Here is a 53,406-nt window from a genome sequence, read left to right as displayed (position 1 = left end):
CGGCTTCGTGTGCGGGGGCGAGGGCTTCCTCGCGCCGCCCCACCTCGGCCAGGCCGATGGCGAGGGTGTTCAGTGCTGCGGCCAGGTTGGGGAGGTAGGCGGCGGGGGCTTGGTCGGCCAGGGTGCGGTAGAGGTCGGCGGCTTCGTGTGCGGGGGCGAGGGCTTCCTCGCGCCGCCCCACCTCGGCCAGGCCGATGGCGAGGGTGTTCAGCGCCATGGCCAGGTCGGGGAGGAACGTCTCGGGGTAGCGTTCCGCGATCTCACGCAGCACGGACACTCCCGTGTACCCGGCTTCCTGGACATGCCCGACCAGGTGCGAGCGCAGGTAGCGGGGCAGCGCCTCGGGGGAGTCCTCCCCGGCCGCGTCCAGGATCTCCCCCGCCAGCCCGACGAGCGTGGCGGTGACGGCTTCCTGTGGCGCAGCAGCGCCACTGGTAGGGGTGGCTGCGCGCAGGTGCTGGACGAACTCCTGGTGGAAGAGCCGGTAGAGGGGCTGGGTGCCGTCGCCGTCCTCGATGATGTAGCGGCGGAACAGGGGCAGGCACTGTTCGGCGTCCGCCCGCGCGAAGGAGCGGTCGGGGCGGAGCGTGGCGGCGATCGTGTACCAGATGTCCTCGGGCACGCCCCGCCCCTGCCCCCACGCCAGGGCTGTGAGCAGCGTGCGCGGTACCAGCGGGTCGGCCGCCTGGGCCGACAGCGCGGTGATGTCGGCTTCGAACGCCTGGGCGGCCGTGGCGGGCAGATCGTCCAGCCACGCGGCGGGAGCCCTGCGCGAGAGCCAGTCGGCGGTGATGCGGGCGAACAGGAACCCGCCGTCGTCCTCACCGCCGGGAACGGCCAGCGCCTGGACCGCGGCGTGGACCTGTTCGGCGCTGGCCTCCTCGACGCGGCCCAGCCTGCGGGTGAGGTAGCGGCGGATGTCCGCACCGGTCGAGTCCTGCTCGGCCAGGTCCAGGCAGGTGAACGGGCGGGCCGAGACGCCCTGCTGGGCGAACAGGTCCCGCAGGCGCCGGTAGACGCGCTGCGGCTGGTCGTCCTCTCCGCGGTCCTGCACCAGGATGTTCATCGGACGCGAGGCGAGCAGCACCCGCAGTACTCCGGACAGCGGCTGGACGAGCTCCCTCACCAGGTCCTTGCCGGGGTCGTCGGAGGATGCCTCGTCCAAGCCGTCGAGGACGACGAGGGGGGCAACCTCCCACGGTGTCTTCTTGAGCGCGGAGAGAAGGTCGGTGGGGTTGTCGGGCTCTGCGACTCCGAACGCCTTCGCTAGCTCCTTGGCGATCCCGTGCGCGTCCAGACCACGCAGGTGCAGGGTGGTGTACACCGACCCCTCGCCCGGGTCGGGGGAGGCGGCGTCCCACCCGGGGGTGTCCATGACCTGGGTGCGAGTCTCGGGGTTGGACAGCGCTGCGATATGACCGACTACTGCGGACTTGCCGCTCCCGGCCGGGCCGGTGAGCAGGCACAGGCCGGGTGTGGTGTCGGCCATCCACGTGGTGATCTGCTCCAGCACCGTGCGGCGGCCGGTGAAGAACCACTCGTCGGCATCGATGCTCCCCCCTGAGCGGGCGGCCTCGGCCAAATGGGCGTCGATCAGGCGCGGACGCCCCGGCCCACTCCAGCGGGGGTTGAGGAACATCGGTTCGGCGAATCCGGCCCTGACAGGCACCGGTTTGCTGTCGGCGGGCCCGAGCCAGGCGCGGCCGACCGCGTTTATCAGATCCTCTCCGGTCAGGAACTTGGTTTTCGGGGACCAGAGGATGCTGTAGCGGTCGTCCGACCCTGGTTCCAGGCCGTGTTCGAGCAGGTGGTTGATGGTGTCGATCAGTGCGCCCTCGCCCTGGGCGCGCTCGTGGGGCCAGCAGCTGGCGATGCAGCCCAGCCAGGAGTGGGGGGCGCCCTGGGGCTGGGAGGTGCCCTCGAGCCGTTCCATTTCCTGGTGGATCTGGTCGGCGACACCGTCACCGGAGTAGCAGGTGTCGATGACGACCAGCCGCTGGTAGGGGACGGGGACGGGGTCGTTGGCCGCGTCGGTGCGGGCGGTGAGGTATCCGGTCAGGGCCGAGAGCGGGATGTGGCGGGGTGTGCCTGCTGCGGTCGCTCCGGTGAGGATGAGCCGCGGTCCGCTGGCGGCGTGCCCCGACCAGACGAGCACGGCGGGCCCGCGGTCCCGTTCACGGCGCCACCGGGCCGCCCATTGTTCGCAGGCGTCTTCCACATCGTCGGCACTGGCGGGGTCGGCCACCACCGTGGGCGTGTACCCCCCGCTGCCGAGCAGTTCGGCGAGTTTCTCCACCTGCGGCACGGCTGTGGGAAGTTCATCGTAGGCCTCGGAAGTGTAGTGGCCCACCCCGAAGGCCAGCAGAGACGTGGATTCGGGCAGTTCCTGGTCAGGCATGGGCAGCCTCCGCATCGGTGACCAGCAGCAGGTGGGTGACGGCCGAGTCGCGGTCGGAGCGCACTCCGACCCGGAGCCGGTAGGCGCCGGGGGCCAGGTCGCGGAAGGTGGCGCTGTAGCGGCCGTTTCCCAGGTTGCTCAGCGGGCGCGGGGTACTGTCGTCTGTGTCCTGGCCTGCTGGGGTGAGAGTCGCCTCCACACGCAGCTCCTCGTCCTGACTACTGGCCTGCACGGTCAGTGGTGTACCGGGTGTGACCAGGTCGGGGGCCGCCACCCCCAGGTCGTTGCGGCTTGCGCCTCGGTAGCTTTTGTCCTTGGCGGTCAGACACGTCCAGATCTGGTCGCGCACCGATCTGCGGTTCTGCAGCGAACCGTGCTGTTCGGCGTGGCCGATCTCCGGGGTCGCGGAGCCCTCGGGGCGGGCCGCGAAGCGGGCCACCCTCCCGTCCCCGGCCGGAACGTCCCCGTCGATCGTCCGGGAAGCGGTCAGCTTCTCCCCCTCCAGGTGTCCGGTGACCGCGGTGGGCTGTTTCTGGCCCACGATGGCGTAGTGGGTGTAGGAGGCGTTGTCGGCCCGCATCTCCTCGTGCAGACGCGCGGCGTCCTCCATCAGGTGCGGGTCGAGGCCGGGCAGGGCGACCGAGTGGGCGTCCACACGCTCCCCGTCCTGGACCAGGCACCGGTAGGCGGGGGTGAGCTGGTGCAGCGAGGGCAGCGAGCGCGCCACGGCGGTCAAACCGGACAACCGCTTGCCGTTCACCAGGTTGGTGAGTGCGTCGAACGAGCCCTGGAAGGGAGTGCCCAGGGTGATGACCGACCGGGTGGGGACCGGGTCGGGCAGGTTGTTGAGGCTGTAGTGGGCGATCAGTCCGCCCATCGAGTGGCACAGGAACACCACCTGGGCGTCGCGGTTGCCGGAGTGGTGGCCGCGCCAGCCTTCCAGCGCGAGCTGTGCTGTGCGTTGGAGTTCTCGGGCGTTGTAGCGGATGGACAGCCGCCAGTCGTAGGGGAAGGCGACCAGGTTCCCGGGCCTCTCGCGTGTGGCCGGCTGGAGGGTGAACTCCCGTTGCAGCCAGGCGAAGAGGTTGCGGTAGCCGTCCACGCCGGGGCCTATGTGGGGCAGCAGGTGCAGGTCCTGCATCAGGCCGGTGGCGCTCACGCCGTCGCCGGGGTGGTCATCGCCGATATCCGTGGGCAGGGTCAGCTGTCGTGCTGATCTGCCGAAGGTGGTGATTCCCTGCAGGAGGGCCGGTCCGGACAGGCCCCAGACCTCTTTGCCGTCCTTGTCGGCCAGGCGGCTGCCGAGGATGCCGGGGACCACGATCACGACGTCGTTGACTTGTGCGCGCTGCACGCCTGTCTCTTCCTGGTGTAGGGGGCGGGGGTGCAGGGGGATGCGGGTGCTGCTCAGTGGCGGGTGTGGCTGCTGCCCGGCCACGGGGGCGCCGTTGGCGCGGTGCTGTGCCTGCCTGACCGAGCGGAGGTCGGCAGCGGCCCGGGGTGTGTGGCTGTTGCGTGCCCCAGGGGGTGATGCCATCGGATTATGGCGTGTTCAATCCCCTGGGGGAAGGGGTTTTGGTGAATGGGCCGGATGCGGCCGCTGTGCGGCCACGGGCCCCGCAGGCCGGGAGGGCCGGTCCGGTGGCGGCTGTGGGGCGCTGGCGGGCGGACACGGCCCGCTATCCGTCAGGCCAAGGGCAGGCAAAATGCTCCGCCCTGGAGGGCCGCTGCTCGACGGACCTTGTACTGGGGAGCACACGGGGAGCACACATGGCCCCTGAAGGGGGTCTCGCGCCTCGTCTGTTCGACTCGCACACCCGGTCTGACCTGGGGTTTTGCGGCGCACCCGGCAGGATTCGAACCTGCGGCCATCGGATTAGAAGTCCGGTGCTCTATCCACTGAGCTACGGGTGCCTGTTCAGTTGTCGCCCGGGTTCGGCTGGGCCGACCGCGGACTGGGGATGGTGGACGGGGGCTGGTCGGCGGCCTGTGACCGGGGATCCCCGTGTCGTGGCGCCGACAGCGTCCCGGGTAGACATACTAGGGTATTTGTCGGATCTCGCCCACAGTCGGGCAAAATCTGACCAACTACGGTCATTCGTAGATGGTTCCCGTAACCACTCTTGCTCCACCAAACCGGTCGCTTCGGAGCACGTGCACCACGTTACCGGTGATTAACTCCCGGTGTGGTGCTGCTGCGCTGGCGTTTCGCGAAGTCCGGTGGCGTGGTTTCGGGCGGCCCCGGGATCAGAACATCCACCACTGTCCCGCGAAGAGGGCCATCACGACCAGCGCGACCAGCATCCGCTTCTCCCTCACACCGACTGTAGAACGCTCTAGGTGTATGGACGAAGACACTGGGTGGTAAACGCTGGTTTGCTGCGGTTTGAAGGTGTTTGATGCCGTGTTGACGGGCCGGTCGGCCGTCTCGGGCGGGACGGCCGACCGAGGGCGCTACGCGGCCAGGTTGCGTGCGTAGTTGACCTGCTCATTGATCTGCTGGGACATGGCCGGGTGCGAGACCGGGATGCTCGTCGCGTGGTAGTGGCCGTGCCCCTGCACGGTCACCTGGATGTGCCCGGTCGTCTTGTGCTCCTTGACCAGGAGGAAGAGCAGGCCGAGCAGGCAGGTCCACCAGAACACCAGGATCGCGACGACGATGGCCCAGGCCGGAGTGGTGGTCTCCGTGCGGCTCATGTCGGTGACCGTCCACACCGTGCTGTTGATGGGGAAGCGTCCGGCCGGGGTGATCACCAGGTTCTGGGTGATCGCGATGTCCCCGATCGTGGTGAGGAGCGTTTCGTCGGGGGTGGGCACGGGGGCGCCCGGCTGGTAGCCGCCCTGGTAGGGCTCGATGGCGCCGCCCGCGTACGGGTCCGGGGGAGGAGGGCCCCAGCCGGGGTTGTGGCCGCTGGGCTGCTGCCACGGGTCGCCCGGGTGGGGGTTGGGGTACTGGTTCATGAGCAGATTCTGTCAAAGCCCACGGGTCCGTCAGTGACTAACACGTTCACACGCGATGATCGATCCCTGATGGGACGTTATGTGCGGTGATGTCGGTGGCCGGATGTGGCCATCTTTGCTCTCGCCGACCTCGTGAGCGCTTCCGGGGCGTGCGGAAACGCTTTCTATGAGCGGTAAAGGGTGCTACGTCGGGCTTGTGTGGGTAGCGTAGGAATGACCCGATCCTTTGCGGGAGGGCCGTGGAACCATGCCCGACTGGCTGATGTGGACGATCCTCGCCGTCGCCCTCGGTGTCGCCGAGGTCTTCACCCTGACCTTCGTACTGGGCCTCGTCGCCGTCGCGGCACTGGTCGCCGCGCTCCTGGGGGCCCTCGGGCTGCCCGTGGCCGTACAGGTCATCGGGTTCGCGGCGACCTCGGCCGCCGGGATCGTCCTGGTCCGCCCGATCATCCAGCGCCAACTGGCCCGCGGCCCCGACACCCGCTCGGGCGCCGACGCCCTCGTGGGCCGATCCGGCCTCGTCCTGCGGGAGGTCGACGGCGACCGGGGGCTGATCAAGCTCTCCGGAGAGGAGTGGTCGGCACGGTGTATCGACGAGGACCTGGTCATCCCGGTCGGCACGCACGTCGACGTCATGGAGATCGACGGCGCCACCGCCGTGGTCTATCCGCGCGAGGCCCTGCCCTAGATCCGCGCGGCGGCTCCCGCCGGCTGTGAACGGCCCCGTTCCCCTAAGCCAAGCCAAGGTCAGGTACGGACATGATCGAATCGGCACTTCCCTTCGTCATCCTCGCGGTCGCGCTGGTGCTCCTCGCCCTGTCGGCGATCCGCATCGTCCCGCAGGCGCGCGCCTACAACATCGAGCGCTTCGGCCGCTACACCAGGACGCTCACCCCGGGGCTGAACTTCATCATCCCGGGCGTCGACCGCGTCAACACCAAGTTCGACCTGCGCGAACACGTCTTCAGTTCCAGGCCGCAGCCGGTGATCACCGAGGACAACCTGGTGGTCAACATCGACACCGTCCTCTACTACCAGATCACCCGGCCCAAGGACGCGGCCTACGAGGTCGCCAACTTCCTCCAGGCCATCGACCAGCTCACCGTCACCACGTTGCGCAACGTCATCGGCTCCATGGACCTCGAACGCACCCTCACCTCGCGGGAGGAGATCAACACCCGGCTGCGCGGGGTCCTGGACGACACCACCGGAAAGTGGGGCATCCGCGTCAACCGGGTCGAGATCAAGGCGATCGACCCGCCTCCCAGCATCAAGGAGGCCATGGAGAAGCAGATGCGCGCCGACCGGGACAAGCGCGCCGCGGTCCTGCACGCCGAGGGGGAGCGCCAGGCCCGAATCCTCAAGGCGGAGGGCGCCCGCCAGCAGGCGATCCTGGAGGCGCAGGGCGACCAGCAGGCCGCCATTTTGCGCGCCGACGGTGAGGCCAAGGCGATCGAGCGCGTGTTCCAGGCCGTGCACGCCAACGACGCCGACGCCAAACTGCTGGCCTACAAGTACCTGGAGACGCTGCCGTCCCTGGCCCAGGGGGAGGGCAACACGTTCTGGGTCATCCCCGGCGAGCTCACCGAGGCGGTCAAGAACGTCACCCACGCCTTCTCCGGGGAGGCTGCGGCCAAGCCCTCCACGGAGAAGGAGCCGGGGCGCGCCGATACCGGCCCGGCACAGATTACGGCGGACGGGGGCGTGCACTCCCGGTCGGAACTGGCTGCGGAGGAGGCCGCCGAGGCGGCGGAGCGGGCGGTCGCCGACGCGCGCGGCGATGCCGCGCGGGCCGGCGGTGCCGGGACGTTCCCGCAGCAGCGCGAGGAGCCGTAGCGCTCAGACGAGCAGGAGCTTGCCGGAGGTCGCACGGGACGCCAGGTCGGTGTGGGCCCGGGCGGCCTCGGCCAGCGGGTAGCGCCCGCCGATCCGCACGTCCAGGCGTCCCGCCTCGACGAGCCGGAACAGGTTGCCGGCCCGGCCGAGGAGTTCATCGCGGTCGGCGACGAAGTGGCCCAGCGAGGGCCGGGCGAGGTACACCGATCCCGCGCTGTTGAGCCGCTGCGGGTCCACCGGATCCACCGGGCCGCTGGACTGGCCGAACAGGGCCAGCACGCCGCGCGGGCGCAGTGACGCCAGGCTCGCCTCGAAGGTGTCGCGGCCCACGCCGTCGTAGACCGCGGCCGCGCCCTCGCCGCCGGTCAGCTCGCGGACCGCCTCGGCCACCGGTGTCTCGGTGTAGCGGATGACCTCGTCCGCCCCGGCTTCGCGGGCGATGCGCTCTTTCTCTTCGGTGGAGACCGTGCCGATCACCCGGGCGCCGCGCTCCTTGGCGAGCTGGGTGAGGAGCAGGCCGGTCCCTCCGGCGGCGGCGTGGACCAGGACGGTCTCGCCGTCGGCCACCGGGTGTACGGAGTGGGTGAGGTAGTGGGCGGTCATACCCTGGAGCAGCAGCGCGGCGGCTTGGTCGTCGGAGACGCCGTCGGGCAGCGGGACGAGGAGGGAGGCGTCGACCGCGGCCTTCTCCGCGTAGCCGCCGGGGGCCATCGCCCAGCCCACGCGCTGCCCCGGGGCCAGGCCGGTGACGCCCTCGCCCACGGCGGTGACCGTTCCGGCGGCCTCCACGCCCGGGACGAAGGGCAGCGGGACCTTGTAGGCGCCGCTGCGCTGGTAGACGTCGATGAAGTTGATGCCGCGGGAGGCCACCTCGACCAGGGCCTGGCCCGGTCCCGGCACGGGGTCGGGGGCTTCGGTGAGCCGCAGCACCTCGGGTCCGCCCTGTTCCTCGACGACGATGGCGCGCATGGTCTGCTCCTTCGCTGGGTCCGGCGTCCCCCGCATCATGCCAGCCCGCGCCGCCGCCTCACGGCTCGGGGAGGATCTCGTGGACGGAGAACTCGGTGAAGAGAACGCCGAGCGGGGTGTTGTCGGGGCCCTTGCGGGTGACGATGCCGACACGCCGGCTGCCCTCGGCGTCCTCGGCGCTGTCCGGGAGCGGGTTGTCGTCGACCGTCTCCAGGGCGAACTCGTCGTTGACCCACAGGCGCAGTCGCATGCTCGCCCCCTGGTCGGAGTACTCGCAGGCGAAGGCGATGGAGTTGGCGGTCAGCGCGTCGACCTCGTCGGCCCCGATCCCGTAGGGGTCGCCGCCCGCTCCGGGCCCCTCCTCCGTGTACAGGGCGTAGGGCCGGTAACCGGACACCTCGTGGGTCTCCACGAGCGCGGAGCTGCCGCCGTTCTCGGTGACCTTGCGGATCTCCGCCCGCTGACCGTCGTAGCGCAGCAGCGCCTCGTACTGGGTGCGCTGCTCCTCGCCGTCGGTGTCCCAGCAGCGCACGCCGAACACGGCCTGGGCGGGTCCTTCGACCACATGCGCCGTGGTGCGTACGAGCACCGAGGGCGGCATCTCGCCGAGGCCCGGAACGAGCTCGCCCCTGCTGGTTTCGGAGGTGCGCTCGGGGTCCAGGCGCAGCACGACGCCGCGCCCGCTCCAGTAGCCGTCCCAGTCGAGGGAGTCCTCCGGCTCGAATTCCCTGAGGCTCCAGCCGGGCGCGTCGGCGAAGTCGTCGGTGTAGAGGGAGACGGTGTCGGTCGGCGGCGGGTCCTCGCCGAGCAGGGCCGCCGCCGTCGCCGCGGCCACGGTGAGCGCGACGGCGGCCGCGCCGAGGGAGAGCAGGAGCGCGGGGCGCCGCCTGCGCCTGCGTACGGGCCGGGGGCCGGGGTCGGGCGGCGGGGGCGGCAGCCGGGCCCTGTCGTGCACCGGGCCGACGGGGGCGGCCTGGGGCCAGGAGACGGTGATGGTGCGGCGCACCTCCTCCTCCCCGGGCTGTTCCTGGCCGACGAGCCGGGCGAGGAGCTGCTGGGCGGTGGGCCGGTTGGCGGGGTTCTTGTCGAGCGCGGCGCCGACCAGGCCGAGCAGGTTTGGCTCCAGCCCCTCCAGTGAGGGCGGGGTGCTGACGATGTTGTGCAGCACGGCGTGCACGGTGGGGGCGTCGAAGGGCGCTCTGCCCCGGCCGGCGTAGGCGACCAGGCAGCCCCAGGCGAAGACGTCCGCGGCGGGCGCGGGGGCCTGCCCGGCCAGCAGTTCCGGTGCCATGTAGGCGGGGGTGCCGATGAGCTGGCTGGTGCGGGTGGCGCCGGTGTCGTCGAGGGCGCGGGCGATCCCGAAGTCGATGACCTTGGGTCCGACGGGGGAGAGCAGCACGTTGGAGGGCTTGAGGTCGCGGTGGACCACGTTGGAGCCGTGGATGGCGGTGAGCGCGGCCGCCACACCCACGGCCAGGCCCTCCAGGGTGCCGCCGTGCATGGGGCCGTTGGCGCGGACCGTCTGGTCGAGGTTGGGGCCGGGGACGTACTCGGAGACGATGAAGAGCGGTTCGCCCTCCAACCGGGCGTCGATCACCCCGGCGGTGGAGAAGCGCGCGACGCGCCTGGCGGCGTCGACCTCGCGGGCGAAGCGGCGGCGGAAGTCCTCGTCGTCGCTGAGGCCGGGGTGGATGAGTTTGACGGCGACGGGGCGGCCGGAGGGGTCCTCGGCCAGGTACACGACGCCCATGCCGCCCTGCCCGAGGCGGCCGAGGACGCGGTAGCCGCCGAGTTCGCGCGGGTCGCCCGCTTGCAGGGGTCTGCCGGTCTGCTGCCCGTTCGACGTCACGGTTGGGGGTTCCTTGCGTGGTGTGGATGGGTGGGGGGACTTCAGGGTACCGACGGCCGATCCGTGGGCGGACCTGCGGCGGTGCGGGGCGGCGCCGGGGCGGATGTGGCGGAAACGGTTCCACGCCCGTGGGGTTTTCGCTACTCTTGGAACACACGTTCGAATCCCTGTCCGTCCTTCCCCTGGGGGTTCCCGTGTGTGGAGTGGGGTCCGTCGATCACTGAGGGGGAGTGCCGTGAACCGGTGTTACGGGGCCGAGGTCGCGGTCGTCGAGGACGGCGGCCGTCCGTCGCGATTCACATGGAACGGCCGTGTGTACGGGGTGCGTAGGATCCTCGACCACTGGGTGACCCTGCGCATGGACTGGAGCCCGGTCCACGAGGCGCGGGTGCCAGAGCGGCGCCACTGGCGTGTGGAGGCGGGGGCGGTCTGTGCGCAGGGCGTGTACGAACTGCGCCATGACACCGCCAGCGGGACCTGGATGCTCTCGCGGGTCCGCGGTTGAGCGCGGGCCGTGGTCAGCGCTCCAGATCGGCGGGGATGAGGCTGTAGCAGGCCAGGTCGGTGCGGCCCTCGTGCAGGGGCATGGCGCTGCGTTCGATCCCCTCGAAGGTGAACCCGGACCGCTCGGCGACCCTGCGGGAGGCGGTGTTGGCCGTCGCGGCCTTCAGCTCCACCCGCTGGAAGCCCTGGTCGATCGCCCAGAGGGAGACGGCGACGGCGGCCTCGGTGGCGTAGCCGCGGCCGCGCGCCCAGGGGGCGAGCGTGTAGCCGAGTTCGGTGGCCATCGCCTGCCAGTCCGTGCGCAGCAGGCCGAACGCCCCGACCAGGCGGCCGGTGTCCCTCTCTGCGGCGGCCCAGTGCTGGCCGCCGCCGCTGGTGCGCAGGGCGGGGCCGTTCTCGCGGCACCAGCGCTCGGCGTCGGCGCGGGTGTAGGGTGCGCCGGGCCAGGGCAGGGGAACCCATCTCTGGGAGTCAGGGTCGGCCTGGAGCAGGTACACGTCGTCGATGTCGGAGTCGACGAACGCGCGCAGTCGCAGCCGCTCGGTCTCCAGGATCACGGAGGGCATCATCGGCCGTGAGGGGCGGTCGGGCATGCGCTGGTCGTCCTCGGGGTCGGTCGGTGGACCCGCACACATTACAAGACCGCAGTTCAGAAGGTGTCCCATTTTTGATCTACTTCGTAAAGATGAACTTTGTCCGAATTGTGAAATGATGTTCGCGCACGACCGGAGAAGCACGAGTCGGGGGACTCGTGCGGGAGGCGCGCACACCACGCACTACGCTTGCCGGTCGATGCCGAACCAGCACGAACCACGTACAGGCGCACCAGGGGGGCGTTCATGAGCGACGGCGACCGCGCGGACGCCCCGGGGGGCGGGTCCACCGCCTTCGGCGGCCTGCTGGACGGCCTGCCCGAGAGCGGACGCGGGACCGAGGCACGGCGTGCACGTCCCGCGGCGGCCAACCCCTTCCGCGGTACCGGCCCCTCCGGCGCTCCGCTGTCGGAGCCCGCCGAGGCTCTCGAACCGGTAGCTTCCCCGCAGCCGCAGCCGCAGCCGCAGCCGCAGCCGCAGCCGCAGCCGCCCCGCGAGGACCGGGTGTTCAGCGAACCCGAGCGCGCCGCCGTCTACCGGGCCATCGACACCGCGCGCGAGGTGCGCTCGGGCTTTCGCTCCGACCCCGTCCCCGACGACGTCCTCACCCGTGTTCTGGAGGCCGTCCACCGCGCACCGAGCGCCGACCGCGCCTGGGACTTCATCCTCGTCGAGGACACCCGGCTGCGCGAGCGGCTCCGCGACCTGGCGGCCGAACGGGGTGGGGACGGCGGCACCTCCGCCGGCGTCGCCCCCGAGGAGGTCCTGAGAGCGCCGCTGGCCATCGCCCTCACCGCCGACCCCGGGCGCGGCGCCCCGGGCACCGTGCGCTCCGCCGAACCCGTCCTGGAGCAGTTGCGGCTGGCCGCGCGCGCCGAGGGACTCGGCGTCGGCCGGGTGGACCGGGTGGAGGGGACCGACCTGGCCCGCGCCCTCGAACTCCCCGAATACCTGGACGTGGTCGCCTGCCTCTGTGTCGGCTACGTCGACGAGCCCTCCGCAGGGACGGGCTCCGAGGGCGAGCGCCCCCTGTCCTGGGCCGTGCACCGCGACCGCTTCGGCCGCCGCGGACTGCCCGGCCGCGAGCCCACGAGCCTGCTGGAGGAGACCGTCGCCGCCGTCGGAGCACTGGATCCCCGCGCGATGGAGCAGGCACGGGACCGGCAGAACCGCATGACCAAGCCCCCGGGCTCCCTGGGAGTGCTGGAGGAGGTGTCGGTCCGCCTCGCCGGACTGGCCGGGCAGTGCCCGCCCCCCGTGCCCGAACCCGCGGCCGTCGCGGTCTTCGCGGGAGACCATGGCGTCCACGCCCAGGGGGTGACGCCGTGGCCCCAGGAGGTGACCGCCCAGATGGTGGAGAACTTCCTCGCCGGGGGCGCGGTGGTCAACGCCTTCGCCCGGCAGACCGGGGCGAAGGTCACCGTCGTGGACGTGGGCGTGGCCGCCGACCTGCCGCGCGCCGAAGGCCTGCTGCCGCGCAAGGTCGCCCGGGGTACCGCCGACCTCACCCGGGGCCCGGCGATGACCCGCGAACGGGCGCTCCAGGCGCTGGAGAGCGGGATCGGGATCGCCCGGGACCTCGCCTCCGTCGGGAACCGCTGCCTGGTCACCGGTGACATGGGCATCGCCAACACCACCCCGTCGGCCGCCCTGGTCTGCGCCTTCACCGGTGCCTCCCCCGAGAGCGCGACCGGGCGGGGTACCGGCGTGGACGACGCCACGTACCGGCACAAGGTCTCCGTCGTCCGCCGTGCGCTGGAGGCCAACCCGGTGGACCCGGCCGACCCGGTCGGCACTCTCGCCGCCTTGGGCGGGCTGGAGCACGCCGCCCTGGCCGGGTTCGTCCTGGGCGCCGCCGCGCTGCGCGTCCCCGTGCTGCTCGACGGCGTCATCGCGGGTTCGGCCGCCCTCGCGGCGGTGGCCATGGCGCCGGAGGCGGTCCACGCATGCTTCGCCGGACACCGCTCCAGCGAGTCCGGGCACGGGCCCGCCCTGGAGCACCTGGGCCTGCGCCCGCTGGTGGACCTGGGCATGCGGCTGGGCGAGGGGTCCGGCGCGCTGCTGGCGCTGCCCATCCTCCAGGCCGCCGCGCGGACCCTGCACGAGGTCGCCACCTTCGACGACGCGGGCGTGTCCACCGCGGATTAGGCCCGACCGCCCGAAGACCTCCCGCCCCGGCGGGGCGGGGGCTGCGGCGCGTCTCACACACGCCGCGCCCCCACCGTTTACGCAGGTGTAATACCCGCTTGACAAGCTGTTCCACAGATCGCCGAACATCGCCGGCGGTGCGGCGCCCGCTGTCGCCGCGCACCCCGCCGCCGTCGGGGCCGGCGGGCACGACGGAAGGGGCGCGACCGTGACGTATCTGCTTGGTTTGCGCATGATGGACCGCGAGGTTCTCGTGGTCGGAGGAGGCAGGGTCGCCCAGCGCCGGGTGCCCGTCCTGGTGGACGCCGGTGCGCGCGTCACTCTCGTGGCGCCGGCCGTGGCGGCCGCGCTGGAGGACCTGGCCGCCGCAGGGCACATCACGTGGGAGCGCCGCACCTTCGCCCCCGGCGAGGTCGCGGGCCCCGACGCTCCCGCCTACTGGCTGGTCCACGCCGCCACCGACGACCCGCAGGTGAACGCGGCCGTCGCCGAGGAGGCCGAGGGCGCCCGGGTGTGGTGCGTGCGCGCCGACGACCGGCACGCCTCCTCCGCCTGGACGCCGGCCTCCGGCAGCGCGGGCGGTGTCACCGTCGGCGTCGTGGCCTCCGGGGACCCGAGGCGGGCCGCGGGTCTGCGCGACGCCATCACCGACGGGCTCGCCGACGGCACGCTCGACGCCCGTCGCGGCCGCGAGCGCCACAGAGGGGTCGCCCTCGTCGGCGGCGGTCCCGGAGATCCCGGTCTGATCACGGTTCGCGGACAGCAACTGCTCTCCCAGGCCGACGTCGTGGTGGTGGACCGGCTCGCGCCCACCACGCTCCTGGACCGGCTTCCCGCGGACGTGGAGGTCATCGACGCCTCCAAGATCCCCTACGGGAGGTCGATGGCACAGGAGGCGATCAACGACGTCCTGGTCGACCGCGCCCTCAAGGGCCTGTTCGTGGTCCGGCTCAAGGGCGGCGACTCCTTCCTGTTCGGCAGGGGAGGGGAGGAGGCCGCCGCCTGTGCCGCCGCGGGCGTGCCCGTCATCGTGGTCCCCGGGGTCACCAGCGCGCTCGCCGCGCCCGCCAGCGCCGGCATCCCGGCCACCCACCGCGGGGTCTCCCAGGACCTGCACGTGGTCTCGGCGCACGTGGCGCCCGACGACGAGCGCTCCACCGTGGACTGGGAGGGCCTGGCCCGAGCCGGCGGCACGCTCGTCGTGCTCATGGGGGTCCAGCGGCTGGAGGCGATCGCCGAGGCGCTCGTCCGGTACGGCCGTTCCGCCGACACCCCCGCCGCCGTGGTCCAGGAAGCCACTTTGCCGGGACAGAGGACGGTCACGGGTACCCTTGCGGACATCGCCGACTCGGCCCGATCGGCTAGAGTGCGACCCCCGGCGGTGGTGATCATCGGAGAAGTGGTCAAAACAGCGCGGGATCTTGACATACTGCACACAGGGACCCAGTTCGAGACGCGTCGACTGGCGACCGGGCGCGATCTCCAGTGAGACCCCCGCGGGCGGCGCTCGATGTCTGTGCGGCGGGGGACCGTCAGCAGCGATGAGGAGGGCACACCGATCATGACCCGGCCGTCGGCTGCACCGGATACCAGTGGTTCCGGTGCCTCGGACCGGTTCGTCGCCGGACCGGCCGCCACCTCCGCCCAACCCGCAGTCCGGGGCAACGGTTCCCGGGGCTCCGGGGCCGCCAAGCACCGCCGTGCGCCCGCCACCGAGGACCAGCGCTTCGAGCAGGTCCTGGAGTCGCTGCGCACGCTCATCCGCGACTTGGAGTTCGCCGACGGGCTGCCCGCGGCCGAGGAGGGCCGGGTCCTCCAGGCCGACGTCCTAGCCCAGTTGTCCGACTACGTCCTGCCGCGGGTGCGCAGGCCCGACATCCCCCTGCTGATCGCCGTCGCGGGGTCGACGGGGGCAGGCAAGTCCACCCTGGTCAACAGCCTGGTCGGCGAGCAGGTCACCACCACCGGCGTGCGCCGCCCGACCACCAACAGCCCGGTCCTGGCGTGCAACCCGGCCGACGTCGACTGGTTCAGCGAGGCCTCCTTCATCCCCTCCCTGCCGCGCGTGCGCCAGCAGGGCCTGGCCATGCCCGGCAAGGACGGCATGCTGGTGCTGGCCGCCAGCGAGGCCATGCCCCCCGGGGTGGCGCTGTTGGACACACCCGACGTCGACTCCGCGGTGTCCGCCCACCACGAGTTCGCCGCCAAGTTCCTCGACGCCGCCGACCTGTGGGTCTTCGTCACCACCAGCACCCGCTACGCCGACGCGCGCGTGTGGGAGTTCCTCCAGGTCGCCCGTGACCGCGACACCTCGCTGGCCGTGGTGCTCTCGCGGGTCCCCCGCAAGGGGCGGCGCCAACTGCTCGACCACTTCGGCGCCATGCTGGAGGCCAACGGCCTCGGCGGGGCGGCCCGCTTCGCCATCCCCGAGACCGACCAGGTCCGGGGGGAGCGCTTCACCTCCAACGTCGCCGACCACATCCGCGCCTTCCTGGCGGACGTGGCGGGCGAGGCCGAGCACCGCGACCGGGTCTCGCGACGCACCTTCGTCGGTGTCGTCGAGAGCTTCCGCACCCGTGTCCCCGAGCTCGCCCGGCAGGTGGAGACGCAGATCGAGGCCGGGCGCGTGCTCGACGGCGTCATCGGCGACGCCTACGCCGGGGCGCGCCGCCACGTGGACACCACCCTGGCCGAGGGATCGCTGCTCAGCGGTTCCCTGCTCGCCCGCTGGCAGGAGGTCGCGGCCAGTGGGGAGCTCGCCAAGAGCCTGCGCCCGCGCGGCAAGCGCACCCGCCGGGCCAAGGCCGAGGCCGCCGAGCGCGGACAGCGGGTGGCCGCACTGGAGGGCGCGGTCCGGGACTCCCTGTCGGCGCTGGTGGTCTCGGCCGCCGAGCGCGCCGCCCACGAGATCGAGGACCGCTGGCGCGAGGTCCCCGGGGGAGGCGGCCTCGTGGACAGGGCCAAGGCGGTGCCCGGCGGGGGCCTGGTGGTGCAGCGGGTCCGCGAGGAGCTCGCCGAGTGGCAGGCGGAGATCGCCGAACTCACCGCCGCCAGCGGCGCCACCAAGCGCTCGGTGGCCCGGTTCGTCACCTTCGACCACGACGTCGTCGCCCTCGTACTCATCATGGACCTGCTCGGCTACGAGCGGTCCCGGGCTGCGGGCGAGGCGGCCGACGCCGCTGGCCCTTCCCCCCAACGCCTACTCAAAGGGCTCTTCGGCGCCCAGTCCCTGCGTAGCATGGGCACCACGGCACGGGACAACCTCCGTCGGCGCGTCGACGAGATGCTCGGCCGTGAGCGCCTCCCCTTCGACAGCACGCTGGCCTCGGCGGGCATCCCGTCCGAGGACAGCGCCGTCCAGCTCTATCAGGCCACGTACAACCTTGAGATCTCTTCATGACTACTCAGTGGAACCCCGAGCGGGTGCCGGGCGTGCCCGGTGCCGACGAAGCAGGGGACGGGGCCTCCCCGGCCGGTACGGACGCTGTGGCGGACCGGAGCGGCGGCGCCCCCGACGGTGAGCCCTTGGCGACCCAGAGCGACCCCTGGCGCGGCTACACCGTGCCCGTTCCGGACGCCCCCGGCCACACGCCGCAGCCCGGATCCGTCGAGGGTTCGGGCGACCCCGTACCCGACGGGATCGCCGGCTACCCGGACGCCGGTACGGACTGGGCGGCGGGCTCCGGCGGGCCGCCCCCCGGCAGGCGCGGCGGGGCCGGGCGCCACGCGCGCCCGTCGGCCCGGGAGGAGGCCGCGCGCTCCCGCGACGACGACCCGGACGGTCTGGCCGGATGGGTCGGCAGCCTCGCCGAGGCGGCCGAGGACTCCCAGATCGCCGGCCGCACCACCGGCACCCTGCCCGCGGTGGTGCCGGGCGGGCCTGAGTGGGTACCCGCCCCGGAGCCCGAGGACTCGGCCGACGGCGGGGAGGGGCCCGAACCGCTGCCCCAGCGGGTGCCCGGCTCCTCGCCCATGTCCGGCTCCTTCCGGGCGGTGGACTCGCAGGAGACCGGCTCCGCCGCCGGGGCCGACAGCGCTGCGGACGCCACCGAAGAGGACGAGGACGAGTACCGTCCCACCCAGCACGACACCTGGCACCCGGACCGGACCATCACCCGCGACCAGCTCGTGGAGCGGCTCGACGCGCTGACCACCATGACCGAGCTGGGCAGGGAGGACCTGCCAGGGGACCTGGTCGCCCGTGCCACACAGTTGCTGGACCACGCGGGGGCCCGACTGCGGCTGTCCGGCGACCACACCGTGGTGGCCCTGGCCGGCGGCACCGGAAGCGGCAAGTCCTCGCTGTTCAACGCCCTGTGCGGACTCGAACTCTCCCAGATCGGCGTCACACGGCCCACCACGTCCAAGGCGCACGCGTGCGTGTGGGGGCACGAGGGCGCCGACGCGCTCCTGAGCTGGCTCGGTGTTCCCACGCGCTACCGGCACTCGCGCACGGGCGTCCTGGACTCGGGCAGTTCGGAGCTGACCGGCCTGGTCCTGCTCGACCTGCCCGACCACGACTCGGTCCGTTCCATGCACACCGCCGAGGCCGACCGGCTCATCGGTTCGGTGGACCTGCTCGTGTGGGTGCTCGACCCGCAGAAGTACGCTGACGCCGCGGTGCACCACCGTTACCTGGCGCGGATGGCCGGCCACGGCGCCGTCACCGTCGCCGTCCTCAACCAGGTCGACAAGGTCCAGCCCGACGAGCTCGAAGAGCTCCTCACCGACCTGCGCCGCCTGATGGAGACCGAGGCCGGGGTGCACCCCAGGGTCATCACGACCTCCACCCTCACCGGAAAGGGGATCAGCGACCTGCGCGAGTTCCTCGGCGACACGGTGCGCGAGCGCCGCGCCCTGGTGGACCGGCTGGCCGCCGACCTCGAACTCGTCATGGAGGAGTTCGAGGAGTTCCGCGGTGAGGGCGAGATCCCGGAGGCCGTCCCCGAGGAGGTCGACAAGCGGATCAGCAGCGGTCTGGTCCGGGCGGCCGGTGTGGGGGCCGTGGCCGACGTGGCCGAGACCAACATCGTCAAGCGCGGCAGGCGCGAGGTCGGGTGGCCGCTCGGCGGCGCGTTGGCGAAAGTGCGCAAGGACCCCCTGGCGTCGGTGCAGCTCGACTTCCTGCGAGGAGAGGGCGGCGACGGCGTCACCGGCCCCGTGGACGCGCAGTCGGCGGAGCTGGAGCGGGTGCTGGGGGATGCCGCCGACGGGGTCTCCGAGGGGATGCCCGCGCCGTGGCGCCGGAGGATGCGGGCCGCGGCGCTCAGCGGGGCCTCGGAACTCCCGGGTGAGCTGGGCGGTGCGGTCGCCGGGACGGTCGCCGACCCCGACCGGGACCCGTCCTGGTGGAAGGCGGCCAAGGCGGTGCAGTACGGGCTGCTGGGCGTTTCCGCCCTGGGCCTGGTGTGGGCGCTGGTGGCGGGGCTGAACTGGTTCGGGGAGTTCACCGGCCTGGCCGTGCTCGATACCCCCTTCATCGTCTACGGCGGTGCGCTGGCGGTCGCGCCCCTGCTGGTGGGGTGGCTGACCGGGGTCGGCTGCGGCAACCTGGTCGAGGTGTCGGCCGTGCAGCGGCGCGAGCAGGTCGAACAGGAGGCCGTGGAGCGGGTGCGCCGGATCGCGCGTCGGCGGGCCACGGAGCCGATGGATGCGGAGTTGGAGCGCTACCGCATGTTCCGGTCCGCCTACGAGGTGGCCCGGTCGTCGTCATGACGGCAGGTGCGCCGCCGGTGTGAGGCGCGGGGCGGGCGGCACGTCCGTGCCGCCCGCCCCCGGTCGCTCGGGTCCTTCTCTCAGGTCCAGTGCACGCTGCGGTACATGTGCGTCCCTTCGGTGGTGCCGCCCTGACTCCGTCCGCGGGCGTTCGGCGGCGGTCGCCCGCGGACGCCGGATTGTATGTCGTCCCTCCCCCGTGCCCCGGTTCCGCACCCGCCGCTGCGGAGGGCTTTTCCCTCGGGATGGGGGTCCGCAGGGTTTCGCACCTTTCGCACAATCAGCAATTAAGTTATTACCCAACGTAATGTAAAGTGGTGGGGGTGGTGCCCGCGCCGGGTGTGGCGTCGTTCCACGTGTGGTGGCGGTGCGGCGCCTGAAAAGGAACGCGGTTCGGTATCGACTCGTCGAAAGGAGAACCGGGTGAGGTGGTCGGCGCATCAGTAGCACGTGTAGGGGCCGCACTGCGGAGCGTGACGCGGGGAGGGAGGACGCAGCCGTGAGTATCTCGGAGAAACCCCTGGCAGCCGGCCGACGGTCGCAGTGGCCGGTGCTCCAGCAGCCCCGGGGTCTGGTCGTGTACATGGGGATGCTTCTGTTCGCCGCGCTCTTCCTGTTCGGCGCCTCCGCCGCACTGACCTCGGTGCACCTGTCCGACCTGGTGGCCTTCCTCGCGCTGGCACTGTGCGCGGGGATCTGTGTGGAGGCGATCCGCCGCCTGGGGGTGCCCGCGGGGTTCGCCCGCGACCTGCTGGGGGCCTGGTGGTTCCCGGTCGTGCTGCTTCTGCCGCCGCTCTACTCCCTGCTGGTCCCCGTCCCGGTCTTCCTCCTGCTCCAGTTGCGCGCCAGGCGGGCGCTCGCCCACCGCAGGGTGTTCAACGCCACAGCGGTCGGGCTGTCGGGCTTCCTCGCGTCCGTGGCATGGCACCTGGCGGCCGCGGACGGCCTTTGGGACGCGGTCGGGGGGGCGCCCGAGGCGCAGGAGCAACTGGGAACCGCCGCCGGGGTGCTCCTCGCCGTGGCCTGCTGTGCCGCGTTCACGGCGCTCAACACCGTGCTGGTCGCCCTCGCGGTGCGGATCAGCGCGGGGGGCGGGAGCGCTCCCCGCCCCATGTGGGACCGTGAGGCGTGCACGGTCGACGCCGTCGAATTATGTGTCGGTGTCACCGTCGCGGTCCTCGCGCAGCTTTCGCTGTTCCTCCTGGCCATCGCGGTGCCCCCGGTACTGCTGCTCCAGCGCAGCCTGCTGTTCCAGCAGTTGCGGACGGCGGCGCGCACCGATCCCAAGACGGGCCTGCTGAACGCGCCGACCTGGGAGCAGGAGGCCTCGGCGGAGATCGCGCGGGCACGCTCATCGCGCGGCCGGGCCGCCGTGCTGATCGTCGACATCGACCACTTCAAGCGGGTCAACGACAACCACGGCCACCTGTTCGGCGACCAGGTCCTGCTGGGTGTGGCCACCACCATCGCCCAGCAGTTGCGCCAGTCGGACCTGCTCGGCCGCTTCGGCGGGGAGGAGTTCGTGGTGCTGCTTCCCGGAGCCGACACCGCCGAGGCGTGGCAGGCCGCCGAGCGGCTGCGCTCCCAGGTGGGGAGCATGCAGATCGCGGTGGAGGAGGTCCCCGTCTCCATCACCGTCTCGGTCGGCGCGGCCGTGGTGGGTGAGCACGGCAACGACCTCGTGGAACTGCTCACCGCCGCCGACCTGGCGCTCTACCGGGCCAAGGAGACCGGCCGCAACCGTGTGTGCCTGCCCGCGGCGCGGCAGGGCGGCACCAGGATCCCCGGGCAGCGGGAGGGCGGCCCCTTCGGGCGCGGACTGCCCGGTCAGATCGGCTGAGACCGGCCGGGGAAGGGGCGGGCCCGCGGCGCTTGTCCACAGGCCGGGCAGGGCCCGTTGTGCGCGACGGCGAAGTCACTCATGGTGATGATATGCGCTCACAAAGCCACGGATCCCCGCAGGGAAAGCCCCAGGACCCGCTCACCCTCACCTGCCCCGCCGACATCGTCGCCGCACTGCCCTACCTGGTACCCGGGCCGCCCGATCCGGGGATCGTGGTCCTGGCGCTCACGGAGGACGGGCGGGTCCACTCCGTCCTCCAAGCCGACCTGGACCGTGTGGAGGAGGCCTCCTCCGCGGAGCTGAGGGCGGTGTCGGCGGTCGAGCACACGGCGGCGGCACGGTGTGGGGAGCTGCTGGTGGTGGCGTTCGGCCCGCCGGAACGGGTCCTCCCCGACATCAACGCGCTGCTGTGGGCCGCTCTGGAGCGCAGCGTCACCGTGTTGGACGCCTTCCGGGTCTGGGAAGGGCGCTACTGGTCCCACACCTGCCCCGAACCGGGGTGCTGCCCGCCCGAGGGCCGACCGCTGGAGACCGACCGCTCCACTGCCCCCGCCGACGCCGTACTGCGCGGGATCGTCCCCGTGGCGCAGTTGCTGTCCGGTACCGAGGACCGGGTGCGGGCGGTGCTCGGCCCCGCGGAGGAGGCGGCCCTGGCGCTGGTGGCGGCCCGAGTGGAGGAGATCGAGGCCGCGGAGCGCGCCCGGCCCTGCGGGCCGGGGCCGGAGGCGGGCCTGGCGGCGGTCCGCTCGGCGGTGCGCGCCGAGTGGGAGGGGGCGCACGTCACCGGGCACGCCGAACTCGCCGAACTGGGTGTGTACCTGGCGTGTGTGCGCGTACGGGACGAGGCGTGGGCCCGCATCACCGAGCGCAGCGCGCCCGTGCACGAGCGGCTCTGGGCCCGTGTCGTGCGCCACGTCCCCGCACGCCTGAGGGCGGCACCCGCCTCCCTGCTGGCCGTGGCCGCCTGGCAGCGCGACGACGTGCCGCTCGCGTCGGCGGCGCTGGAGGCGGCCCTGGACGCCGACCCCGACTACTCCATGGCGCTGCTCATGCGCCGTGCCCTGGACTGGGGACTGCCGGTGGAGCGGTGGCGGGAGGCCGCCCCGCTGCGGTCCCGGGACCTGGAGCCCTGGGGAGGCGAGTGAGTGCCGGGAAGGGCGGACCCGTTTCCTGCACCGGAGGAGGGCCTGGGTGGGCGGGGCTCCTCACGGGGCGGGGCCGGTCCGTCCTCGTGCGGTTCCCCCAGGGGCGGAACCGGCCGGGGAAGTTCCTTCCCCGAAGGCGGGGACGGGCCGTGCGGGTCTCGGCACGGTCCCCGACGCCCTAGGCTTGGAGGCATGCCGGAGTACATCTACACCATGCAAAACGTGCGCAAGGCGCACGGCGACAAGGTCGTCCTGGACAACGTTTCGGGTTCGTTCCTGCCCGGAGCCAAGATCGGTGTCGTGGGGCCCAACGGTTCGGGTAAGTCGACGCTGCTGAAGATCATGGCCGGCATCGAGCAGCCATCCAACGGCGACGCTCGCCTCATGCCCGGGTTCACGGTCGGCCTGCTCGCCCAGGAGCCCCGCCTGGACCCCGACAAGACCGTCCTGGAGAACGTCGAGGACGGTGTCGGTGAGACCAAGGCGATGCTCAACCGGTTCAACGAGGTCGCCGAGAAGATGGCGACGGACTACTCCGACGACCTGTTGGAGGAGATGGGCAAGCTCCAGGAGCAGCTCGACCACCGCAATGCCTGGGACCTGGACAGCCAGCTCGCCCAGGCGATGGACGCGCTGCGCTGCCCCCCGGCGGACGCCTCCGTCACCCAGCTCTCCGGCGGTGAGAAGCGCCGGGTGGCCCTGTGCAAGCTGCTGCTGGAACAGCCCGACCTGCTGCTGCTGGACGAGCCCACCAACCACCTGGACGCCGAGAGCGTGAACTGGTTGGAGCAGCACCTGGCCAACTACCCCGGCACCATCGTCGCCATCACCCACGACAGGTACTTCCTGGACCACGTGGCCACCTGGATCCTCGAACTGGACCGCGGCCACTTCTACCCCTACGAGGGCAACTACAGCACCTACCTGGAGACCAAGCAGACGCGTCTGAAGGTCGAGGGCCAGAAGGACGCCAAGAAGGCCAAGCGCCTGAAGGAAGAGCTGGAGTGGGTCCGCTCCAACGCCAAGGCCCGCCAGACCAAGAGCAAGGCCCGCCTCCAGCGCTACGAGGAGATGGCGGCCGAGGCCGACAAGACCCGCAAGCTCGACTTCGAGGAGATCCAGATCCCGCCCGGCCCGCGTCTGGGCAACACGGTCGTGGAGGTGAAGAACCTCACCAAGGGCTTCGACGACCGCGTCCTCATCGAGGACCTGAGCTTCTCGCTGCCACCCAACGGTATCGTCGGCATCATCGGCCCCAACGGCGTGGGCAAGACCACCCTGTTCAAGATGATCGTCGGCCAGGAGACCCCGGACGGGGGCAAGATCGACGTCGGCGACACCGTCGACATCTCCTACGTCGACCAGTACCGCGCCAGGATCGACGACAGCAAGAACGTCTGGGAGACCATCTCCGACGGCGAGACCTTCATCGAGGTCGGCAAGGTCGAGATCCCCAGCCGCGCCTACGTCGCCGCCTTCGGGTTCAAGGGCTCGGACCAGCAGAAGCCCTCCGGCGTGCTCTCCGGAGGCGAGCGCAACCGCGTCAACCTGGCGCTCACCCTCAAGCAGGGCGGCAACCTGCTGCTGCTGGACGAGCCCACCAACGACCTGGACGTGGAGACCCTCGGATCCCTGGAGAACGCGCTGCTGGACTTCCCCGGCTGCGCCGTCATCACCTCCCACGACCGGTGGTTCCTGGACCGCGTGGCCACCCACATCCTCGCCTGGGAGGGCGACGCCGACTGGTTCTGGTTCGAGGGCAACTTCGAGTCCTACGAGAAGAACAAGATCGAGCGCCTGGGCCCGGACGCCACGCGCCCGCACGCGGTCACCCACCGCAAGCTCACCCGCGACTAGACCGCGACGGACACAGCGGGCCCCGCCGCCTGGTCGGCGGGCCCGCCGCCGTCGGGTGGACCGGCACCCCGGCGGCCGTCGCATACCCTGGTGGGCGATGACTTCCGCGCGAGACGATCACCAGAGCCAGGGCGAGCGCATGACCTTCTACGAGGCCGTGGGCGGGGAAGAGGCCTTCACCCGCCTGGTCCGCCGCTTCTACGAGGGCGTCGCCGCCGACCCCGTGCTGAGGCCGATGTACCCGGAAGAGGACCTCGGGCCCGCCGAGGAACGGCTGCGGCTCTTCCTCATGCAGTACTGGGGCGGCCCGCGCACCTACAACGAGCGCCGCGGCCACCCCCGCCTGAGGATGCGCCACTTCCCGTTCCGGATCGGCGCCGCCGAGCGCGACCGCTGGCTGGAGCACATGCGCGCGGCCATGGACTCCTTGGAACTGCCCTCGGTGCAGGACCGCCAGATGTGGGAGTACATGGTGATGGCCGCGCACAGCATGGTCAACGTGCCCGAGGAGGCCGCGCCGCCGGCGGTGGCCGATCCGACCTCGATCCGGGTCTCCTCCGACGAGGGGCGCGACGACGACGGTGGCGAGAGCGTCAGGATCTCCCTGGCCTGAGTTCGTCGTCGAACACGGGGCCCGGGCGCGCAGGGCCGCCGGGACGGGTGCGGTGGGCGGACGGGACACCGGCCGGGGCGTAGGCTCGGTCGCGCCGACCCGCCGCCGCTGGAGCCGCCGTGCCCGATCGCCCGTTGTCCTTGGTCATCTCGGTTCGGGTCCTGCCCGGCCACCGCGACGCGTTCGTCTCCGGGATCTCCCGGCACGCCGCGGCCTCCGTCCGTGGGGAGCCGGGCTGCCTGCGCTTCGACGTGGTGGCCGACTCCGCCGACCCCGACCTGTTCTGGGTGTGCGAGGTGTTCGCCGACGAGGCGGCCCTGGCGGCGCACCGCGCCTCGCCGCACTTCGCGGCCTGGCAGAGGGAGAAGGCCGCCGCGGTCGTCCCCGGCAGCCAGGTGGACCGCGGCGGCCCTCTCATCGTCAGCGAGGCCCGCTGACCCTCTCCGGCGCTGCCTGCCGTCGCACGCCCTCAGGAGTACTGGGCGAGGAAGTCCCGCTCGGTGCCGTTGAGCCGCCGGGCGCGCTGGGCGTGGACGTCGAAGCCGACCTGCACCGTGCGGGCGCGCAGGAACACGGTGTCGTCGTCGCGGATCTCGTAGGCCAGGGAGAAGCTCGCGTTGCGGACCTCGGTCACCCACAGCTCCACCCGCACCGGTTCGGTGCGGGGGAGCAGGGGAGCGACGTAGTCCGCCTCGGTGCGGGCCACGACCAGGGCGCCGAACACCCCGTCGTCGTTGGACAGCCCCTTGTAGTGCAGGAACGAGACGCGGGCGTCCTCCAGGTAGGCGAGCATCCGCACGTTGTTGACGTGGTTCTGCGGGTCGAGGTCGCCGTAGCGCACCTGGGCGAGGTACACGTGCCGCTTGGGTGCGGTCGCGGTTGCGGCGGGTCCGGCCTCGGTCTGTGTCACGTCCGGTTCCTCTCGTGGGCGGCTCCCCTGGGGTGGGCACCCCTCATTGTCTCAAGCCCTTCCGCGTGCCCACGCGGCGGCATGTGTCCTGGCACCTGTGCGTTTGCTCTCTTCGCTGCGGCCCGTGGCCCCGGGTCAGTCCGTGGACAGGCCCAGATGGTGGGCGAGGAAGGCCAGTTGTTCGGAACCGAGCGCCACGCTCCGGCTCACCGAACGCGAACTGTGCCCCACCTCGGCCTCGCGCCGCAGCAGGATCGGACGCTCCTCGGCCGGGGCCGACGTCGCCCACTGCATGAGCGCGCACAGCTTGCGGGCGTGCATGGGGTCGACCCGCGTGTCGTTGTCGAACACCGTGAACAGTGTCGCCGGGTAGCGGGTTCCCTCGCGGACGTTGTGGTACGGCGAGTACGCCAGCAGCCACTCCAGCTCCTCAGGGACGTCGGCGCTGCCGTATTCGACGTTCCAGAGCTGTCCCAGCCCGAAGTGCTCGTAGCGCACCATGTCGAGCAGCGGTGCTGAGCAGACCGCGGCGGCGAACAGGTCGGGGCGCTGGGTGACCATGGCGCCGACCAGGAGGCCGCCGTTGCTGCCGCCCATGACCGCCAACCGGTCGGGGGAGGCCACCCCCGTGGCGATGAGGTGCTCGGCGGCGGAGGCGCAGTCGTCGAAGACGTTCTGCTTGTCGGCGAGCATCCCCGCGCGGTGCCACCCCTCGCCCTCCTCCAGCCCGCCGCGCAGGTTGGCGATGGCGTACACGCCGCCCGCACGCACCCAGGCCAGGGCCGACGCGGAGTAGGAGGGGCTGAGGGAGATCCGGAAGCCGCCGTATCCGTACAGGACGGTCGGCCGGGGCCCGTCCGAGGGTCCGGGGGGCGATACCAGGAGCATGCGCACGGGGGTGCCGTCCTTGGAGGTGAAGGTCACCAGTTCGGTGCGCACGTCGGGCACGTCGATCCGACCGGGGGCGTGGGCCCACCGTGAGACGGTGCCGCTGAGTGCGTCGTAGCGGTACACCGACGACGGGTGGGTGCTGTCGGTGTAGCCGAACCACGCCTCGTGCCCGCCCTCGGGGCGCTCCCCCAGGGTGCCGATCGTGCCCAGGCCGGGAAGTTCCAGGGTCCCGAGCCGCTCACCCGTGGCCAGGTCGTGGCGGCTGATCTCGCTGACGGCGTGGCGTCCCCACGAAACGAGGAGTTCGGGCCGGTCCAGCTCCGGGCCGTCCAGGATCGCGTAGTCCTCCAGGACCGCCTCGGGGTCCTCGGGCACCAGCGTGGTCCAGTGCTCGTGGCCGGGGGAGGCGGGGTCGGCCACGCACAGGCGCCCGCGCGGGGCGTCGCGGTCGGTGTACAGGTACAGGCGTCCGTCGCGTCCCACGTGCGCCTCCAGGTCGGCGTCCACGTTCTGCTGGATCGGCAGTAGCCGGGGGGACTCCAGGGGGCCCTCGGCGAGGTCGGCGATCCACAGGTCGGTGGCCGAGGAGGTGCCCTTGACCGCCGACAGCAGGAGCCAGCGGCCGTCGCGGCTCACGGTGGGGGCGTAGTACTCGGTCTTGTCGCGCCCCTCGCCGAAGATGAGGACGTCCTCGTTCTCGGGGGAGCCGAGCCGGTGCAGGTAGACCCTGCGGTGGTAGTTCTCCTCGCCCTCGGGGATCCGCTCCGCGGGCAGGCGGCGCACGTAGTAGAACGCCGAGGAGTCCGGCAGCCACGCGATGGGGCTGTAGCGGGCGCGGTCGATCGGTCCGTCGACGGTGGTACCGGTGTCGGTGTCCATGACGCGCAGCACCGACTCCTCATCGCCGCCCTCGGAGAGCTGGTAGGCCAGGAGCCGCCCCGAGCGGTCGGGCTGCCAGGCGTCGAGGGTGGTGAGGCCCTCGGGGTCCAGGGCACCCGGGTCGACCAGGACGCGCTCGGGGCCGTCGCCGTCCCGGACGTAGAGGACGCCGTGCTCCTGCTCGGCTGTGCGGCGGGTGAAGAAGCGGCGTCCGCCCCGCCACAGGGGGGCGCCGACGTACCCGGCGCCCAGGAGCGAGCGGACACGGTCGTCGAACCAGGAGCGGGTCCCGTAGCCGGAGGCGGCCTCGGAGTACAGGGTGTCCTGGGCCGCCGACCAGTCCTTGGTCTTCGCCGAGTCGGGGTCCTCCAACCAGCGGTAGGGGTCGCCGACCGCGTGGCCGTGGAGGGTGTCGATGATGTCCGAACGCTCTGCTGGCGGGTACCGGAGTTGGCGCATACTTCGCAGCCTATCCACAGGCCCTTCCGTCTCTGTCGGTCACGGTGTGGTTGCGGCGGGCGCATCCCGCCGGGGCGCGGGATGGTCTCGAAGCGGCGAACACCGGCTTTTTTCTGGAGGTCCGCGAGGAAATGGGGTGGCGCGGGAGCGGTCCGACCACGCAAACTGAATGCGGGACGCGAGCTCGGCGGTAACCACCGGGAGGTCCGTGTGGCAAGGCGTACGGAACCACCGATCCTCGGATCGGTGCACAGGGAGGTTTCCTGGCTGGCCGATCGGCTGGCCGGGGAAGAGACACGGTCGCGGCATGCGGCGGCCGGGGCGAAGCGATGAGCGCCCGACGCAGCCGGGAGGGTGGTCCAGGCACCGCCCGCCGCCATGTGCTGCTACTCAACGCGAGTTTCGAACCACTGACGACGCTGCCCCTGCGCAGGGCGATTCTCCTCGTCCTGCGGGAGAAGGCGGAGGTCGTCCACGAGGACGGGACGGGAGCGGTCCTGCACTCGGCGACACGGTCCTACGACGTGCCGTCGGTGATCCGGCTCAGGCGCTACATCACCGTTCCCTACAGCCGCAGGGTTCCGCTGACGCGGGTGGCCCTCATGCGCCGGGACCGCAACACCTGCGGTTACTGCGGCAGAAAGGCCGAGACGATCGACCACGTCATCCCGCGCAGCCGCGGCGGGGCGCACGTGTGGGAGAACGTGGTGGCGGCCTGCAAACCGTGCAACCACCGCAAGGCGGACAAGTTCCTGGACGAGCTCGGCTGGGAGCTGCACATCACCCCCAAGGTGCCCAAGGGGCCGCACTGGCGGCTGATCAACGGTGACCTGCACGGCGACCCCCAGTGGGAGCCGTACATGGCCCACCTGGTGGCCTGACGCCGGCGGCGGGGCCGGGGCAAGCGTCCCCGACCGGCCCCGCCGCCCCTTCGCGCTCCTCCCGGACGGGAGCGGGGGCTTCCGTGTGCCTGGAGCGGTCGGAGGAAAGCGGGGGCCGGATCGGGTCCCTGGTGAAGGTCGGTGGGCGGTATGCGTCGGCGGGGCCGGAGGCGAACCGGCGGGATGTCCGAGAAGTGGGATGACGGAGGCGGCCGACCGGTCACGAGCGACGGCCACGGGCCTGTGGCCGCGGCGGGTGCCGAGGACGACGGGAGGCTCCAGAGGAAGGGCGGCCCCGGGTTCAAGGGGTTCCTGGCATCGGGGCCGGAGCCGACCGTGCTGGAAGAGGCGGGTTCGGTCGACCGGGGCCGTGGGATCGAGTGGCCCGACGGGGCGTGACCTCATGGAGCCGGCTCCGGACGTGAGGGGGCGGCTATCCTGTGGCCATGCCCAGATACGACTTCCGCTGCCGCACCTGCGGCACCTCCTTCGAGGTCTCCCGCCCGATGGCCGAGGCGGGCGACCCGGCCGACTGCCCCCAGGGGCACGACGACACCGTGCGCCTGCTGTCCACGGTGGCCGTGGGCGGACGCGCCGCCGCACCCGCGCCCTCCGGTGGCGGAGGGTGCTGCGGGGGCGGCTGCTGTTCCTGACGGCACCGTCCGTGCACGCCCGAGGGGCGCCCCCGGCAGGAGGCGCCCCTCGGGCTGTTCTTGGGCCGAGGGCCCTACTTCTCGATCTGGCTCACGTCGCGCGCCGCGCCGGTGGAGGCCGAGGTGGCCATGGCGGCGTAGGCGCGCAGCGCCGCCGTCACCGGGCGCTGGCGGTCGCGCGGCTGGAAGCGGCCCAGTTCCTTGACCAGGCGCTCGCGGCGGGCATCGAGCTCGTCCTCGGACACCTCCAGCACCAGGCCGCGGCCCGGGATGTCGATGCTGATGGTGTCGCCGTCCTCCACCAGGGCGATGTCGCCGCCCGCGGCGGCCTCGGGTGAGGCGTGGCCGATGGACAGGCCGGACGTGCCGCCGGAGAAGCGGCCGTCGGTGATGAGCGCGCACGCCTTGCCCAGGCCGCGGCCCTTGAGGAAGCTCGTGGGGTAGAGCATCTCCTGCATGCCCGGGCCGCCCTTGGGGCCCTCGTAGCGGATGACCACCACGTCGCCGGGCTCGATCTGCTTGGAGAGGATGCCCTCGACCGCGTCCTCCTGAGACTCGAACACCTTGGCGGGACCGGAGAAGGTCCACAGCTCCTCCTCCACGCCGGCGGTCTTGACGATCGCGCCGTCGGGGGCGAGGTTGCCGAACAGTACGGCCAGACCGCCGTCCTTGGTGTAGGCGTGCTCCACCGAGCGGATGCAGCCGGCCTCGCGGTCGGTGTCCAGGCTGTCCCAGCGGGTGCTCTGGGAGTAGGCCTTGGTAGTGCGCTTGCCGCCGGGTGCGGCGTGGAACAGTTCGACGGCCTCGTCGGAGGCGCTGCCGCCGGCGATGTCCCACTCGTCGATGAACTCCCCGATGGTCTTGCCGTGCACCGTGGGCAGGGACGTGTCCAGCAGGCCGCCTCGGGCGAGTTCACCGAGGATGGCGGGGATGCCGCCCGCCCGGTGGACGTCCTCGATGTGGTACTTCTCCGTGTTCGGCGCGACCTTGCACAGGCACGGCACGCGGCGTGAGACCTGGTCGATCTCCGGGAGGCCGAAGTCGACGCCGGCCTCGGTGGCGGCGGCCAGCAGGTGCAGGATGGTGTTGGTGGAGCCGCCCATGGCCACGTCCAGGGCCATGGCGTTGCCGAAGGCGGCGGGGGTGGCGATGGACAGCGGCAGGACGGAGTCGTCGTCCTCCTGGTAGTAGCGTTTGGCGGCCTCCACGACCCGGTGCCCGGCCGCCTCGTACAGGGCCCGGCGGGCGGTGTGGGTGGCCAGCACGGTGCCGTTGCCCGGCAGCGCGAGTCCGATCGCCTCGGTGAGGCAGTTCATCGAGTTGGCGGTGAACATACCCGAGCAGGAGCCGCAGGTCGGGCAGGCCGCCTCCTCCATCTCGTCCAGTTCGGCCTGGGAGACGCTCTCGTCGGCCGCGGCGATCATCGGGTTGATGAGGTCGAGCTTGCGGACCGTGGTGGCCGTGCCCTCAACCACGGTGACCTTGCCGGCCTCCATGGGGCCGCCGGAGACGAACACCGTGGGGATGTTGAGCCGCATGGCGGCCAGCAGCATGCCCGGGGTGATCTTGTCGCAGTTGGACACGCACACCAGGGCGTCCGCGCAGTGCGCGTTGACCATGTACTCGACGGAGTCGGCGATGAGTTCGCGGCTGGGCAGCGAGTAGAGCATGCCGCCGTGGCCCATGGCGATGCCGTCGTCGACGGCGATCGAGTTGAATTCGCGGGGGACGCCGCCCGCCTCGCGGACCGCCGCGGAGACCACGTCGGCGACCTCGCGCAGGTGGACGTGGCCGGGGACGAATTCGGTGAAGCTGTTGGCCACGGCCACGATGGGTTTGCCGAAGTCCTCGCGCTCCACACCGGTGGCGCGCATGAGGGCGCGCGCACCTGCCATGTTCCTGCCGTGCGTGACCGTGCGTGAGCGTAGCGCGGGCATGGGGTGGACTCCCATCGGTTCCGGGTCTTTCCCGTCGATGGTAGCCGTTCCGTCCAACTGCCGTGGTCTCGCCTCGGGAGACGCGGTGTTCGAATCGTGAGACATGCCGTGATGCGCGGGCCCGGGTGGGTGGCACCCGGGCCCGGTGTCGGCGGTTCTGCTGGATCAGTAGCGCGGGGGGAGCGCCTTCTTCGCGGCTTCGTAGATCTCCTCGATCTCGGTCTCGTCCATCCGGTCGCGCCCCGTGCGCAGCCACCGGCGGACCTTGGAACCCGTGATGATGTCGACACCGCGCAGGCGATGGCTGTCCCAGGGCATCCCGGGGCCGTAGATGGCCAGGGCCGGGCGCACCGAGATGTCGCGGCCGAGTTCGGCGCTGACGAGTTCCTCGGCGCGCTTGGCCTCGTCCAGCGCCTCGTCGATCCGCTCGTTCTTGCTGAAGCGGCCGTGGTAGAGCTTCTCCAGCTTGTTGCGCAGCGGCAGGCGCTTGTCCCACGACTCGGAGTCGATGGTGAAGGCTCCGCGGCGCCCCACGACGAAGTGGTCGATCTGGCCGTCTCCGGTGGGGACGGATCGTGCGTGCAGGACCCGGTAGCCGAGCTGCTTCATCAGTTTGAGCTGGGCCTCGGTCTTGCGCTGGGCGGCGTGCCCCCTGCGCCACTGGGGCACCTCCGAGCGGTGGCGCATGTCGTACACCGCGGTCCAGATGAGCACGATCAGCCCCAGGGTGGCGCCGACGCGCCAACTGGAGGTGAGCAGGCCCACCAGGAGGGCGGTGGCCAGGGCGGCGGCCACGCGCACGGCCCAGCGGCGTGCGGTCTTGTTGTCCTTCAAAGTCCCATAGAGGGGCCTTCGCTCAGAATTATCCTTTTTCTCGCGTTTGTTGGGGAAAAAGAGATCTTCCGGGCGCTGTGTCCTCGGTGGGGCTTTTTCTGGCGATCGGCGGTTGTTCTCTGTCGTTGTCGATTCCACGTCGGACAGGTTAGATCCATCCATTTCCGAGTCCTAGCGCCTGACTTCTCACACCTGCTCTGCCCCGATCCGTCCCCCCGCATGCGTGTCCGCAGCACTGGGACAGGGAAGGATCACCTCTCGGACAGCCTCTCCAGAGAGCACCGCCGCCCCCGGGCCGGTCGGCCGCGCCGCCCGCTAGCCTGGATGATCATGACCCAGATCCACGACCTGCCGGGACACCGGCTGGCCGCGATGGTCCGCGGCCGGGAACTGTCTCCCGTGGAGATCGCCGAGCACTTCCTGCGGCGGGTGGAGCGGCTCGACCCCACCTACGGCTCCCACATTGCGGTCACGGCCGAAATAGCTCTCGAACAAGCCCGGTATGCCGAGAAACGGGTGGTGGACGACACGCCGGACCTGCTGCCGCCGCTGCTCGGAGTCCCCGTCCCCGTCAAGGACCTCGACACGGTCGCCGGGGTACGGACCACCTACGGCTCGCGCGCCCTCCCGCACACCGTCGCCGCGTTCGACACCCACGCCGCAGGCCGGCTGCGCGCCGCCGGAGCCCTCCTCACCGGCAAGACCAACACCCCCGAACTCGGCTCCTCCTGCTACACCGAGAACGACATCGCCCCGCCCACCCGCAACCCCTGGAACACCGCCCTCACCCCCGGCGGCTCCAGCGGCGGCGCAGCCGCGGCCGTGGCCGCACGTCTCGCCCCCATCGCCCACGGCACCGACGGAGGCGGCTCCGTGCGCATCCCCGCCAGCGCCTGCGGCCTGTTCGGACTCAAACCCACCCGGGGACGCGTCTCCGCGGGCCCCGGCAGAGCCGACCTCGCCGGCCTGGCCACCGCCGGGTTCCTCACCCGGACCGTGGCCGACGCCGCCCTGGCACTCGACGCCGTGGCCGGGAACCTGCCCGGCGACCAGTACACCGCACCGAGCCCGCCCCTCGGCCAGACCTTCCTCGGCCATACCCGGCGCGCACCCCGGCGGCTGCGCGTCGGCCGCTACACCGAGCCGGGAGCCACCGACGCCCCCGTGCATCCGCACGTGCGGCGGGCCCACGACGAGGCCACCGAACTGCTCGTCGAACTCGGGCACGAGGTGGAGGAGATCCCCCCGCCCGGCGACGCCCACTTCGGCGGCACCTACTTCCAGGACTTCCAGGTGCTCTGGACGGCGATGGCCTCCGCCGCCCCCGTGGACCCCGAGCGCGAGCACGAACTCGGCCCGCTCAACCGGTGGCTGCGCGCCCGAGCCCGGGCCGCCTCCGCAGACGACTACATCGCCGCCTGGGCCCGGCTCCAGCGCGGTGTGCGGTCCCTGGCCGCGGCCACCGCCCCCTTCGACGCCGTGCTCAGCCCCACCCTGGCCCTGCCCCCGGGGCCGATCGGGCACCTGCGCTCCCAGGGGGCGGCCGAGGAGTTCCGCCTGATGACCGAGTTCGCCCCCTTCACCTCGGTCTACAACGTGTCCGGCCAACCCTCGGTCAGCCTCCCCCTGCACTGGTCGCCTGACGGCCTGCCCATCGGCGTGATGCTCACGGGACGGCCGGGCGGCGAGGGGACGCTGCTGTCGCTGTCGGCCCAGCTGGAACAGGCCCGTCCCTGGGCGCACCGCGTCCCTCCCGGCACGGACTGATCCGTACCGGCCCCCCGAACACAAGGAAACGGTCAACCGCACCCCACGTCGAGAGGGCTTTCCGGCCCCACGCCGGGCCGTCCTGCTGTGTACACGGCCACGGTTGGGGCATGATCGGTTGCTGTGAGGGATGTTCAGTTGGCCCGCGTGGCCGAGCAGCACGGGGTCGCCACCGCCTACGAGGACTGGCGGGGGCGTCGGGTGGCCGTCGCGCCCGACACCATCCGTCACGTCCTGCGGGCCCTGGGGGTCGACCCCCAGGACCGGGACGCGGTGTCGGCTCCGCGGCCGGGTCCGCTGCCCCCCGCCGTGGTCGTCCGCGAGGGCAAGGCCCCCGACCTCGTCCTGCCCGAGGGCGCCCGCAGCACGGTCGAGACCGCCGACGGCTCCCTGCTGCCCTTCGACCCCGGCCTGCCCCTGGGCGTGCACACCCTGCACGTCGGCGCCGGGGGCGCCGAGTACGACGCCCCCCTGCTGGTGGTCCCCGACCGGATCGAGCCCACAGCCCTGGGTCGCCGCCCACGGGTGTGGGGGCTCACAGCCCAGGTCTACAGCGTCCGGTCCAGGGCCTCGTGGGGCACCGGAGACCTGCGCGACCTCGCCGACCTCAGCGACTGGGGCGGACGCGACCTCGGCGCGGACTTCGTCCTGGTCAACCCGGTGCACGCCACCGAACCCGTGCCGCCGCTGGAGCCCTCGCCCTACCTGCCCGTCAGCCGCCGCTACAGCAGCCCGCTCTACATCCGGGTGGAGGACATCCCGGAGTACGCCCGGCTCGACCCCGCCCAGCGCGAGGGCATCCAGCGCCTGGCCCGCCCCCTGCGCGAGCGCGGCCGCACCGCCGACCTGCTGGACCGGGACGCCGTCTGGGAGGCCAAGCGCGCCGCCCTCGAAGTGCTCTTCCAGGTGCCGCGCGCACCCGGCCGGGAGGCCGCGCTCCGCACCTACCTGGAGCGCGAGGGGCAGCCCCTGGTCGAGTTCGCCACCTGGTGCGCCCTGGCCGAGGAACACGGCGGCGACATCCGCTCCTGGCCCGCCCACCTGCGCGACGTCGGCTCACAGGCGGTGGGGGAGGAGGCCCTGCACCGCTGGCCGACCGTGGAGTTCCACCGCTGGCTCCAGTGGGTCCTGGACGAGCAGGAGGCCCAGGCCCAGAGCACCGCCCTGGCCGCGGGGATGGGGCTGGGGATCGTCCACGACCTGGCGATCGGCGTCCAGGCCGGGGGCGCGGACGCGTGGACCTGCGGGGACGCGCTGGTCCCGGGACTGCACGCGGGGGCGCCGCCGGACGAGTTCAACCGGCAGGGCCAGGACTGGGGCCAGCCGCCCTGGCACCCGCGCAGGCTCGCCGAACTGGGCTACGCCCCCCTCCGCCAGATCATGGGCCACGCCCTGCGCAACGCCGGCGGGGCCCGCGTGGACCACGTCATGGGCATGTTCCGGATGTGGTGCGTGCCCGAGGGAGCCCCGCCCTCCGAGGGCACCTACGTCCGCTACGACCACGAGGGGACGGTGGGCACCCTCGCCCTGGCAGCGCACACGGCCGACGCCGTACTCGTCGGAGAGGACCTGGGCACCGTGGAGCCCCGGGTGCGCGACCACCTCGCCGACCGGGGGATCCTGGGCACGTCCGTCCTGTGGTTCGAACAGGACTCCGAGGGCGTGCCCCGTCGACCGCAGGAGTGGCGCGCCGACTGCCTGGCCACGGTCGCCACCCACGACCTGCCGCCGGTCGCCTCGTTCCTGTCGGGGGAGCACATCGAACTGCGCGACCGCCTGGGGCTGCTGGGACGGCCACTGGAGGAGGAACTCGCCGAATCCGAGGAGCGTGTGGAGCGGTGGCGTTCCCTCCTGGTGGAGATGGGCCTGCTCGCCGCGGACGTGGACCCGGTGGCCGACCCGGCCTCGGTGGCGGCGGCCATGCACGCCTTCCTGTCGGCCACCCCGGCGCGCATGCTGGGTGTGGCACTGACCGACATGGTGGGCGAGCGCCGCATGCAGAACCAGCCCGGCACCAGCACCGAGTACCCGAACTGGCGCATCCCGCTCACCAACGGGGAGGGCGAGCCCGTGCTCGTCGACGAACTGCTCGCCGACCCCCGCACGGTCGCCCGGATCCGGCGGACCCTGGGCCCCCTCGGAGGCGGGCTGCGTTGATGGTCCCTCGCTGTGTTCATGCGTCCTCGCAGGCTCGGACGGTGCTCGGGCGCCCAGGAGGCCGGCGTCTTCGTCGTCGCTACTGCCTTGCTCGTTCCTCGCTGCGGCAGAGACTCCTCCTGCGGACACCAGCGGCGCCCTCGCGCTGCTTCCGGCCGTCGCCTGCAGCCAGACGGGCGGCGCGGCCCCGGGGGCATTCCCCGGGGCCGCTCGGGTTCTAGCCCTTGCCCGCCTCGGCGTCCCTGGCGCGGGCGCGCAGGGCGCGCTCGACCCCCGCCTGGCCCTCCACCAGCAGACGGCGCAGCGCCGGGGGCGGAGCGTGCTCGGCGATGTAGGCGTCGGTACGCTTCAGCGTCGCCTCCTCCACCAGGCCGCCGGGGTACATCATCTCCGCGAAGCTCTGGGCGAACTCGCCGGTCCACTTCTCCCACGCCGGGGCCAACCGGTCGTAGTACCTGTCCACGAACGGGCGGTACAGCTCCTCATGGCTGGGCTCGGTGAAGCCCATGAGGGTCGCCCGGAACTCGGCGTTGGCCAGGTCCGCGCCCACGATCCGCTCCCAGGCGGCCTCCTTGGCCTCGGGGGTGGGGATCGCGGCCCGCGCACCCGCCGCCTTGCGCTGGCCGGTCGCCGTCGGGTCGGCCTCCAGTTCGGCGGTGATCTCCGCCTCCCCGGCCCGGCCCCGGGAGACCAGACGGTGCAGCAGTGTCCAGCGCAGGTCGGTGTCGACCTCCAGGCCCTCCACGGTGATCGCGCCGTCGAGCAGCCCCTGGAGCAGCGACAGGTGCGCGTCGGACTCGGCCGCCCCGGCCAGCGCGTTGACGTAGGCGAGCTGGAGGTCCCCGCCGGGCTCTGCGGAGGTCAGCAGCTCGCGCAGCCGCTCGGCCAGCAGCTCGAAACCGGTCTCCCGCCACGCGGGGTCGGCGTAGTTGACCAGCGCCCCGGTGGCCTGGCGCAGCAGGGTCTGCGCGACCATCACGTCGCTCACGCCGCTGATACCCGAGAGCACCAGGGACACGTAGTCACGGGCGGCCATCTCCGCGTCGCGCGTCATGTCCCATGCCGCACCGAAGGCCAGCGCGCGCGGCAGCGACTCGGTGATCTCGCCGACACCCTCCACCACGGTGCGCAGGGAGCGCTCGTCCAGACGGATCTTGGTGAAGGTGAGGTCGTCGTCGTTGATCAGGACCAGGTCCGGCCGGGCCGAACCCACCAGGTCGGGCACCTCGGTACGGGGGCCGCTGACGTCCAGCTCCACGCGCTCGCGGCGTACGATCCCGGCGTCGGTGCGCTCGTACAGGCCGATCGCCAGGCGGTGGGAGCGCAGCGTCGGGTGCTCCGGGGCGGCCTCCTGGAGCACGGCGAACGACGTGAAGCGGCCCTCGTCGTCCACCTCGAACTCCGGGCGCATGGTGTTGACGCCCGTCGTCTCCAGCCACTCGCGCGACCACTCCGACAGGTCGCGGCCTGAGGCCGCCGCCAGGTGGCGCAGCAGGTCGCTCAGTTCGGTGTTGCCGTAGGCGTGCTCCTTGAAGTAGGCGCGCACGCCAGCGAAGAACGCGTCCACGCCCACGTACGCCGCGAGCTGCTTGAGCACCGAGGCGCCCTTGGCGTAGGTGATGCCGTCGAAGTTGACCTCGACGGCCTGGATGTCGACCATGTCGGCCGCGATCGGGTGGGTGGAGGGGAGCTGGTCCTGGCGCAGCGCCCACGCCTTCTCCACGTTGGCGAACGTGGTCCACGCGTCCGTCCACCGGGTGGCGTTGGCCTGGCAGTACACGCTGGCGTAGGTGGCGAACGACTCGTTCAGCCACAGGTCGTCCCACCAGCGCATGGTGACCAGGTCGCCGAACCACATGTGCGCCATCTCGTGGAGGATGGTCTCCGCCCGGCGCTCGTAGCGCGCGTCGGTCACCCGGGAGCGGAAGACGTAGTCCTCCAGGAACGTGACCGCGCCCGCGTTCTCCATGGCGCCCGCGTTGAACTCGGGCACGAACAACTGGTCGTACTTGCCGAAGGGGTAGCGCAGGTCGAACAGCCCGTGGAAGAAGTCGAAGCCCTTCTTGGTGACGTCGAAGAGGGCGTCGGCGTCCAGGTGCTCGGCCAGCGAGGCGCGGCAGTACAGCCCCAGCGGGATGCCGTCGTGCTCGTCGCGCACCACGTGGTAGGGCCCGGCCACGAGCGCGGTGATGTAGGGCGACATCACCGGGGTGGGCGGGAAGTGCCAGCGGACCCGGCCGCCGTCCCCGGCCGGCTCGCGTTCCACGTCCGGCGCGCTGTTGGACACCACCTCCCAGGAGTCGGGGGCGAACACCGTCAGCTCGAACGCCGCCTTCAGGTCGGGCTGGTCGAAGCAGGTGTACATCCGGTGCGCGTCGGCCGTCTCGAACTGGCTGTACAGGTACACCGCGCCGTCGACCGGGTCGACGAACCGGTGCAGGCCCTCGCCGGTGCGCATGTAGGCGGCGTCGGCCACGACCGTCAGCTCGTTCTCGGCGGCCACCTCCGGGAGGACCAGGCGCTCGCCGTCGAACAGCTCGGCCGGGTCCAGCTCCCGGCCGTTGAGCGTCGCCGAGGCCACCGCCGGGGCGGCCAGGTCCACGAAGGTCCGCGCACCCGCCTCCGAGCTCGTGAATCGGATCACGGTGGTGGACCGGAAGGTCTCGTCACCGGTGGTCAGGTCGAGCTCCACGGTGTAGGAGTCGACGTCCAGGATCCGCGCCCGCTCCCGAGCCTCGTCCCGCGTCAGGTTCCCCGCCACGCCACGCTCCCTCCACGGCCGCCGTCGCCGACGGCCGGACATCGTTGCCGTCCCCGTCGGGCCCTGCCGGTGGGCGGTGAGCGCGGTCGGGGCCGGTGGTCGTCATGAACTCGGTTCGATCCTGCCACGCACCGCGCCGGAATGCGCAACCAGAAGCCGTGGTTGTCCCTTGGCGGTGGATACCTTCCCCCACAGCCATGTCCCAGTGCCCGCCTACGACGAGGAGCAGCCATGACGCAGTCCCCCGAACAGCCCGCCGCACCCGAGGGCGTCGCCGTCGCCGACATGTGGTTCGACCCGGCCTGCCCCTGGGCGTGGATCACCTCCCGCTGGCTGCTGGAGGTGGAGAAGGTGCGCCCGGTCCGGGTGCGCTGGCACGTGATGAGCCTGTCCGTCCTCAACGAGGGCCGGGACCTGCCGCAGGACTACCGCGAACTCCTCGACAGCGCGTGGGGCGCGGTGCGCGTGTGCACCGCGGCCGAGCAGAAGTACGGGCCGGAGGTGCTCGGCGCCCTCTACACCGCCTACGGGGAGAGGTTCCACCACGAGGGCGCCCCCCGCACCGAGGAGACCCACCGCGCAGCCCTGGCCGCGGCGGACCTGCCCGAGGACCTGGCCGCCTTCGCCGACTCCACCGAGTACGACACGGCGCTGCGCGCCTCGCACGCCGAGGCGATGAAGCTGGTGGGCGAGGACGTGGGCACCCCCGTCATCAGCGTCGAGGGGGTGTCCTTCTTCGGCCCGGTGGTCACCCCGACCCCGCGCGGGGAGGAGGCCGGCCGCCTCTGGGACGGCGTGCGCCTGGTCGCCGGGGTCGAGGGCTTCTACGAACTCAAGCGCACCCGCACGGCCTCCCCGTCCTTCGAGTAGTTTCCGTTACAGTCTGTTCCGGGCGGGCGCGGTGCCCGCCCGGAACCGGATGTGCACGAGGCAGAGCAGGGGGCGTGGCCATGGCCGGACCCGACGGCGACCGCAGGGTCGACTTCTTCGACGACCTCGACATCCTTCCCGACACCACCGGCGACGAGCGCCCGCTGGGCTGGGGCGACGACATGGCCGACGACGACACCTCGCGGCTGCTCGACGAACGCCCGCCGCACTGGGACTGAGCCCCGCCGGCCGGGGGGTCGGTGAAACCACGGGTCCCGGTCCCCGCTGTGGCCAACCCGAATCGCGTTCTGCGAAAGTGGAAGCATGCGATCCCTTTACATCGACGGCGCCTGGCGCCCGTCCGCCTCCGACGAGGGGCTGGACGTGGTGGACCCGGCGACCGAGCAGGTCATCGACACCGTCCCGGCCGGAGCGTCCGAAGACGTCGACGCGGCGGTCGAGGCCGCTGTGAAGGCCCAGCCCGGGTGGGCGGCGCTCACCCCCGGCCAGCGCGTCACGCACCTCTCCAAGGCCCTGGAGCTGTACAACTCCCGTATCAAGGACACCGCCGCGGTCCTCACCCGTGAGATGGGCGCCCCCTCGGTGTTCGCCCTCAAGGTCCAGGCGGGCCTGCCCTCCATAATGTTCCAGACCTTCATCGACCTGGTCGAGGAGGTCGGTGACCGCTTCTTCGAGGGCGAGCGCGTGGGCACCTCGCTCGTCGTGCGCGAGCCCATCGGCGTGGTCGGCGCCATCACCCCGTGGAACTACCCGCTGCACCAGATCGTGCTCAAGGTCGTCCCGGCGATGCTCGCGGGCAACACCGTCGTCCTCAAGCCCAGCGAGGTGGCACCCCTGTCCGCCTACGCGCTCACCGAGGTCTTCCACGAGGCGGGCCTGCCCGCGGGCGTGTTCAACCTCGTGTCGGGGACCGGCCCGGTCGTCGGTGAGGCCATCTCCGCCCACCCCGACATCGACATGGTCTCCTTCACCGGCTCCACGCGCGCCGGGACCAGGGTCAGCCAGGTCGCAGCCGAGACCGTCAAGCGGGTGGCGCTCGAACTGGGCGGCAAGTCCCCCAACATCGTGCTCCCCGACGCCGACCTCGCCCAGGCGGTCAAGCGCGGCGTGGCCGACGTCATGCGCAACACCGGGCAGAGCTGCAACGCCCTCACCCGCATGCTCGTGCACCGCGACTCCTACGACGAGGCGGTGGAGATCGCCGCGGCCGCCGCCGCCAAGTACACCCCCGGCGACCCCTCGGAGGAGGGCACCCGCATGGGGCCGCTGGTCTCCGACACCCAGCTCGAACGCGTCCGCGACTACATCCGCGTCGGCGTCGAGGAAGGCGCCCGCCTGGTGGTCGGCGGCGCCGACCCCGTCGAGGGCCGCGAGAAGGGCTACTTCGTCAGCCCGACGGTCTTCGCCGACGTGCGCAACGACATGCGCATCGCCCAGGAGGAGATCTTCGGCCCGGTGCTCGTCCTCATCCCCTACGACACCGAGGACGAGGCGGTCGCCATCGCCAACGACACCGTCTACGGGCTCAACGCCGCCGTCTGGTCGGGCGACCCCGACCGGGCACTGGCCGTGGCACGCCGGGTCAAGGCCGGACAGATCGAGGTCAACGGCGGAGCCGTCAACCCGCGCGCGCCCTTCGGCGGCTACAAGCAGTCCGGCAACGGGCGCGAGTGGGGCCTGCCCGGCATCGAGGAGTTCTGCGAGATCAAGTCCCTCCAACTGTGACCGCGGGCCCCGCCCCGCGGTGTGGGCGGACTCATACCGGGGGCGGTCCCGCCGCGGAATCAGACCCGGTGAGCGGCGCGTTGTCGGGTGTGGAAAAATCCGGTGACGGATGTCCCCGGCCGCAATCGAACGAGGTGTGAGTTGAGCAAGAAGCCTGCGGTCTCCAAGGCAGGACCCCTGTTCGGGGACCTCAAGATGATCCTGGTGAGCAACCTGGTCGCGGTGGGCTCCATCGTCCTGTTCGCCGCCCTCGGTCTGAGCGTGGCCTCGGCCGCGGGCTGAGGCGGCCGGGCCCCCGAGCCGCTCCCGCCCCGCCCCGTCCGCACCGGATGGGGCGGGGCGCGGTGCTCCGGGACCGTGTGACCTGCCAGACTGTGTCCGTGCGTGTTTATCTTGGATCAGATCATGCGGGCTACGAGCTCAAGGAACACCTCGTCTCCTGGTTGAAGGAGCACGGTCACGAGGTGGTCGACGCCGGCCCGGCCGTCTACGACGCTGTGGACGACTACCCGCCCTTCGTCCTGCGTGCCGCCGAGGGCACGGCCGCCGACCCGGGCTCGCTCGGTGTCGTCATCGGAGGGTCGGGCAACGGCGAGCAGATCGCCGCCAACAAGGTCAGGGGCGTCCGTGCCGCGCTGGCCTGGAGCGAGGAGACCGCCCGCCTGGCACGCGAGCACAACGACGCCAACGTCTTGGGCATCGGCGGTCGGATGCACTCGCTGGAGGAGGCCACCCGGTTCGTGGAGGTCTTCCTCACCACGCCCTACAGCGACGAGGAGCGGCACACCCGCCGTATCGGCATGCTCTCCGCCTACGAGGACTCCGGCGAGCTGCCGCCCCTTCCCTGACACCCGACCGCCCCGGTCTCCGTGCCCTCCCGGTGCGGGGACCGGGCTTGCCGCGCCCCGCCGCTCCCACCGCCCAGCCGCCGCGGCAAGGGACGACCGGCCCTGGTCAGGGCACCTCCTCATGTGGGAACCTGGTCCGCACCGGGCGGTCGCCCGGTACCGCCCTCGGCTTTCGCCCCCGGCCCCGCGCAGGTCGCGCGGCGGTGCCCGAGAGAGGGTGGTTGCCCCTGTCAACGTCCATAGGACCCTCGCGTATGTGAGGGAAAGTCCTCTACTCTCGGTTATCGGTTCAACCTAAACCTGCGGTTTTGGGGATAACGCCGCTGGTTGCACGTGCCACGTCCGCGCCCCCCGCGCTACAGTTCGTGCACAAGTGGAGGGTTCCCGACGCCCGTGCACGGCACTTTCGACCGCCATGAGCCGGGCGGTGCCCCGTACCCGCCCCGTCGCCCCGCGGCGAGGGCCCTTCCCGTCCAGCGGCCGCGCACACGCCCCACGGGGCGAGCGGTGGCCGCAGGGTCCCGAAGTGACGACCGTGCCGACCGAGTACCCGAACCCCCCGCGTACGCGCGGGCGCCTCGACCCCAGGTGACTGATGAAGCCCACACCGACCGCCAAGTCCACCCGGCTGCTGCGCTCCACCGCGCAGCGGCTCGTAGCGGTGCTCCGGCGCAAGGTGCTGTTCCGCTACCGGATCGTCCTCATCACCCTGGTCGTCCTGGCGGTGGGCATCGGTGTCGGTGCCGTGTGGGGCCCCACCGGATGGTTCCCGCCCAGCCTGACGGTCCTGCCCCTGCTGGCCGGCGGGCTCCTGCTCAAGCGCAAGAGCCTGGCCTTCCTGCTCACCGTGGTCGTGGCGGTGCTGGGCTTCACCGCCTACATGCTGGAGGTCGGACAGGTCGGTCCCGGGCTGCTGGTCACCATCGGTGTCACCTCCGTACTCTCCTACCTGCTCTCGGGCGTGCGCGAACGCCTCGGCGTGCAGGGGCTCAGCGGTGAGATGATGCTCCTGGACCTGCGCGACCGGCTGCGCCACCAAGGCCGTCTGCCCGACCTGCCCAAGGGGTGGGGGCGCACCTCGGTACTGCGCCAGGCGGGCGGCTCCTCCTTCGGCGGTGACTTCGTCGTCTCCACCCTGCGCGGCAACCGCCTCGACGCGGCCGTGGTCGACGTCTCCGGCAAAGGCGTGGACGCCGGGACCAGGGCCCTGATGCTCTCGGGGGCCTTCAGCGGCCTCATCGGCGCGGTCCCTGCCAAGGAGTTCCTGGAGCGCTGCAACGACTACCTCATGAGCAACTCCGGCGGTGAGGGATTCGTCACGGCCGTGCACCTGAGCCTGGATCTGGAGACGGGCGAGTACGACGTCGCCTCGGCTGGCCACCCGCCCGCCCTGCACTACGACAGCGGGCGCGGACTGTGGACCACCACCGAGGCCAAGGGCGTGGTGCTCGGCGTCATCCCGGAGATGACCTACTCCACCGCCCAGGGCCTGCTGCGCCCGGGTGATGCCATCATGCTCTGCACGGACGGCCTCATCGAGACCCCCGGCGAGGACCTCGACGCCGGGATCGACCGGCTCCTGGGGATGGCCGAGTCCGTCGTGGGACGCGGCTTCAAGACCGGCGCCGCGCAGATCGTCGACACCCTCAGCAAGGACAAGAACGACGACTGCGCCCTCGTCGTCCTCTGGCGCGATTGACGCCGCGGCGGCCGACACGGGCGCACCGTCCGCCTGCCCTGCCTGTAAGGTCGACCTGCAATCCCCGATCCTGGCACGGCGGACGACCGTGCGCACGTCCCCGGTACGCCGTGCCCGCCCTCCTCCGCCCAGGAGCCGAAGCGGAGCGCACCGGCACCGTGGACGCATGGGGCCGTGCCACGGACCGGGGCATCCCGAATCAGGCGGCTCCGCGGGCGTGCCCGCGTGGCGACAGAGGACGCGAGGGGATGCTTCGCATGGCAGACGGCGAGCGCGCTGATGAGCTGGACGTTCTGGTCGAGAGGAACGACCTGACCGGTATCAGGCTCTGGTTGGCCGAACACAGGCCCTATGAGATCGCCGACGAACTCAGCCGGCTGGCCGACCCCTACGTCATCATCCCCTTCCGGCTCCTGGACAAGGACCGCGAGCTGGAGGTCTTCGAGGAACTCGATCCCGGCCTGCAGCAGGTCGTCCTCCAGGGGCTGCGGGACACGGCCTTCCATGAACTCCTGGAGGAGATGGACCCCGACGACCGTGCCCGGCTGATCGGGGAGGCCCCCGCCAAGATCGCCACCCGGGCCCTGGCCGGTCTGAGCCCCGCCGAACGGAAGATGACCGCGGCGCTGCTGGGCTATCCGGAGGACTCCGTCGGCCGGTACATGACCCCCGAGACGGTCATCCTGCACCGCGACCTCATGGTGGGCCGCGCTCTGGAGGTGGTGCGCGCCAAGGGCGCCGACGCCGAGACCGTCTACACCCTCCCGGTGGTCAGCGACGGGCGCCGCCTCGTCGGCACGGTCGGGCTGAGCGACCTCGTCGTGAGCGCCGACGAACTGCTGATCAAGGACATCGTGGACGTGCTCGCGCCGCGGGTGCGGGCCACCGAGCCGGTCGAGGACGCGGCCCGCCTCATGCAGGAGGCCAACCTCGTCTCCCTGTCCGTGGTGGACTCCGAGGAGCGTTTCGTCGGCCTTCTGACCTTCGACGACGCGCTGGAGGTCATCGAGGCCGCCGACACCGAGGACATGGCCCGCCAGTCGGGCGCCAGCCCCGTCGCGGAGCACTACGCGTCGGTGGGCGTGTTCCGGCTGGTCGGAGCCCGGGTGCTGTGGCTGACCCTGCTGATCGTGGCGGCGACGCTGACCGTCAACGTCATGCAGGTCTTCGAGTCGACGCTGGAGGCGGTCACCGCCCTGGCGATGTTCGTGCCGATGCTCATCGGCACCGGCGGCAACGTCGGCGCCCAGTCGGCCACGGCCATCGTGCGCGCGCTGGCCGTCGGCGAGGTGCGGGTGCGCGACCTCCCGGTGGTGATCTGGAAGGAGGCGCGGGTCGGCCTGCTGCTCGGTGCAGTCCTGGCCGTGCTGGCGCTGGGGATCGGCTCGCTGCTCGTCGGGGCCCAGGTCGCGGTGGTCGTCGCCTGCTCGGTGATCGCGGTGTGTACGTGGGCGGCGATCATCGGCTCGTCGATGCCCCTGTTCGCGCGCAAGGTGGGGGTGGACCCCGCCGTGGTCTCCTCGCCCATGGTGGCCACCCTGGTGGACGCCACCGGTCTGCTCATCTACTTCTCCTTCGCCACGCTGATCCTGGGCCTTTGACGGCTCCGGCGTCCGCACACACCGTCCCCGGATCGGCGCTCTCCGCATGAACCGCAGGTGAAACGGGTATCGCGGTAGGAGCAGGCACGGATCTAGGGGGATTCCATGTCCGGTATCAGAGATGCGATCAGCCGCCTGAAGAAGACGGCGGGTGACCACCCCGACAAGACGGAGTCCGCGGTCGACAAGGCGGCCGACGCCGCGAAGAAGGCCACCGGCGGAACCCACGACGACAAGATCGACAAGGGAGCCGGAGCCGCCACGGACTACCTGCGCAAGCGCGCCCAGGGGGACAAGGACGCGTAGAAGGCATGCGACCGCCGAGGGGCGGGGGCGGTGGACCGTGCGCGGGGCACGCCGCTCCCGCCCTTCTCCGTACCGATATCACCGCTGCGACCTGCTGATACGGCGTCTCGGATGGTCGGGTTCGGTGTTGGGTGAGGTTACGCTGCTGAGGTAAGGCGAACCTGAGGTGGTGCGGGTGTGAGTGGGACCAGTGCGGGCCCGTGCCGGCTCACGGTCTGCCGCGGCTGCTGCTGCGGGACCAGGAAGAAGGTTCCGGGCGTGGACCACAAGGCTCAGCTCGCCCGGCTCAGCGCCATCGACGACCGCTCCGGGCGCACCGTCCCGGTCCGCACCAGCAAGTGCCTGGGGATCTGCTTCCAGCGCAACGTGGTGGTCGTCCAACCCTCGGGAGAGGGCCGGTCGGCGGGCGGCCGACCCGTGTGGCTCGGGGAGGTCACCGAGGACGCGCTGGTCGAGGCGATCGACGGCTGGATCTTCGAGGGCGGCCCCGGCCTAGCGCCCCTGCCCGCGGAGCTGGCCGGCCACGTCACCTCCAAGAACGCCAAGAATCCCAAGAAGCGCAAGAGGCCCGAGCGCTCCAAGGCCGCCAAGAAGAAGCGCAAGAAGGACCGGGAGAAGGCCGCAAGGAAGGACGGGAAGGGCGGCAAGAAGAAGGCGGGCAAGAAGGGCAAGGGCAAGAAGTAGGGCGTAGAGGCCCGCGCCTCAGCCGCGCTGTGGGGCGAACTGCGTCCGGTACAGCGCCGTGTACAACCCGCCCCGCTCCAGCAGGTCCTCGTGCGTGCCGCGCTCCAGGATCCGCCCGTCCTCCAGCACCAGGATCTGGTCCGCCTCCCGCACGGTCGCCAGCCGGTGCGCGATCACCAGGGAGGTCCGCCCCTTGAGCGCCGCCGCCAGCGCCTCCTGCACCGCCGCCTCCGACTCCGAGTCCAGGTGGGCCGTGGCCTCGTCCAGCACCACCACCGACGGCTCCTTCAGCAGCAGGCGCGCGATGGCCAGCCGCTGCTTCTCACCGCCGGAGAGCCGGTACCCGCGGTCGCCCACCATCGTGTCCAGCCCGTTGGGCAACTGCTCCAGGAGCGGCCCCAGCCGGGCCAGGCGCAGCACCCGCTCCAACTCCTCGTCGGTGGCGCCCGGACGGGCGTAGCGCAGGTTCGCGCCGACCGTGTCGTGGAACAGTTGGGCGTCCTGGGTGACCACGCCCACCGACCGCCGGAGCGAGTCGCCGGTGGCCTCACGCAGGTCGAGCCCGCCGATGCGGACACTGCCCTCGGAGGGGTCGTACAGCCGCGACACCAGGTGGGTCAGTGTGCTCTTGCCCGCCCCGGAGGGCCCCACCAGGGCGACCATCGTCCCGGGTTCGGCGCGGAAGGAGACCTCGCTCAGAACCTGGGTGCCGTCGGCCTCCGCGACCGCCTGCGGGGTGAGTTCCAGGGAGGCGACCGAGAGGTCCTCCGAGCCCGTGTAGCGGAAGGACACACCGTCGAACTCCACCGCGGCCGGACCCTCGGGGATCGGGCGGGCGTCCGGACTCTCCCTGATGCCCGGCTCCAGGTCGAGGACCTCGAAGACCCGGTCGAAGGAGACCAGGGCCGTCATGATCTCCACGTGCACGTTGGACAGCGTGGTGACGGGCCCGTACAGGCGGGTGAGCAGTGTGGTCAGCGCGACCAGGGTGCCCACCTCGAACGCGCCGCCGACGGCGAGCACGCCGCCGACGCCGTACACCATCGCCATGGCCAGGGCCGTGATCAGGCCCATGAGGCTGAACAGCAGGGAACCGAACATGGCCTGGCGCACACCGAGGTCGCGGACCCGGCCCGCGTGCCGCTCGAAGCCCGACGCCTCCTCGTCCGGCCGCCCGTACAGCTTGACGAGCATCGCCCCGCCGACGTTGAACCGCTCGGTCATCAGCGAGCTCATCGCGGCGTTGTTCTCCATCCCCTCCCGGGTGACGACGGCCAGCCTGCGGCCGATGACCTTGGCGGGTACGACGAACAGGGGCACCAGGGCCAGCGCCACGAGCGTCACCTGCCACGACAGGGCGAACATCGTGACGATGACGGCGGTGGCGCTGATGAGGTTGGACACCACCGACTGCAGGACCGAGGTGATCGCCCGCTGCGCGCCCACCACGTCGGTGTTCAGCCGGCTGATGAGCGAACCGGTCTGCGTGCGGGTGAAGAAGGACAGCGGCATCCGCTGGACGTGGCGGAACACCTCGGTGCGGAGGTTGTAGATGACGCCCTCACCGATGCGCGAGGACAGCCACCGGCCGGACAGGGTCAGCGCGCTCTCCACCACCGCCAGAGCGGCAGCGGCGGCCGCGAGCCACACCACCAGGGTGGTGTTCCCCGGCAGGATGCCCTGGTCGATGATGGCCCGCAGCAGCAGCGGGTTGGCCACCACGACAGCCGATCCCACCATGGTCACCAGGACGAACGCCGTGATCTTCCGCCGGTGCGGACGGGCGTAGGAGATCACGCGGCGGGTGATGCCCGGGGGCAGGTCCTGTCCCTTGGCGCTTCCGTCGTCGATCAGACTCCTCAGCGGCCTGCCTTGCATCATGGGCGGAGTCGTCCTCCTCGCGAGATCACCTGTGTGTCAACACCGGGGCGCACCGGCCGCTTCCCGGGGTGGACCCCGGGAGAGGCTATCGGTCTTCGCGCCGTGTTCAGAGCGTGTGCGCGAGGCGTCCCAGGGCGGCGGTGGTGGACCGGCCGGGGGTGAAGGGCAGCTCCCACGCCTGGGCGTTCAGCGCGTCGGCGCCGCGGATCTTGGCCTGGGCGTACCGGTCGCCGGCGGTGTAGGCCAGGGCGGCGGGCGCCAGGGGGCGCAGGAGTTCGGCGTAGGAGGCCCAGTCGGCCACTCCGGGCGGTCCCTCGACCACGAACGAGGCCGCCACACAGGAGAGGGCGGCGACGGTCTCGGCGCGCTCCTGGGCGGGGTTGATCGGCCGTCCGGGGCCCTTCCAGGCGTGGACGCGCTCATCGGACTCGATGCCGACGGCCAGTGGGAGGCCGCGTTCGGCGATGCTCTGGAGGAAGCGGACGTGGCCGACGTGCAGGACGTCGAACGCGCCGGTGACCACGACCGGCCGCCGGGGCGGCTCCGTGGTCCTGAACCAGTGCGCGCTGAGGGGACGGTGCACGTCGTCCGCGTTCGTGTCCGTCATCGGTCCCCGTTCCACCGCAGATTCGAGGGCGCCCGCACCGGGTCGGTCGGCGGGCCTGTCCGCAGGGTCAACGTACCCCCCGTGACGGGCTATTCCGTGAGGCGGGGCCGGATTCGGCCACAACGGCGGCCGTTGCGGGCTTCGCGCGCCCAGGGGTGCCGTCGAAGCATCCGTGGTCGGAGAAGGAGCGTGAGATCTACCGGGTGTCGGAGGACGCCTATGTCGTGAGGGTGGTCGGTGCGACGAAGGTGTTCCACTTCCGGGTGACCGTGGCTGAGCGGGTCGGGGTGCGGAGTCGGCCGAGGCGCTGAGTACGCGGTCCGCCTGGAGCGGTGCGGGGGTTCGGGGGTCGTTCCCCGGGTGGGGTGGCGGAGCGCTGTGGTGCCGGAGGCACACGGCGCGACCGAAGCGGAGCGGGCGACGGGAATCGAACCCGCATGGCCAGCTTGGAAGGCTGGAGTTCTACCATTGAACTACGCCCGCGTGGCACCGGAGCCCTTGAGTTTCCTCTAGACTCGTGGAGCCGACGGAGACAAGAGTACAGTCTCCGGAGCGCTGCTCGCACCTCCCATCCGCGGTGCGGGGCGGCGTGAGGTGCACGGGGTGTGGCGCAGCTTGGTTAGCGCGCATGCTTTGGGAGCATGAGGCCGCGGGTTCGAATCCCGCCACCCCGACGAGACCACCGTGGCGGCGGTCGTGGCCGCACGCCTCGGCCTCCTGTCTGTCTGCCCTAGACTTGGTGCGATCAGCAGGAAACTGTAAGTCCCAGCCCGTCGCAGGGCACCCCAGTGAAACGCGGTCACCAGACGTGTCGCGGGGTGCGCGCGTGCCTGTCGCCCCTGTGCGTGGCGCTTGCGCGGGCCGACGCGGACACCAGCCGGCAAACCTAGGAGTACCGCCCCGTGAAGACCGATGTCGAGGAGCTGAGCCCGACCCGGGTCAAGCTGACCATCGAGGTCCCCTTCGAGGAGCTCGAGCACGCTTTCGACGTGACGTACAAGTCGCTCGCCAAGCAGGTCCGGATCAAGGGCTTCCGCCCGGGTAAGGCGCCGGCGCGGCTGATCGACCGCTACGTCGGCCGCGGCGCGGTGATCAGTGAAGCGGTGAACCACGCCGTTCCCGAGCTCTACAACGAGGCCGTCCAGAAGGAGGAGCTCTTCGCTCTCGGACAGCCCGACGTCGAGGTCACCAAGCTGGAGGACAACGACGAGCTCGCCTTCACCGCCGAGGTCGACGTCCGCCCCAAGTTCGAGGTCAAGGACTACAAGGGCATCGCGGTGACCGTGGACAGCGCCGAGGTCACCGACGAGCAGGTCGATGAGCAGGTCGGGACGCTGCGCGAGCGCTTCTCCACCCTGACCGGCGTCGACCGTCCGATCGAGGACGGCGACCACCTCTCGATCGACCTGTCCGCCGCGGTCGACGGCGAGCCCCTGGAGGACGTGGCCGTCAGTGGCTACTCCTACGAGGTGGGCACCAACACCATGCTGGAGGGCCTCGACGAGACCCTGCGCGGCATGGCGGCCGGCGGCGAGGAGACCTTCAAGACCACCCTGGTGGGCGGTGAGCACGAGGGCACGGAGGCCGACGTCACCGTCACCGTGCACAGCGTGAAGGTCAAGGAGCTGCCCGAGCTGGACGACGAGTTCGCCCAGCTCGCCAGCGAGTTCGACACGATCGGTGAGCTGCGCGACGACGTCCGCAAGCGCATGGGCGAGGTCCGCCGCCTCCAGCAGCTCTCCTCGGCCCGTGACCAGGCCCTGGAGAAGCTGATCGAGTCGGTCGACATCCCGCTGCCGGACTCGGTGGTGGACGAGGAGGTCGACCGCCGCCGCCAGAGCCTGGAGCAGCAGCTCGCCCAGAGCGGTCTCACCAAGGAGGCCTACCTGGAGTCCCAGGAGAAGACCGAGGAGGAGTTCGACGAGGAGCTGAGCACCGGCGCCCGCTCCGCGGTCAAGGCCGGGTTCATCCTCGACCAGTTGGCCATCGAGGAGAACCTCACGGCTGACCAGGGCGAGCTCAGCCAGTACGTGTTCGACCAGGCCCAGCGCATGGGCGTGAGCCCGGACCAGCTCGCCCAGCACCTGGTCGAGTCGAACCAGATCCGTGTCGCCTTCACCGAGGTCGTCCGCGGCAAGGCCATGGACCTGGTCCTGGCCGAGGCCGTGATCACCGACGAGGACGGCAACACCGTGGAGCCGCCCGAGCGCCCCGGTGCATCGGACGAGCAGGCTGTGGAGGAGGCCGCGAAGGCCGCCGCTGCCGCCGCGGCCGAGACCACCGGTGAGGGGTCCGGGGCCGAGGGCTCCGAGAGCGGCGAGGACGCCAAGTAGGTCCGCCCCCGCGGCGTTCACGGGCCCCGTCGGCAGCAGTGCCGGTCGGGGCCCGTTGTCCGTGCGCTCGCCGTGGCGCAACGGCCCCGTCGGTCCCCGGTCACCCTGCGCTCAAAGCGAACAGGGACGGGATCCGGACGAGCACAGGGTCTGTCGGCGTTAGTGTCGGCAGTAGTCGCAACCGTTTCGATTCCGGAGCAGGTGACGAGAGTGCCGCCGACCTTTGAAGAGTCCCCGCGATTCGACGCCCGTACGTCGGAGTCGCAGTTTTCCCCTTTTATGGAGCAGACGCCTCAGCGCCTGCTGCGCCAGCGAATCGTATTTCTCGGTGACCAGGTGGACGACGAGATCGCCAACCGCCTGGTGGGTGAACTCCTGCTGTTGTCCGCGGAGGACCGCCACCGGGACATCACGATGTACATCAATTCGCCGGGCGGTTCCGTCACGGCCGGTATGGCGATCTACGACGTCATGCAGTACATCCCCAACGACGTGCGCACGGTGGGTATCGGTCTGGCCGCCTCCATGGGACAGATGCTCCTGTGCGCCGGCGCTCCGGGCAAGCGCTACGCCCTTCCGCACACGCGCGTGATGATGCACCAGCCCTCCGGCGGTATCGGGGGCACCGCCTCCGACATCCGCATCCTGGCCGATCAGCTCCTCTACGTGAAGAAGATGTTCATCGGCAAGATCGCCGAGCACACCGGGCAGGCGCCGGAGCAGATCGAGAAGGACGCCGACCGCGACCGCTGGTTCACCGCCCAGGAGGCCAAGGAGTACGGCTTCATCGACGAGGTCCTCGAGGGCACCCTCGACGTGACCGAGGGACCTGCCCGGAGTTGATCCCGTCGGACCTGGTTCCAGGAACGGCGTAGTGCGTGGAAGGCGTGAAATGACCGAGTTCAATCCCAGTCTCATCGGCGGCGCGGCCTCGATGGCCCCCCAGAGCCGCTACGTCCTGCCGTCCTACGTGGAGCGGACGTCGTACGGCGTCAAGGAGATGAATCCGTACAACAAGCTCTTCGAGGAACGGATCATCTTCGTCGGCGTCCAGATCGACGACACGTCGGCCAACGACCTGATGGCGCAGCTCATCACGCTCGAACAGCTCGACTCCGACCGCGACATCCAGATGTACATCAACTCGCCGGGTGGCTCGTTCACCTCGCTGATGGCCATCTACGACACGATGCAGTTCGTGCGCCCCGACATCCAGACGGTCTGCATCGGCCAGGCCGCCTCGGCTGCGGCGATCCTGCTGGCGGGAGGCACCAAGGGCAAGCGCGGCGCGCTGCCCAACGCCCGCATCCTCATCCACCAGCCCGCCACCGAGGGCATGCACGGGCAGGCCAGCGACATCGAGATTCAGGCCAACGAGATCACCCGGATCCGCAGCCAGTTGGAGACCACCCTGGCCCGGCACACCGGGCGCACGCCCGAGCAGGTGTCCAAGGACATCGAGCGCGACAAGATCCTCACCTCCGAGGAAGCGGTCGAGTACGGTCTGATCGACTTCGTCCTGCCCTATCGCAAGGCGTCCATGAAGTAGCGGCACCCGGGCCGAGCCGTTCGCACGCGCGAAACGGCCCGGCGGGCCGCATATCCGAGAAGCCGGACCGGTCTTTTGACCCGCCTGGGGCAGCCTGGTGGTGAAGCCGGTCCGGTTTTTCGCTTAGTCTGACGAAGAGCGACACACAGATCGCCCTGTCCTTCGCCGCGATCGTGGACGGGACCGCGGAAACGGACTCCCGAGCGTTCGCGTGAGCGGGGCCGACGGGGCGGCCCTAGTGGTGAGGAGTGGCCGGGTGGCACGCATCGGTGACGGCGGGGACCTGCTGAAGTGCTCGTTCTGCGGCAAGAGCCAGAAGCAGGTGAAGAAGCTCATCGCCGGCCCCGGCGTGTACATCTGCGATGAGTGCATCGACCTGTGCAACGAGATCATCGAAGAGGAACTCGCCGACACCACCGAACTGGCCTGGGACAGCCTGCCGAAGCCGCGGGAGATCTACGAGTTCCTGGACTCGTACGTGATCGGTCAGGACGCGGCGAAGAAGGCGCTGTCGGTGGCGGTGTACAACCACTACAAGCGTGTGCGGTCGGAGGGGGAGCGCCCGGGCGAGGAGGGTGTGGAGATCGCCAAGTCCAACATCTTGCTGCTGGGTCCGACGGGGTCGGGCAAGACGCTGTTGGCGCAGACGCTGGCGCGGATCCTGAACGTGCCGTTCGCGATCGCCGACGCCACGGCGCTGACCGAGGCGGGGTATGTGGGCG

At 71.5% G+C, this 53,406-nt stretch carries 43 protein-coding genes and 3 tRNA genes; 31 read left to right on the top strand and 15 right to left on the bottom strand.

Features of this window, described 5'->3' with window-relative positions:
- From ACFHWE_RS20300 to ACFHWE_RS20285, 4 genes are all read right to left on the bottom strand, one after another.
- Positions 1–2,398, bottom strand: a 2,398-nt coding sequence (locus tag ACFHWE_RS20300) for a hypothetical protein (RefSeq protein ID WP_416603295.1), incomplete at its 3' end; no start/stop codon positions are given.
- The gene (locus ACFHWE_RS20295; RefSeq protein WP_416603294.1) at positions 2,391–3,752 is read right to left on the bottom strand and encodes a lipase/acyltransferase domain-containing protein; all 1,362 of its coding nucleotides are present in this window, start codon (positions 3,750–3,752) and stop codon (positions 2,391–2,393) included. The genes ACFHWE_RS20300 and ACFHWE_RS20295, both read right to left, overlap by 8 nt.
- Before the next feature lie 487 nt (positions 3,753–4,239).
- Positions 4,240–4,312 (bottom strand) — tRNA-Arg (locus ACFHWE_RS20290).
- A 540-nt stretch (positions 4,313–4,852) separates the two neighbouring features.
- The gene (locus ACFHWE_RS20285; protein WP_416603293.1) at positions 4,853–5,359 is read right to left on the bottom strand and encodes a hypothetical protein; all 507 of its coding nucleotides are present in this window, start codon (positions 5,357–5,359) and stop codon (positions 4,853–4,855) included.
- Positions 5,360–5,606: 247 nt separating this feature from the next.
- Between ACFHWE_RS20285 and ACFHWE_RS20280 the strand changes: the two genes are divergently transcribed.
- Both ACFHWE_RS20280 and ACFHWE_RS20275 read left to right on the top strand, forming a co-directional pair.
- Entirely contained in the window at positions 5,607–6,047 is a 441-nt protein-coding gene (locus tag ACFHWE_RS20280; RefSeq protein ID WP_028648747.1) for an NfeD family protein, read from the top strand.
- Positions 6,048–6,118: 71 nt separating this feature from the next.
- Complete coding sequence (locus ACFHWE_RS20275; RefSeq protein ID WP_416603292.1) at positions 6,119–7,195, top strand: SPFH domain-containing protein; 1,077 nt, start codon at positions 6,119–6,121, stop codon at positions 7,193–7,195.
- Between the two features lie 3 nt (positions 7,196–7,198).
- Here ACFHWE_RS20275 and ACFHWE_RS20270 read toward each other — a convergent pair whose 3' ends face one another.
- Complete coding sequence (locus ACFHWE_RS20270; RefSeq protein ID WP_416603291.1) at positions 7,199–8,164, bottom strand: quinone oxidoreductase family protein; 966 nt, start codon at positions 8,162–8,164, stop codon at positions 7,199–7,201.
- A gap of 58 nt (positions 8,165–8,222) precedes the next feature.
- Positions 8,223–10,013: a serine/threonine-protein kinase gene (locus tag ACFHWE_RS20265; RefSeq protein ID WP_416603290.1), complete on the bottom strand. Its 1,791-nt coding sequence runs from the start codon at positions 10,011–10,013 to the stop codon at positions 8,223–8,225.
- Positions 10,014–10,248: 235 nt separating this feature from the next.
- Here ACFHWE_RS20265 and ACFHWE_RS20260 point away from each other — a divergent pair, with 235 nt between their 5' ends.
- Positions 10,249–10,518 carry a DUF6504 family protein gene (locus ACFHWE_RS20260; protein WP_416603288.1) on the top strand — a complete coding sequence of 90 codons (270 nt, stop codon included), beginning with the start codon at positions 10,249–10,251 and terminating at the stop codon, positions 10,516–10,518.
- Positions 10,519–10,531: 13 nt separating this feature from the next.
- Here ACFHWE_RS20260 and ACFHWE_RS20255 read toward each other — a convergent pair whose 3' ends face one another.
- Complete coding sequence (locus ACFHWE_RS20255; protein ID WP_416603287.1) at positions 10,532–11,110, bottom strand: GNAT family N-acetyltransferase; 579 nt, start codon at positions 11,108–11,110, stop codon at positions 10,532–10,534.
- 246 nt (positions 11,111–11,356) lie between these two features.
- Between ACFHWE_RS20255 and cobT the strand changes: the two genes are divergently transcribed.
- The 9 genes from cobT to ACFHWE_RS20210 all read left to right on the top strand — a co-directional run bounded on the left by cobT (position 11,357) and on the right by ACFHWE_RS20210 (position 24,868).
- Entirely contained in the window at positions 11,357–13,258 is a 1,902-nt protein-coding gene (gene cobT / locus ACFHWE_RS20250) for a nicotinate-nucleotide--dimethylbenzimidazole phosphoribosyltransferase (RefSeq protein WP_416603285.1), read from the top strand.
- Between the two features lie 208 nt (positions 13,259–13,466).
- Complete coding sequence (gene cobA, locus ACFHWE_RS20245; protein ID WP_416603284.1) at positions 13,467–14,747, top strand: uroporphyrinogen-III C-methyltransferase; 1,281 nt, start codon at positions 13,467–13,469, stop codon at positions 14,745–14,747.
- Between the two features lie 72 nt (positions 14,748–14,819).
- Positions 14,820–16,658 carry a dynamin family protein gene (locus ACFHWE_RS20240; protein WP_416603283.1) on the top strand — a complete coding sequence of 613 codons (1,839 nt, stop codon included), beginning with the start codon at positions 14,820–14,822 and terminating at the stop codon, positions 16,656–16,658.
- On the top strand, positions 16,655–18,973 hold the full coding sequence (locus ACFHWE_RS20235; RefSeq protein ID WP_416603282.1) for a GTPase: 2,319 nt from the start codon (positions 16,655–16,657) through the stop codon (positions 18,971–18,973). Before ACFHWE_RS20240 ends, ACFHWE_RS20235 begins: the two co-directional genes overlap by 4 nt.
- A gap of 499 nt (positions 18,974–19,472) precedes the next feature.
- Positions 19,473–20,813: a GGDEF domain-containing protein gene (locus ACFHWE_RS20230; protein WP_416603281.1), complete on the top strand. Its 1,341-nt coding sequence runs from the start codon at positions 19,473–19,475 to the stop codon at positions 20,811–20,813.
- Between the two features lie 92 nt (positions 20,814–20,905).
- On the top strand, positions 20,906–21,961 hold the full coding sequence (locus ACFHWE_RS20225; RefSeq protein WP_416603280.1) for a DUF4192 domain-containing protein: 1,056 nt from the start codon (positions 20,906–20,908) through the stop codon (positions 21,959–21,961).
- 192 nt (positions 21,962–22,153) lie between these two features.
- On the top strand, positions 22,154–23,818 hold the full coding sequence (ettA, locus tag ACFHWE_RS20220; RefSeq protein ID WP_416603279.1) for an energy-dependent translational throttle protein EttA: 1,665 nt from the start codon (positions 22,154–22,156) through the stop codon (positions 23,816–23,818).
- A 97-nt stretch (positions 23,819–23,915) separates the two neighbouring features.
- Positions 23,916–24,431, top strand: a complete 516-nt coding sequence (locus ACFHWE_RS20215) for a globin (protein ID WP_416603277.1) — start codon at positions 23,916–23,918, stop codon at positions 24,429–24,431.
- A 119-nt stretch (positions 24,432–24,550) separates the two neighbouring features.
- Positions 24,551–24,868, top strand: a complete 318-nt coding sequence (locus tag ACFHWE_RS20210; RefSeq protein ID WP_416603275.1) for a putative quinol monooxygenase — start codon at positions 24,551–24,553, stop codon at positions 24,866–24,868.
- A 32-nt stretch (positions 24,869–24,900) separates the two neighbouring features.
- Here the strand turns inward: ACFHWE_RS20210 and ACFHWE_RS20205 are convergent, their stop codons facing one another.
- Entirely contained in the window at positions 24,901–25,341 is a 441-nt protein-coding gene (locus ACFHWE_RS20205; protein ID WP_416603273.1) for an acyl-CoA thioesterase, read from the bottom strand.
- A 135-nt stretch (positions 25,342–25,476) separates the two neighbouring features.
- A complete protein-coding gene (locus ACFHWE_RS20200; RefSeq protein ID WP_416603271.1) occupies positions 25,477–27,570 on the bottom strand; it encodes a prolyl oligopeptidase family serine peptidase in 2,094 nt (697 codons plus the stop codon).
- Between the two features lie 380 nt (positions 27,571–27,950).
- On the opposite strand from ACFHWE_RS20200, the gene ACFHWE_RS20195 reads away from it, so the two are divergent.
- From ACFHWE_RS20195 to ACFHWE_RS20185, 3 genes are all read left to right on the top strand, one after another.
- On the top strand, positions 27,951–28,451 hold the full coding sequence (locus ACFHWE_RS20195) for an HNH endonuclease (protein ID WP_028648733.1): 501 nt from the start codon (positions 27,951–27,953) through the stop codon (positions 28,449–28,451).
- A 183-nt stretch (positions 28,452–28,634) separates the two neighbouring features.
- Positions 28,635–28,850: a hypothetical protein gene (locus ACFHWE_RS20190; protein ID WP_416603270.1), complete on the top strand. Its 216-nt coding sequence runs from the start codon at positions 28,635–28,637 to the stop codon at positions 28,848–28,850.
- A gap of 47 nt (positions 28,851–28,897) precedes the next feature.
- Entirely contained in the window at positions 28,898–29,104 is a 207-nt protein-coding gene (locus ACFHWE_RS20185) for an FmdB family zinc ribbon protein (RefSeq protein ID WP_416603269.1), read from the top strand.
- A gap of 74 nt (positions 29,105–29,178) precedes the next feature.
- Here the strand turns inward: ACFHWE_RS20185 and ilvD are convergent, their stop codons facing one another.
- Both ilvD and ACFHWE_RS20175 read right to left on the bottom strand, forming a co-directional pair.
- On the bottom strand, positions 29,179–31,041 hold the full coding sequence (gene ilvD / locus ACFHWE_RS20180; RefSeq protein ID WP_416603268.1) for a dihydroxy-acid dehydratase: 1,863 nt from the start codon (positions 31,039–31,041) through the stop codon (positions 29,179–29,181).
- Between the two features lie 165 nt (positions 31,042–31,206).
- Positions 31,207–32,037 carry a nuclease-related domain-containing protein gene (locus ACFHWE_RS20175; RefSeq protein WP_416603267.1) on the bottom strand — a complete coding sequence of 277 codons (831 nt, stop codon included), beginning with the start codon at positions 32,035–32,037 and terminating at the stop codon, positions 31,207–31,209.
- A 168-nt stretch (positions 32,038–32,205) separates the two neighbouring features.
- Between ACFHWE_RS20175 and ACFHWE_RS20170 the strand changes: the two genes are divergently transcribed.
- Both ACFHWE_RS20170 and malQ read left to right on the top strand, forming a co-directional pair.
- Positions 32,206–33,642 carry an amidase gene (locus tag ACFHWE_RS20170; protein WP_416603266.1) on the top strand — a complete coding sequence of 479 codons (1,437 nt, stop codon included), beginning with the start codon at positions 32,206–32,208 and terminating at the stop codon, positions 33,640–33,642.
- A 123-nt stretch (positions 33,643–33,765) separates the two neighbouring features.
- Complete coding sequence (gene malQ, locus ACFHWE_RS20165; RefSeq protein ID WP_416603264.1) at positions 33,766–35,799, top strand: 4-alpha-glucanotransferase; 2,034 nt, start codon at positions 33,766–33,768, stop codon at positions 35,797–35,799.
- Between the two features lie 217 nt (positions 35,800–36,016).
- Here malQ and pepN read toward each other — a convergent pair whose 3' ends face one another.
- Complete coding sequence (gene pepN, locus ACFHWE_RS20160; RefSeq protein WP_416603262.1) at positions 36,017–38,560, bottom strand: aminopeptidase N; 2,544 nt, start codon at positions 38,558–38,560, stop codon at positions 36,017–36,019.
- Between the two features lie 231 nt (positions 38,561–38,791).
- On the opposite strand from pepN, the gene ACFHWE_RS20155 reads away from it, so the two are divergent.
- From ACFHWE_RS20155 to ACFHWE_RS20115, 9 genes are all read left to right on the top strand, one after another.
- Positions 38,792–39,430, top strand: coding sequence for a disulfide bond formation protein DsbA (locus tag ACFHWE_RS20155; protein WP_416603261.1), 639 nt, complete (start codon positions 38,792–38,794; stop codon positions 39,428–39,430).
- Positions 39,431–39,510: 80 nt separating this feature from the next.
- Positions 39,511–39,669 (top strand): hypothetical protein, encoded by a 159-nt coding sequence (locus ACFHWE_RS20150; protein WP_416603259.1) that lies wholly within the window; start codon positions 39,511–39,513, stop codon positions 39,667–39,669.
- Between the two features lie 85 nt (positions 39,670–39,754).
- Positions 39,755–41,176 (top strand): aldehyde dehydrogenase family protein, encoded by a 1,422-nt coding sequence (locus ACFHWE_RS20145; RefSeq protein WP_416603258.1) that lies wholly within the window; start codon positions 39,755–39,757, stop codon positions 41,174–41,176.
- 141 nt (positions 41,177–41,317) lie between these two features.
- Positions 41,318–41,458, top strand: coding sequence for a hypothetical protein (locus ACFHWE_RS20140; protein WP_416603257.1), 141 nt, complete (start codon positions 41,318–41,320; stop codon positions 41,456–41,458).
- A 98-nt stretch (positions 41,459–41,556) separates the two neighbouring features.
- Positions 41,557–42,024: a ribose-5-phosphate isomerase gene (locus ACFHWE_RS20135; protein ID WP_416603256.1), complete on the top strand. Its 468-nt coding sequence runs from the start codon at positions 41,557–41,559 to the stop codon at positions 42,022–42,024.
- 595 nt (positions 42,025–42,619) lie between these two features.
- Positions 42,620–43,723, top strand: coding sequence for a PP2C family protein-serine/threonine phosphatase (locus ACFHWE_RS20130; RefSeq protein ID WP_028648723.1), 1,104 nt, complete (start codon positions 42,620–42,622; stop codon positions 43,721–43,723).
- 257 nt (positions 43,724–43,980) lie between these two features.
- The gene (gene mgtE / locus ACFHWE_RS20125; protein ID WP_416603296.1) at positions 43,981–45,324 is read left to right on the top strand and encodes a magnesium transporter; all 1,344 of its coding nucleotides are present in this window, start codon (positions 43,981–43,983) and stop codon (positions 45,322–45,324) included.
- Positions 45,325–45,429: 105 nt separating this feature from the next.
- Positions 45,430–45,630, top strand: a complete 201-nt coding sequence (locus tag ACFHWE_RS20120) for an Rv0909 family putative TA system antitoxin (RefSeq protein WP_416603255.1) — start codon at positions 45,430–45,432, stop codon at positions 45,628–45,630.
- Positions 45,631–45,888: 258 nt separating this feature from the next.
- Positions 45,889–46,314, top strand: a complete 426-nt coding sequence (locus ACFHWE_RS20115) for a (2Fe-2S) ferredoxin domain-containing protein (RefSeq protein ID WP_416603254.1) — start codon at positions 45,889–45,891, stop codon at positions 46,312–46,314.
- An 18-nt stretch (positions 46,315–46,332) separates the two neighbouring features.
- Here the strand turns inward: ACFHWE_RS20115 and ACFHWE_RS20110 are convergent, their stop codons facing one another.
- The 3 genes from ACFHWE_RS20110 to ACFHWE_RS20100 form a co-directional block, all read right to left on the bottom strand.
- On the bottom strand, positions 46,333–48,195 hold the full coding sequence (locus ACFHWE_RS20110; RefSeq protein ID WP_416603253.1) for an ABC transporter ATP-binding protein: 1,863 nt from the start codon (positions 48,193–48,195) through the stop codon (positions 46,333–46,335).
- Between the two features lie 106 nt (positions 48,196–48,301).
- A complete protein-coding gene (locus ACFHWE_RS20105; protein WP_416603252.1) occupies positions 48,302–48,802 on the bottom strand; it encodes an adenylyltransferase/cytidyltransferase family protein in 501 nt (166 codons plus the stop codon).
- A gap of 412 nt (positions 48,803–49,214) precedes the next feature.
- A tRNA-Gly gene (locus ACFHWE_RS20100) sits at positions 49,215–49,285 on the bottom strand.
- Between the two features lie 116 nt (positions 49,286–49,401).
- Here ACFHWE_RS20100 and ACFHWE_RS20095 point away from each other — a divergent pair.
- The 5 genes from ACFHWE_RS20095 to ACFHWE_RS20075 form a co-directional block, all read left to right on the top strand.
- Positions 49,402–49,476: transfer RNA gene (locus ACFHWE_RS20095), tRNA-Pro, on the top strand.
- 228 nt (positions 49,477–49,704) lie between these two features.
- Positions 49,705–51,135 (top strand): trigger factor, encoded by a 1,431-nt coding sequence (gene tig, locus ACFHWE_RS20090; RefSeq protein WP_416603251.1) that lies wholly within the window; start codon positions 49,705–49,707, stop codon positions 51,133–51,135.
- 210 nt (positions 51,136–51,345) lie between these two features.
- Positions 51,346–51,978: a ClpP family protease gene (locus ACFHWE_RS20085; RefSeq protein WP_416603250.1), complete on the top strand. Its 633-nt coding sequence runs from the start codon at positions 51,346–51,348 to the stop codon at positions 51,976–51,978.
- A gap of 49 nt (positions 51,979–52,027) precedes the next feature.
- Positions 52,028–52,684: an ATP-dependent Clp protease proteolytic subunit gene (locus tag ACFHWE_RS20080; RefSeq protein ID WP_416603249.1), complete on the top strand. Its 657-nt coding sequence runs from the start codon at positions 52,028–52,030 to the stop codon at positions 52,682–52,684.
- Positions 52,685–52,940: 256 nt separating this feature from the next.
- Positions 52,941–53,406, top strand: a 466-nt coding sequence (locus ACFHWE_RS20075; protein ID WP_416603247.1) for a ClpX C4-type zinc finger protein, incomplete at its 3' end; no start/stop codon positions are given.

This window comes from Nocardiopsis sp. LOL_012, assembly GCF_048060475.1.
Classification (GTDB): Bacteria; Actinomycetota; Actinomycetes; order Streptosporangiales; family Streptosporangiaceae; genus Nocardiopsis.
Note: the sequence above shows the minus strand (reverse complement) of the source record. Positions and strands in the feature narration are given on the sequence as shown.

Coding starts and splice junctions, on each gene's coding strand:
- ACFHWE_RS20120 (WP_416603255.1), top strand. CDS start 45,430: ATGTCCGGTATCAGAGATGCGATCAGCCGCCTGAAGAAGACGGCGGGT.
- mgtE (WP_416603296.1), top strand. CDS start 43,981: ATGGCAGACGGCGAGCGCGCTGATGAGCTGGACGTTCTGGTCGAGAGG.
- ACFHWE_RS20130 (WP_028648723.1), top strand. CDS start 42,620: ATGAAGCCCACACCGACCGCCAAGTCCACCCGGCTGCTGCGCTCCACC.
- ACFHWE_RS20190 (WP_416603270.1), top strand. CDS start 28,635: ATGTCCGAGAAGTGGGATGACGGAGGCGGCCGACCGGTCACGAGCGAC.
- cobT (WP_416603285.1), top strand. CDS start 11,357: ATGAGCGACGGCGACCGCGCGGACGCCCCGGGGGGCGGGTCCACCGCC.
- ACFHWE_RS20270 (WP_416603291.1), bottom strand. CDS start 8,164: ATGCGCGCCATCGTCGTCGAGGAACAGGGCGGACCCGAGGTGCTGCGG.
- ACFHWE_RS20235 (WP_416603282.1), top strand. CDS start 16,655: ATGACTACTCAGTGGAACCCCGAGCGGGTGCCGGGCGTGCCCGGTGCC.
- ACFHWE_RS20155 (WP_416603261.1), top strand. CDS start 38,792: ATGACGCAGTCCCCCGAACAGCCCGCCGCACCCGAGGGCGTCGCCGTC.
- ACFHWE_RS20185 (WP_416603269.1), top strand. CDS start 28,898: ATGCCCAGATACGACTTCCGCTGCCGCACCTGCGGCACCTCCTTCGAG.
- ACFHWE_RS20275 (WP_416603292.1), top strand. CDS start 6,119: ATGATCGAATCGGCACTTCCCTTCGTCATCCTCGCGGTCGCGCTGGTG.
- ACFHWE_RS20175 (WP_416603267.1), bottom strand. CDS start 32,037: ATGGATGGATCTAACCTGTCCGACGTGGAATCGACAACGACAGAGAAC.
- ilvD (WP_416603268.1), bottom strand. CDS start 31,041: ATGCCCGCGCTACGCTCACGCACGGTCACGCACGGCAGGAACATGGCA.
- ACFHWE_RS20225 (WP_416603280.1), top strand. CDS start 20,906: ATGCGCTCACAAAGCCACGGATCCCCGCAGGGAAAGCCCCAGGACCCG.
- ACFHWE_RS20170 (WP_416603266.1), top strand. CDS start 32,206: ATGACCCAGATCCACGACCTGCCGGGACACCGGCTGGCCGCGATGGTC.
- ACFHWE_RS20105 (WP_416603252.1), bottom strand. CDS start 48,802: ATGACGGACACGAACGCGGACGACGTGCACCGTCCCCTCAGCGCGCAC.
- ACFHWE_RS20280 (WP_028648747.1), top strand. CDS start 5,607: ATGCCCGACTGGCTGATGTGGACGATCCTCGCCGTCGCCCTCGGTGTC.
- ettA (WP_416603279.1), top strand. CDS start 22,154: ATGCCGGAGTACATCTACACCATGCAAAACGTGCGCAAGGCGCACGGC.
- ACFHWE_RS20150 (WP_416603259.1), top strand. CDS start 39,511: ATGGCCGGACCCGACGGCGACCGCAGGGTCGACTTCTTCGACGACCTC.
- ACFHWE_RS20110 (WP_416603253.1), bottom strand. CDS start 48,195: ATGATGCAAGGCAGGCCGCTGAGGAGTCTGATCGACGACGGAAGCGCC.
- ACFHWE_RS20255 (WP_416603287.1), bottom strand. CDS start 11,110: ATGCCCGACCGCCCCTCACGGCCGATGATGCCCTCCGTGATCCTGGAG.
- ACFHWE_RS20200 (WP_416603271.1), bottom strand. CDS start 27,570: ATGCGCCAACTCCGGTACCCGCCAGCAGAGCGTTCGGACATCATCGAC.
- ACFHWE_RS20285 (WP_416603293.1), bottom strand. CDS start 5,359: ATGAACCAGTACCCCAACCCCCACCCGGGCGACCCGTGGCAGCAGCCC.
- ACFHWE_RS20080 (WP_416603249.1), top strand. CDS start 52,028: ATGACCGAGTTCAATCCCAGTCTCATCGGCGGCGCGGCCTCGATGGCC.
- ACFHWE_RS20215 (WP_416603277.1), top strand. CDS start 23,916: ATGACTTCCGCGCGAGACGATCACCAGAGCCAGGGCGAGCGCATGACC.
- ACFHWE_RS20145 (WP_416603258.1), top strand. CDS start 39,755: ATGCGATCCCTTTACATCGACGGCGCCTGGCGCCCGTCCGCCTCCGAC.
- ACFHWE_RS20240 (WP_416603283.1), top strand. CDS start 14,820: ATGACCCGGCCGTCGGCTGCACCGGATACCAGTGGTTCCGGTGCCTCG.